At 35.8% G+C, this 45026-nt stretch carries 40 protein-coding genes and 1 pseudogene (1 of these 41 only partly in view); 19 read left to right on the forward strand and 22 right to left on the reverse strand.

Features of this window, described 5'->3' with window-relative positions; translation table 11 throughout:
- On the reverse strand, window positions 1-417 hold the 5' portion of the coding sequence (locus tag PCI70_RS01640) for a DUF441 domain-containing protein (RefSeq protein ID WP_269913655.1). The gene continues 36 nt to the left of window position 1, outside the view; 417 of the gene's 453 nt are visible here — the first part of the coding sequence; its start codon is at window positions 415-417; the stop codon falls past the left edge of the window.
- A 239-nt stretch (window positions 418-656) separates the two neighbouring features.
- Here PCI70_RS01640 and PCI70_RS01645 point away from each other — a divergent pair, with 239 nt between their 5' ends.
- The 3 genes from PCI70_RS01645 (at window position 657) to PCI70_RS01655 (ending at window position 4291) form a co-directional block, all read left to right on the forward strand.
- On the forward strand, window positions 657-929 hold the full coding sequence (locus PCI70_RS01645) for an HU family DNA-binding protein (RefSeq protein ID WP_269913607.1): 273 nt from the start codon (window positions 657-659) through the stop codon (window positions 927-929).
- A gap of 132 nt (window positions 930-1061) precedes the next feature.
- Window positions 1062-2921 (forward strand): SurA N-terminal domain-containing protein, encoded by a 1860-nt coding sequence (locus PCI70_RS01650; RefSeq protein ID WP_269913608.1) that lies wholly within the window; start codon window positions 1062-1064, stop codon window positions 2919-2921.
- A gap of 341 nt (window positions 2922-3262) precedes the next feature.
- Entirely contained in the window at window positions 3263-4291 is a 1029-nt protein-coding gene (locus PCI70_RS01655; protein ID WP_269913656.1) for a 3-deoxy-7-phosphoheptulonate synthase, read from the forward strand.
- Between the two features lie 22 nt (window positions 4292-4313).
- On the opposite strand, the gene gcvH is transcribed toward PCI70_RS01655, so the two are convergent.
- Window positions 4314-4685 carry a glycine cleavage system protein GcvH gene (gene gcvH, locus PCI70_RS01660; protein ID WP_269913609.1) on the reverse strand — a complete coding sequence of 124 codons (372 nt, stop codon included), beginning with the start codon at window positions 4683-4685 and terminating at the stop codon, window positions 4314-4316.
- A 134-nt stretch (window positions 4686-4819) separates the two neighbouring features.
- Here gcvH and PCI70_RS01665 point away from each other — a divergent pair, with 134 nt between their 5' ends.
- The gene (locus PCI70_RS01665; protein ID WP_269913610.1) at window positions 4820-5983 is read left to right on the forward strand and encodes a lactonase family protein; all 1164 of its coding nucleotides are present in this window, start codon (window positions 4820-4822) and stop codon (window positions 5981-5983) included.
- 31 nt (window positions 5984-6014) lie between these two features.
- On the opposite strand, the gene PCI70_RS01670 is transcribed toward PCI70_RS01665, so the two are convergent.
- The 4 genes from PCI70_RS01670 to gcvA form a co-directional block, all read right to left on the reverse strand.
- The gene (locus PCI70_RS01670) at window positions 6015-6548 is read right to left on the reverse strand and encodes a DUF2058 domain-containing protein (RefSeq protein WP_269913611.1); all 534 of its coding nucleotides are present in this window, start codon (window positions 6546-6548) and stop codon (window positions 6015-6017) included.
- 55 nt (window positions 6549-6603) lie between these two features.
- On the reverse strand, window positions 6604-7803 hold the full coding sequence (sstT, locus tag PCI70_RS01675) for a serine/threonine transporter SstT (protein WP_269913612.1): 1200 nt from the start codon (window positions 7801-7803) through the stop codon (window positions 6604-6606).
- Window positions 7804-8051: 248 nt separating this feature from the next.
- Window positions 8052-8351 carry an ArsR/SmtB family transcription factor gene (locus PCI70_RS01680; protein ID WP_269913613.1) on the reverse strand — a complete coding sequence of 100 codons (300 nt, stop codon included), beginning with the start codon at window positions 8349-8351 and terminating at the stop codon, window positions 8052-8054.
- Between the two features lie 175 nt (window positions 8352-8526).
- Window positions 8527-9435 (reverse strand): transcriptional regulator GcvA, encoded by a 909-nt coding sequence (gcvA, locus tag PCI70_RS01685; protein WP_269913614.1) that lies wholly within the window; start codon window positions 9433-9435, stop codon window positions 8527-8529.
- Between the two features lie 141 nt (window positions 9436-9576).
- Between gcvA and PCI70_RS01690 the strand changes: the two genes are divergently transcribed.
- From PCI70_RS01690 to PCI70_RS01730, 9 genes are all read left to right on the forward strand, one after another.
- Window positions 9577-10980 carry a cytochrome ubiquinol oxidase subunit I gene (locus tag PCI70_RS01690; protein WP_269913615.1) on the forward strand — a complete coding sequence of 468 codons (1404 nt, stop codon included), beginning with the start codon at window positions 9577-9579 and terminating at the stop codon, window positions 10978-10980.
- Complete coding sequence (gene cydB / locus PCI70_RS01695; protein ID WP_269913616.1) at window positions 10977-11981, forward strand: cytochrome d ubiquinol oxidase subunit II; 1005 nt, start codon at window positions 10977-10979, stop codon at window positions 11979-11981. The genes PCI70_RS01690 and cydB overlap by 4 nt, the downstream gene beginning before the upstream one ends.
- A gap of 226 nt (window positions 11982-12207) precedes the next feature.
- On the forward strand, window positions 12208-14037 hold the full coding sequence (ilvD, locus tag PCI70_RS01700) for a dihydroxy-acid dehydratase (protein WP_269913617.1): 1830 nt from the start codon (window positions 12208-12210) through the stop codon (window positions 14035-14037).
- Between the two features lie 825 nt (window positions 14038-14862).
- A complete protein-coding gene (locus PCI70_RS01705; RefSeq protein WP_269913618.1) occupies window positions 14863-16932 on the forward strand; it encodes a malate synthase G in 2070 nt (689 codons plus the stop codon).
- A 123-nt stretch (window positions 16933-17055) separates the two neighbouring features.
- Entirely contained in the window at window positions 17056-17829 is a 774-nt protein-coding gene (locus PCI70_RS01710; protein WP_269913619.1) for a (S)-acetoin forming diacetyl reductase, read from the forward strand.
- A 239-nt stretch (window positions 17830-18068) separates the two neighbouring features.
- Window positions 18069-18362, forward strand: coding sequence for a hypothetical protein (locus PCI70_RS01715; protein WP_269913620.1), 294 nt, complete (start codon window positions 18069-18071; stop codon window positions 18360-18362).
- Window positions 18363-18423: 61 nt separating this feature from the next.
- The gene (gap, locus tag PCI70_RS01720; protein WP_269913621.1) at window positions 18424-19422 is read left to right on the forward strand and encodes a type I glyceraldehyde-3-phosphate dehydrogenase; all 999 of its coding nucleotides are present in this window, start codon (window positions 18424-18426) and stop codon (window positions 19420-19422) included.
- Window positions 19423-19525: 103 nt separating this feature from the next.
- On the forward strand, window positions 19526-20995 hold the full coding sequence (locus tag PCI70_RS01725) for an amino acid permease (RefSeq protein WP_269913622.1): 1470 nt from the start codon (window positions 19526-19528) through the stop codon (window positions 20993-20995).
- Between the two features lie 402 nt (window positions 20996-21397).
- A complete protein-coding gene (locus PCI70_RS01730) occupies window positions 21398-21868 on the forward strand; it encodes an Lrp/AsnC family transcriptional regulator (RefSeq protein WP_269913623.1) in 471 nt (156 codons plus the stop codon).
- 24 nt (window positions 21869-21892) lie between these two features.
- Here the strand turns inward: PCI70_RS01730 and dapC are convergent.
- The 3 genes and pseudogenes from dapC to purT form a co-directional block, all read right to left on the reverse strand.
- Window positions 21893-23058: pseudogene (gene dapC, locus PCI70_RS01735) on the reverse strand (succinyldiaminopimelate transaminase).
- 5 nt (window positions 23059-23063) lie between these two features.
- On the reverse strand, window positions 23064-25700 hold the full coding sequence (gene glnD / locus PCI70_RS01740; protein WP_269913624.1) for a [protein-PII] uridylyltransferase: 2637 nt from the start codon (window positions 25698-25700) through the stop codon (window positions 23064-23066).
- 2 nt (window positions 25701-25702) lie between these two features.
- Entirely contained in the window at window positions 25703-26908 is a 1206-nt protein-coding gene (gene purT, locus PCI70_RS01745) for a formate-dependent phosphoribosylglycinamide formyltransferase (protein WP_442865134.1), read from the reverse strand.
- 107 nt (window positions 26909-27015) lie between these two features.
- Between purT and PCI70_RS01750 the strand changes: the two genes are divergently transcribed.
- A complete protein-coding gene (locus tag PCI70_RS01750) occupies window positions 27016-27426 on the forward strand; it encodes a hypothetical protein (RefSeq protein ID WP_269913625.1) in 411 nt (136 codons plus the stop codon).
- Between the two features lie 14 nt (window positions 27427-27440).
- On the opposite strand, the gene PCI70_RS01755 is transcribed toward PCI70_RS01750, so the two are convergent.
- The 5 genes from PCI70_RS01755 to ychF form a co-directional block, all read right to left on the reverse strand.
- On the reverse strand, window positions 27441-27641 hold the full coding sequence (locus PCI70_RS01755; RefSeq protein ID WP_442865135.1) for a hypothetical protein: 201 nt from the start codon (window positions 27639-27641) through the stop codon (window positions 27441-27443).
- Window positions 27642-27745: 104 nt separating this feature from the next.
- Window positions 27746-27961, reverse strand: coding sequence for a hypothetical protein (locus PCI70_RS01760; protein WP_269913626.1), 216 nt, complete (start codon window positions 27959-27961; stop codon window positions 27746-27748).
- A 162-nt stretch (window positions 27962-28123) separates the two neighbouring features.
- The gene (gene brnQ, locus PCI70_RS01765; protein WP_269913627.1) at window positions 28124-29419 is read right to left on the reverse strand and encodes a branched-chain amino acid transport system II carrier protein; all 1296 of its coding nucleotides are present in this window, start codon (window positions 29417-29419) and stop codon (window positions 28124-28126) included.
- Window positions 29420-29607: 188 nt separating this feature from the next.
- Entirely contained in the window at window positions 29608-30903 is a 1296-nt protein-coding gene (gene brnQ, locus PCI70_RS01770; protein ID WP_269913628.1) for a branched-chain amino acid transport system II carrier protein, read from the reverse strand.
- Between the two features lie 81 nt (window positions 30904-30984).
- Window positions 30985-32076: a redox-regulated ATPase YchF gene (gene ychF / locus PCI70_RS01775; RefSeq protein WP_269913629.1), complete on the reverse strand. Its 1092-nt coding sequence runs from the start codon at window positions 32074-32076 to the stop codon at window positions 30985-30987.
- 162 nt (window positions 32077-32238) lie between these two features.
- Here ychF and PCI70_RS01780 point away from each other — a divergent pair, with 162 nt between their 5' ends.
- Window positions 32239-32982, forward strand: coding sequence for a glutathione S-transferase family protein (locus PCI70_RS01780; RefSeq protein ID WP_269913630.1), 744 nt, complete (start codon window positions 32239-32241; stop codon window positions 32980-32982).
- Window positions 32983-33005: 23 nt separating this feature from the next.
- Here the strand turns inward: PCI70_RS01780 and PCI70_RS01785 are convergent, their stop codons facing one another.
- Together PCI70_RS01785 and PCI70_RS01790 are read right to left on the reverse strand one after the other, a co-directional pair.
- Complete coding sequence (locus PCI70_RS01785; protein ID WP_269913631.1) at window positions 33006-33989, reverse strand: iron-containing redox enzyme family protein; 984 nt, start codon at window positions 33987-33989, stop codon at window positions 33006-33008.
- A 92-nt stretch (window positions 33990-34081) separates the two neighbouring features.
- Window positions 34082-34615, reverse strand: coding sequence for a TetR/AcrR family transcriptional regulator (locus PCI70_RS01790; RefSeq protein ID WP_269913632.1), 534 nt, complete (start codon window positions 34613-34615; stop codon window positions 34082-34084).
- 236 nt (window positions 34616-34851) lie between these two features.
- Between PCI70_RS01790 and PCI70_RS01795 the strand changes: the two genes are divergently transcribed.
- Window positions 34852-35982 (forward strand): iron-containing redox enzyme family protein, encoded by a 1131-nt coding sequence (locus tag PCI70_RS01795; RefSeq protein ID WP_269913633.1) that lies wholly within the window; start codon window positions 34852-34854, stop codon window positions 35980-35982.
- Between the two features lie 10 nt (window positions 35983-35992).
- Window positions 35993-38917 carry a chorismate-binding protein gene (locus PCI70_RS01800; protein ID WP_269913634.1) on the forward strand — a complete coding sequence of 975 codons (2925 nt, stop codon included), beginning with the start codon at window positions 35993-35995 and terminating at the stop codon, window positions 38915-38917.
- 285 nt (window positions 38918-39202) lie between these two features.
- Here PCI70_RS01800 and PCI70_RS01805 read toward each other — a convergent pair whose 3' ends face one another.
- Window positions 39203-40348 (reverse strand): FAD-dependent monooxygenase, encoded by a 1146-nt coding sequence (locus tag PCI70_RS01805; RefSeq protein ID WP_269913635.1) that lies wholly within the window; start codon window positions 40346-40348, stop codon window positions 39203-39205.
- A gap of 103 nt (window positions 40349-40451) precedes the next feature.
- On the opposite strand from PCI70_RS01805, the gene PCI70_RS01810 reads away from it, so the two are divergent.
- Window positions 40452-40883: a MarR family winged helix-turn-helix transcriptional regulator gene (locus PCI70_RS01810; RefSeq protein ID WP_269913636.1), complete on the forward strand. Its 432-nt coding sequence runs from the start codon at window positions 40452-40454 to the stop codon at window positions 40881-40883.
- Between the two features lie 208 nt (window positions 40884-41091).
- Here the strand turns inward: PCI70_RS01810 and PCI70_RS01815 are convergent, their stop codons facing one another.
- A complete protein-coding gene (locus PCI70_RS01815; RefSeq protein WP_269913637.1) occupies window positions 41092-41487 on the reverse strand; it encodes a hypothetical protein in 396 nt (131 codons plus the stop codon).
- A complete protein-coding gene (locus tag PCI70_RS01820; RefSeq protein WP_269913638.1) occupies window positions 41468-41950 on the reverse strand; it encodes an MFS transporter in 483 nt (160 codons plus the stop codon). Before PCI70_RS01820 ends, PCI70_RS01815 begins: the two co-directional genes overlap by 20 nt.
- A gap of 5 nt (window positions 41951-41955) precedes the next feature.
- Here PCI70_RS01820 and PCI70_RS01825 point away from each other — a divergent pair, with 5 nt between their 5' ends.
- A complete protein-coding gene (locus PCI70_RS01825) occupies window positions 41956-42417 on the forward strand; it encodes a LysR substrate-binding domain-containing protein (RefSeq protein ID WP_269913639.1) in 462 nt (153 codons plus the stop codon).
- Window positions 42418-42696: 279 nt separating this feature from the next.
- Here the strand turns inward: PCI70_RS01825 and PCI70_RS01830 are convergent, their stop codons facing one another.
- The 3 genes from PCI70_RS01830 to PCI70_RS01840 form a co-directional block, all read right to left on the reverse strand.
- Window positions 42697-42894 (reverse strand): helix-turn-helix transcriptional regulator, encoded by a 198-nt coding sequence (locus PCI70_RS01830; protein ID WP_269913640.1) that lies wholly within the window; start codon window positions 42892-42894, stop codon window positions 42697-42699.
- Window positions 42895-42991: 97 nt separating this feature from the next.
- The gene (locus PCI70_RS01835) at window positions 42992-43537 is read right to left on the reverse strand and encodes a hypothetical protein (RefSeq protein ID WP_269913641.1); all 546 of its coding nucleotides are present in this window, start codon (window positions 43535-43537) and stop codon (window positions 42992-42994) included.
- 59 nt (window positions 43538-43596) lie between these two features.
- Window positions 43597-45026: recombinase RecT (locus tag PCI70_RS01840; RefSeq protein WP_269913642.1), on the reverse strand; the 1430-nt coding region annotated here is incomplete at its 5' end.

Consider the following 45026-nt stretch of genomic DNA (forward strand, 5'->3'; position numbering starts at 1 on the left):
TGCAATAAGTGGACCTACGGGCACACCACGGAAAAAAGCAACCCCTGCAACCGTACCGATGAGTAGACCTGCAACCACATCAGGTTGGCTACTCATCAGTTTTACGCCACGTCCGCCTAACCACGCCACTAATAGACCTACTAAAATAGCAAGAACAGACTTATAACTAGCAAACGATTTAATAATCGTTTCTCCCGAAATTTTACCACTGGCAATTGGGGTTAAAACACCAATGGTTAAAATGGTAATTCCTAAATTAAGGGCATGACTTTGCAAAAAAGGAAAGTATTGATCAAGTGGTGAAATACGTACAATAATTAACACAGCACTTGCGATGGTTACGGAGCTATTATGACTGAGTACACCACATGCTAAGAGGACAAAAAGCGCGATTAAATTAAGATCTAAATTGGACATAGCACGAATAAGAATATGTAATTGAATTTTTTTCATTTAAACATGTAAATGAGTTTAAAACTTAACCAAAATCAAAAAAATACTCAATAATTGCTCATTCTGTGATTTTTTTTGAGTTTTTGAAATGAAAAAGCCATAAAAGGAATTATCGAGTATTGCGTTTTGCCCCAAAGCATTGCTATAAAGGCACTACGGTTCTTTAGATCTTAAATAAACCAAATTAAGAGGACATCATCTTCATGAATAAATCAGAATTAATTGATGCGATTGCAGCAAAAGGGGGATTGTCTAAGGCTGATGCTGGTAAAGCATTAGATGCGACTATTGCTTCTATTACAGACGCACTTAAAGCAAATGACACTGTAACTTTAGTTGGTTTTGGTACATTTAGCGTAAAAGAGCGTGCAGCGCGTACTGGTCGTAACCCAAAGACTGGTGAAGAATTACAAATTAAAGCAAGCAAAGTACCTGGTTTTAAAGCAGGTAAAGGCTTAAAAGACGCTGTAGCATAATTAGCGTTTTAAAAAGAAGCGCGCCTTGGGGCGCGTTTTTTATTGAGCTATTAAAAAGAAAAACCGTAAATGGCATTCATTCATTTACATATTTCAGTTAAAATCGCACGCAAATAAAATATTGGAATACTTATGGAATCGTTTCGTAAACTGATAAAAGGACCGTTAGGTAAAGCACTTTTAGTCTTATTCCTAGCGCCTCTTGTATTGGTAGGTATTGAAGGATATTTTGGTGGATCAAAAAAAACGGATGTTGCTAAAACCGTAAATGGTCAGGATATTTCAAACAAAGAATTAGATGATCTTGTTAAAGCCTATCAACAACAATACTTACAATATGTTCAGGGCGATGAGTCTTTACTGAATATGACGGCGATTCGTAATTCTGCTGAAAATACATTAATTGCGCGTGCCCTTTTACTCCAACAAACACAAAAACTAGGTATCAGCTTAAGTGACGATCAATTCGTTAAAATGCTTTCACAAATTCCCGATTTTCAGGTAAATGGTCAGTTTAGTAATGAAGTGTTTGGTAACTATTTGCGTGCCAAAGGACTTACAAAAGAAACATTGATTGCAAATATTCGTCAAGACCATGCGTTAAAAATGCTATCTAATACAATTGCAAACTATGCAGTGGTAAGTAAGAACGATATTGAAAAACTCACAAATTTAGAAACAGAACAGCGTGAGTTGTATCTAGCAAGTATTAAATTAGATGAATATAAAAAGAATATTAATGTAACAGCAGCTGATATTGCAGCTTACTACAATAAATATAAAGAAAACTTCAAACGCAGTGCCTCAGTTGATGTTGATTATGTCGTTGTAACACCTGATATGGTGAATACTAAACCTGTAGAAGTAACAGCAGAAGATTTACAACATGCTTATACAGCATATAAAGATGCACAGCTAAAAAATGCGACTAAACAAGTTCGTCATATTTTAATTACACAAGAAAAACGTAGTGAAGCAGAAGCTTTAAAACTTGCAAATGATGTTGAAGCGAAATTAAAAGCAGGTATGTCATTTACAGAAGCTGCAAAAACGTATTCTGAGGATCCAACTTCAAAAACAAAAGGTGGCTTATTAGAGGGTTATCAAGCGGGTACACTAGGTTCACAAGAGTTTGATACAGCAGTTAGTAATTTAAAAGACGATACGTTATCAGCACCTATTAAAACAAACTTTGGTTATCATATTATTGAAGTTAAAACGAATGAGCCAAAAATTGCGTCATTTGAAACAATGAAAGCACAGTTGACCACAAATGTGCAAAAGCAAAAAGCCACAAATTTTTATACAGATAGTATTAACAACTTAAATGAAACTGTGATTAGTGGTGATACATTAGAAGCAGTGACACAACAAGTGAAAACTGCACAAATTAAACATGCACCTGCCACCACCATTTGGACAAAAGACCCATACTTAAGCAATGTAAACGTTAAAGCAAAATTGTTTAATGATGAGGTTAAAAATGGCGATAAGAATGCATCTAGTAGTATTCAGCTTGCTAATGGTGAAACAATTTGGGTAAAAGTACGTGCTTATAACCCACAAGGTGTTGAGACATTAGAACAGGCAACGCCTGCAATTAAACAAAAGCTGATTAATACTAAAGCTGCTGCACTTGCAAAAGCAAAAGTAGCACAAACGTTGAAAGACTTTGAAACGCTACCTGCGGCACAAGCATTGACACATAGTGCCATTAAGTTTGAAAAAGCAGGTACATTTACGCGTCAAAATCTCAAAAGAGACGTCGCAAATGTTGCATTTACGCTTAACCCGCCAAAAGCAGGTATGTGGTCTGTAGGTACATCAGACTTAAGTGATGAAGTCGTGGTTGTTGCTGTAGCAAATGTAAGCCATGCATTAGTTACACCTGCTCAAGCGCAACAAATTACGCAACTATATCAACAAACCCGTAATGAACAAGAAATGTCAGATTATATTGATTATTTAAAATCGACAGCAAAAATCAAATAAAAAAAGCACCTTCGGGTGCTTTTTTTCTTGTATTTCATTAAAAAAAGCAGTATATATTATATATACGTTTACTTTTAAAACAGAATTCTCATGAATTTACAGCAACCTATTACAACTTACGCATATTTTTGGCAGTTTAGATAATTGCCTATATGCGTATGGGCAAAGAAAAGATAGGTTGCCCATCAAAATTTTAAAACCTGATTGGCAACAGTCAGGTTTTTTTTATGAATTTAATTTAGGAACATAGCTATGTTTAACACCACTTATTTTAGCGCATTTAGCACACCATATTACTTTGCATCTGCTCAAACCGATAAAACCAGAATACCTTTACAAAGATAGGACGCACCATGTTAAATCAAGAGAAACAATTACTAACACCGCAACAGCTGAAACAACAGTATCCTTTAACAGCGAAATTACAACAACAAGTTCAGCAACATAGAAACACTGTACAAAATATTTTAAATGGACAAGATCATAGGTTACTTGTTATTGCAGGTCCATGCTCACTGCACGATCCAAAATCTGCTTTAGACTATGCACAACGTCTACAAAAATTACAGCAAAAAGTACAAAAAGAAATTTTTATTGTAATGCGCGCTTATATTGAAAAACCACGTACGACAGTAGGATGGAAAGGTTTTTTATACGACCCAAATATTAATGAACAATGCAACCTTGAAGCGGGATTACAGCAGTCTCGAGCATTGTATTTACAACTGATTGAATTGGGACTACCACTAGCAGGTGAGATTTTAAATCCCATGGCAACTGCATATTTAGATGATTTATTGGTATGGGGTGCAATTGGTGCAAGAACATCAGAATCACAAATTCATCGTGAAATTTCGAGTAGTGTGGCATTTCCAATTGGCTTTAAAAATGGGACAGATGGTTCGGTACAAATTGCATTAGATGCCATTCAATCTGCACAAGCAGGGCACGACTTTTTTGCACTTGGACAACAGGGATTACCTGTACAAAAAACCAGTTTAGGTAACCCTAAGCCCCATTTAATTTTACGTGGGGCAAATAGTGGTTCAAATTACGATGTACATTCAATTCGTAATATTCAACAAAAAGTCAAAGGACACATGCCTACTTTAGTAATTGATTGTAGCCATGGTAACAGTGGGAAAGATCCACTTAAACAGCCTGAAATTTTGAAACAAATTATTGAGGAACGTCATTTAACCCATGTGCGTGGGGTAATGTTAGAAAGCCACATTGAAGATGGGGCACAAAAAATTTCTGACGATATGGTGTATGGGAAATCTATTACAGATGGTTGTTTAGGTTGGGAAAAAACACAGCATTTATTAGAACTAATTGCGGCTACATTAAAGCAAAAAGAAATGGCGTAAAAAAAGGAGGGTAAGCCCCTCCTTATAGATCTGCTTCATAAGCTTCACTAGACAATAATGCGTCTAAGTCAGCAGGATGATCAGGTTTGATTTTATAAATCCAATGTTGATAAGGATCTTCATTAATAAAATCAGGATCATCCTCTAAAGCTGTATTCACTTCAATTACTGTACCTGAGATAGGAGCATGAATATCTGATGCAGTTTTAACAGATTCTACGACACCTGCTTGCTCACCTTGTGTAAGGTGACGTCCTACTTCAGGCATTTCGATATAGACTAAGTCACCTAACGCGTCTTGTGCATGGTCAGAAATACCTGTAACAATATAGTCATTTTCTTGTTTTGCCCATTCGTGTGTAGACGCATATTTTAAGTCTGATGGATGATTCATAAATTAGCTCAAATAAAAGTTACTGATTATCTTATACAAAAAACCTACGACTTGAAAATATTTTGCATAAAACATCTAACATAACGATAAAAACTATAATAGACTCAAAGTTTTAAACTGTCAGGAATACATAAATGAAACTATCGCAATTAACAAAAATAATGGGGCTTTGCTTACCACTTTGTCTAAGTACAGTGGGCTTTGCCAAGGAGAATAATGTGGTACCTGAACAAAAATTTTTAGTCGGTACTTGGACAAATACAGAAGGTGAAAACAACGTATTTCCAAGTGAAGGTGTTTATACAGTTAAATTAAATAGAGATGGTAGTTTGTTACCAATTAGCGAATTAAAAATTCCACATCCATCTTGGATTGTGCTTTCAAAAGACCGTAAATTTGCTTACGTTACCAATGAAACTGAAAAAGGAAATGTAACAGCACTTAAAGTGAATCAAGATGGAACTTTAACTACAATCAACAGTGTAAAAAGTTTAGGTGATCATCCAACACATGCCACTATTTCTAAAGATGGGCGTTACTTACTGGCAGCGAATTACTCAGTAGAACCTAATCATGCAGGTGTTGCTGTTTTTCCAATCTTAAAAGATGGTGCAATAGGCGAAGCTGTACAAAATATTCCATTTATTGAGGGCAGTGGTGGTGTTGCAGATCGTCAAAAATCTGGACATGCGCACTCAGCAACATTTACACCTGATGGAAAGGTGGCATACGTTGCTGACCTAGGGGCAGATGTGATCCGTGCCTATGACTATGTGCCTAACCAAAAAGCGCCGTTAAAAGCTAATCCTGCTTTAGATATGAAATTTGCTCAAGGTAGCGGCCCTCGTCATTTACTTTTTTCGCATGATGGGCAATTTGCCTATGTGACGACAGAAATGAATGCACAAGTGACGGTTCTGAAAAAAGAAGTAGGAAAATATAAAGTCATCCAGAGTGAAAACTTAGCAGCGCGTGATCATGAAGACCATAAAAGTGCAGCAGGTTTAGTTTTTTCACCTGACCAGAAGTTCCTTTACGTCGGTAATCGTAAGAAAGTGAATGAAATTGTTACTTACGCTGTGAATGATGGAAAATTAACATTAGTTGGGCGTTACTCAAGCGGTGGCGTAGAACCACGTGCTTTTGCAATTGATGCATCAGGTGAGTATTTAATTGTATCTAATGTATTTACTCATACAGTAAGCGAATTTAAGCGTAACAAAACCACAGGTGCACTTACACCAACACGGGTTGCGCTACAAATTGGGCAACCGACAGACATTAAATTTTTACCATAAACTAAAAAGCAAGACGAGAGTCTTGCTTTTTTTACCACATTAAATCATCAGGAATAACATAGGCTGCATATGGATCTTCTTCATCAGTAGCCTGATCATTTTCTTCTGATTTATTCCAAAGTAAAAAGCCTTCCATTTTTTGATCTATACGTTCAGCTAGTTCTTTTGGTAAAAATGCGTAAGATTCGTTTTCTTTTGCAATGACTAAACTACCTGAAACTAATGCATTATAAACTTGCTGATTCACATAAACTTTTTTGATTTTGCCATCAATAAATTGGTAACTAATATCGCCTTGTGAGTCTTTAATTTTGTGTTGACCAATCATTTGTTTGATATTGGCTTTTAGTGTTTTTTCTTCTAAAACACGCTGTTTTTCGGCATTTAAGCTTTGGTCTTTGGCTAGTTTTTGTTGTTGATCCTGAGCAATTTTATTTTTGAGCTCTGCTTCATCATTTTGTCCTAAACGTTGAGCATGTTGATTTTGCTTTGAGATTTTCTTTGCTTTTTTGTTATCAACAAGTCCTGCTTTAAGCAACTGGGCTTGGAGTGCATTTTTAACCATAATCGTATCCAAATATTTAACTTGGATACGATTATATAAGATACGTCGGCGGATGCTAGCGTTTAGAGCCCATATCCGCAGCAATCACAAATAAAACGTCGGTTGATGAGTTAAGTGCTGTTTCTGTTGAGTCTTGTAAAACACTAATCACCATGCCAATGGCAACCACTTGCATTGCAACTTCTGAAGGAATACCAAACAAACCACACGCAACAGGAACAAGTAGTAATGAACCACCTGCAATACCTGATGCACCACAAGCAGAAACACTTGCAACAACACATAAAATCAGCATTGTTGATAAATCAACATGCATACCAAGGGTATTTACTGTTGCAAGTGTAAGTGTCGTAATAGTCACGGCAGCACCGCACATATTGATGGTTGAACCTAGTGGCACCACAACATTAGTGGTTGATTCATCCACACCACATTTACGTGCCAGTTCTAAGTTAACAGGAATATTTGCAGCAGAACTACGCGTAAAGAATGCTGTAATTCCACTTTCTTTTAAACATTTAAAAATAAGTGGGTAAGGATTCCCTTTTAAAGCAATACCTACAATAACTGCATTCACAACTAAAGCAACAAAGACCATCGTACCAAGCAATAAGCCTAATAAATGAGTGTAACTTTTAAGAGTATCTACACCTGCTTCTGCAAAAGTAACAGTAACCAAACCAAAAATACCAATAGGCGCACACGCAATGACCATTTGAATAATACGGTTAATTGCTGCAGCTGTATCATTTAAAAAGGTTTTTGTGGTGTCTGAGCTATGGCGAAAAGCAACGCCTAATACAGCTGCCCATGCAAGTACGCCAATAAAGTTAGCTTCACCAAGTGCAACCACAGGGTTTGATACAAAGCTAAGTACTAAGTTTTTTAAAATGATACCAATACTTGCAGGCGCTTGAGCCGCGTGTTCTGGGGCAAGTTGTAAATGGAGTGTAGCAGGAAAAAATTTGTCGGCTATTACAGCACTAAACGCAGATAAAAGCATCCCTACGGTGTACATCACCATAATGGGTTTAAAGTTTTTAGCACTTTGGGATGTATGAAAGTTTGCAATGGAGGAAATTACAAGCGCAAACACTAAAATAGGGGCAACCGATTTTAATGCTTTAATAAAAACCTCACCTAATAAGCTAAAGTAAGGCGCGATATTAGGAAATAATAGGGCAACTAAGACACCCAAAATAATTGCAATGACAATTCGAGTCACCAAGCTTAAGCGTTTAAGAGCTGACAGCATAAAAGAGCCTTTTAAACCTTATGAGTAACTCACTGCTTAGGGGAAAGTGAGACCTGTCTCAAAAGGTTTTATCTGTGTAAATGAATGTTAAATTACAGGAGAGCTTCTTTTTACTTAGAAAAGCATAATATTTCAATGAAAAATCAATGTTTTTGTTTGTTTTTTATTCTTTTTGTCAAATAAAAGTAATAAAAGGTTTTATATTTTGCAATATAAAACCTTTTTGGGAGATTAGTTATCTTTAAAAATTAAAGAAACTGAGAAACATTATTTAAAATATTAACGAAACGTTGATCTTTGATTGAGTAAAAAATTTGTTTTCCAGCGCGACGTGTTGAAACAACACCATTCTTACGAAGGATCATCAGCTGTTGTGATAATGTCGGTTGTAAAATTTGTGTTTTTTTCTCAATTTCCGAGACGTTAAGCTCTTCAACAAGCAAGTGGCTCAGAATAATCAGACGATCTTTATTTGCTAATGATTTAAGAACCATCACAATTTCGTCTGATTGATCGCGAATCACGTTGAGATTGAGCGTTTCGTCCATCAATATATCCTTAATTAAAGTGGGTTAAATTTTGGTTTAAATAATATACAAAAAATATATGTATAAAAAATGGATTAAAATGATTCTTTTTTAGATCTTTATCATTATTAATAACTAAACATATATATGTTTATTGAGTTTATAATCGGATTAATTCAACAATATGTGATTTTTATCACATATTTGCCTCAAAAATAAGCCAATCTTTAAAAGCCAATTTTTGTGTTGAGTCCTTATTTTCTTCACGATATACAATATAATACGACATACTTGATTTAAAATGAATTTGTGGGAACAAGCGTACTAAACGCCCTGATTTTAAGTCATCATTGACCATCACACTACGTGCTAAAGCAATACCAAAGCCATCAATTGCTGCTTGTATGACAGTTGCTGAATTATTAATGCGCATACCGCGCATAATATTAATATTACTTACATCAACTTTGTTCAGCCATTTTTTCCAGTTAAGAAAATCTTCTTGATTACTGACGGATAGATCGTGAATTAGCGTTTTATCTAATAAATCTTGGGGTTCGTGTATTGAATTGTGTTCTAAGAATTTAGGTGAGCAAATAGGAAAAATTTCTTCATCTAAAAAGTGAATTGCAGTGAGTCCATCCCATACGCCATATCCATAACGGATACCAATATCAATTTTTTTACTTAAAAAGTCTGTTAATTCGCGATCTGTATCCAAATAGACATCAATATCGGGATACATTTGTTGAAAATGATCGAGTTTAGGCAATAGCCATTTCTCTGCAAAGGCAGGACTAACCGTAACCGTTAGCGTATGCCCTGTATCGGCTTGTTTTAGTTTTTCTAAGCCTAGATTAATTTGTTCAAACCCCGCTCGTATATCGGGCAAAACCATATCTGCCATTTTGGTGGTAATCAGACGTTGTTTTCCCGACTTTTCGCGTATAAACAAAGGAATATCCAAAACTTGTTCTAAGTGACGAACCAACTGTCCAACAGCAGCAGGAGTCACGTTCAGTTCTTTTGCTGCCTCAGAAAAACTTTGGTGGCGTGCACTTGCTTCAAAAGCACGTAATGCATTTAAGTATGCAGGAGAGGTCATAGCGATAAAGATTTTCTTTTAATAGGAGATATTTAATGTCGTTTGTTATATCACCTATTTGCGCGCAGAATGAATATATTCTCTAAATTTTAAGCGTTTATCGTTTAATTTTTGTTATCTTTTTAGATTCTGGAGTTAAATATGGATTTAGGTTTAACTGCTTTAGAACTTGCACGAATCCAGTTTGCTTTCACAGTTTCATTTCACATTATCTTCCCTGCAACCTCCATCGGACTTGCGTGTTTTCTTGCAGTATTAGAATGGCGTTGGCTACGCACACGTAACGCTGTGTATAAAGACTTATTTAAATATTGGGTCAAAATTTTTGCTGTTGCATTTGGAATGGGTGTCGTTTCTGGCATTGTAATGAGTTATGAATTTGGGACAAACTGGAGTGAGTTTTCTCGGATTGCAGGTGGTGTTACAGGTCCTTTACTTGCTTATGAGGTGCTATCTGCTTTTTTCTTAGAAGCAGGTTTTTTAGGCATTATGTTGTTTGGGTGGGGACGTGTAGGTGAGCGAGCTCACTTTTTTGCCACTTTTATGGTTGCAGTAGGGACGTGTATTTCCATGTTTTGGATTTTGTCATCCAATAGCTGGATGCAAACCCCACAAGGCTATGGTATAGAAAATGGCGTAATTGTGCCTAAAGATTGGCTTGCAATTGTATTTAATCCATCATTTCCTTACCGATTTGCACATATGGCAATTGCAGCACTCCTTGTTTCAAGCTTAGTGATTGCGGGCAGTTCTGCATGGCAATTATTGCGCGGACGCCGTGATGCGATGGTTAAAACCTCATTTTCAATGGCAATGTGGATGTTGCTATTTGCAGCGCCTGCACAAGTTTTAGTAGGCGATCAACACGGCATTAATACGCTTCATCATCAACCTGCCAAACTTGCTGCGATTGAAGGGCATTGGGAAACCAATCATAACGAAGCGATGCCGTTGTATTTATTTGGTATTCCAAATATGGAACAAGAAAAAACCAATTATGCAGTGGGCGTGCCGTATTTAGGGAGTTTAATTTTAACGCATGAACTCAACGGTGTCGTGCCTGGTTTAAAAGAATATAAACCAGAAGATCGTCCTAATTCGCTTGTTTTATTTTGGAGCTTCCGAATTATGGTGGGGTTGGGCATGTTAATGCTACTACTTGCTGTATTAGGTGTCTTCTTACGAAAAAATAAAGCCATTTTTGAAAAAACTTGGTTTCATAAATTTGCTTTAGTGATGGGTCCAATGGGCTATGTTGCACTTTTAGCAGGTTGGTTTACCACAGAAGTTGGGCGTCAACCTTGGGTGGTGTACGGTGTAGTAAGAACAAAAGATGCTTTATCCCCTGTGTCTGCAGACCAAGTGGGTTTAACGCTTATATTGTTTGTCTTAGTTTACGCCGTGGTATTTGGTACAGGTGTTTACTATATTTTAAAGCTTATTCATAAAGGTCCTGAAGCGCTTAGCCAACAACCTGAACATGGTACACCAATGCGACCGCTTAGTGCCGTTGAAGAAGACATAGATGAAGGAGGTAAACCATGATTGATTTATCTTTAATTTGGGCAGGTATTATCGCCCTTGGTGTTTTGATCTATGTGATATTAGATGGCTTTGATTTAGGAATAGGTATTTTATTTCCATTCATCCCGCATCAAGATGAACGCGATGTCATGATGAACACGGTTGCACCTATTTGGGATGGTAACGAAACATGGATGGTATTAGGTGGTGCAGGGTTACTTGCGGCTTTTCCTGTTGCATATGGTACGGTACTCGCCGCGTTTTATATGCCAATTATGATTATGTTGTTAGCGCTTATCTTTAGAGGTGTTGCTTTTGAGTTTCGCTTTAAAGCAAATCGGACTAAGAAATTGTGGGATTTAGCTTTTATTGGTGGCTCTACTTTAGCAAGTTTCTGTCAAGGGATTATTTTAGGCGCTTATATTCAAGGCATTAAAACACAAAATGGCTTATATGTAGGTGGTGGATTAGATTGGTTAACACCATTTTCTGTTTTTACCGGCTTTGGTGTGGTGGTGATGTATGCAGCACTTGGCTGTGGTTGGTTGATTATTAAAACTGACCATGAGTTACAAGAAAAAATGTATTGTATTATGCCAAAACTTATTATTACCTTATTAGTCATGTTCTTGGCAGTAAGTATTTACACGCCACTACAACACGCAGATATTGCAACAAAATGGTTTACCACGCCACAGCTTTATTATTTTAGCCCTGTACCTATTTTGGTAGCAGTATTTGGATTATTGGCATGGCGCTCTTGTTCTTCTAAAGACGAATACAAACCGTTTGCCTATACCTTATGTCTCATGTTCTTGGCTTATACAGGTTTTATTATTTCGCTTTGGCCAAATATTATTCCGCCATCTGTGAGCATTTGGCAAGCTGCGGCACCTAAAGATAGTCAGCTTTTTGCTTTAATTGGTGCGCTGATTTTAATCCCTATTATTTTAATGTACACCATTTTAAGTTATTGGGTATTTCGTCACAAAGTGCGTATTGGAGATGAAGGTTATCACTAATGAACAAGTCACAAATGAAATGGTTTATTTTACTTTGGCTCGGTGGTTTCTTCGCACTTGCAATCATTGCAGGGATTTTTAGAGGCTTACTGATGTTGGCTTACTAAACTGAAACCCGACCCTGTGTCGGGTTTTTCGTTTAAAAAGAGTAGTCATAATTAAAATTATCACTTAGAGTATAAGAGCCCAAACTCCCATCAAACAAATTGATTTATTGGAAATAAAAATGCCTGACTATCGTTCGAAAACATCAACACACGGAAGAAATATGGCTGGGGCACGTGGCTTATGGCGTGCAACAGGAATGAAAGATGATGACTTTGGGAAGCCGATTATTGCGGTGGTTAACTCTTTCACACAGTTTGTACCGGGTCATGTGCATTTAAAAGATTTAGGGCAATTGGTTGCACGTGAAATTGAAGCATCAGGCGGTGTTGCTAAAGAATTCAATACCATTGCCGTAGATGATGGTATTGCAATGGGACATGATGGCATGCTGTATTCATTACCTTCACGTGATTTAATTGCCGATTCTGTTGAATATATGGTCAATGCTCACTGTGCAGATGCAATGGTGTGTATCTCTAACTGCGACAAAATTACGCCGGGAATGTTAATGGCAGCAATGCGTTTAAATATTCCTGTTGTATTTGTATCGGGTGGGCCAATGGAAGCGGGTAAAGTTAAATTCCGCGGAAATGAAAAAGCGATTGATCTTGTAGATGCAATGGTGGTTGCAGCAGACGAAAGTTATACAGATGAAGAAGTACAAGCGTTTGAGCGTTCTGCATGTCCAACTTGTGGCTCGTGTTCGGGTATGTTTACCGCAAACTCAATGAATTGCTTAACAGAGGCACTTGGCTTGTCTTTACCAGGCAATGGTTCTTTAGTTGCAACGCATGCAAACCGTGAAAAACTATTTTTACGTGCAGGACAATTAATTGTTGAACTTGCAAAACGTTATTATGAGCAAAATGACGAAAGCATTTTACCACGTTCAATTGCAACTAAAGATGCGTTTAAAAACGCAATGACGCTTGATGTAGCAATGGGTGGCTCTACTAATACTGTATTGCACTTATTAGCAGCTGCACATGAAGCAGAAGTCGATTTTACCATGGCAGATATTGATCAATTATCACGTCATGTGCCTGTACTTTCTAAAGTTGCCCCTGCAAAACAAGATGTGCATATGGAAGATGTACACCGTGCAGGTGGTATTATGGCCATTTTAGGTGAGCTTGAGCGTGCAGGTTTGTTACAAACATCAGTAAATACAGTTCATGAAAAAACGTTGTTAGATGCCATTAATAAATGGGATATCATCCGTACAGAAGATCAAATGGTTTATGATTTTTATAAATCTTCACCGGGTGGTATTCCAACACAAGTAGCATTTTCACAAAGCCGTCAGTATGCAACCTTAGATGGTGACCGTAAAGCAGGCGTTATTCGTAGTGCAGAACATGCCTTTTCACAAGATGGTGGCTTAGCTGTGTTGTACGGTAACATTGCATTAGATGGTTGTATTGTAAAAACCGCAGGTGTGGATGATTCAATCCTAAAATTTACAGGGCAAGCACGCGTATTTGAAAGCCAAGATGCGGCTGTTGATGCAATTTTAGGACACGACATTAAAGCAGGCGATGTGGTTGTAATCCGTTACGAAGGACCGCGTGGTGGTCCGGGTATGCAAGAAATGCTTTATCCAACAAGCTATTTAAAATCTAAAGGTTTGGGCAAAGATTGTGCACTTATTACAGATGGACGCTTCTCAGGTGGGTCATCTGGCTTATCTATTGGGCATATTTCACCTGAAGCTGCCGAAGGTGGTGCAGTAGGTTTGGTCGAAGATGGCGATATTATTGAAATTGATATTCCAAACCGTACTATTCATTTAAAAGTAACAGATGCAGTATTGGCAGAACGCCGTGAAGCACAAGATGCTAAAGGTTGGCATCCTAAAGAAGTGCGTAAACGTAAAGTATCTAAGGCATTACGTGCGTATGCAAAACACGCAACAAGTGCTGCTAAAGGTGCTGTACGCGAGCTGTAATAGGAGTTTGTTTTGAACGAGAGCTTAGGCTCTCGTTTTTTTTGGCATGCTATTTGCTAAATATTTATTATTAAAAGAGAGTAACTGTATAGGTTTATCGGAGAAATTAAAAAATCTTAGTTACATAGAAAAATGGGGTATTCGTTAAAGAAAAAACGATGCCACATATTATTGTTATTAGTTTAAGGGTTACTAGAGTCTAAAAACTTACATTACTCGGTTATCACGTAATATTAGACAACTAATATGGAAATGTTGAACTAACGTATCACAGTATTTAAAGGTATTAAGTAGATATCCAATTTCTGACTTATGGTTTGACTAGAATAAATAGGAAGGTTGAACTTAGGTTACACAACCTGTGAAAACGTAGCTTTTGAGCAAGCCTTAGCGAGCTACTGTGTGGTAAATGACTTATCGGAGCATGAATATTAGTTTGGGGTGGCGGTAGTTGGGATAAAGAGAAGGATTTTGATGAGTTTAGTTTTTGACTAGAACATTTACAGAACCTTGAGTTGTGGCTCAAAGTGGATGGTCAGATATATCAGTTTGGGTCAAATCAAAATATGGTTATTAGTCGTTCATTGATAAATAGACGATTGCTAAAGGCACACCAAAAGTGTGGGAATAGGGCAAAAACCACTTAGTGGTTTTGTAAATGATGCTAGATATTAGGACAATAAAAACAATGCGTTAAGTAAGGGGAAATTAAATGCACCTCGGTTCTCATAAAACGCTGGTACGACAGCAAGATTGGTGCGATTGATGATGATTTTGTTTTTATTTAGCGTAACGTTGCAATGTATTTTTAGTTAAGGAAATAGTATGTCGTATATTCAACAAGGACGCCTACACATAGATCAGGTTTTATATGATTTTTTACAACAGGATGTGTTTCCCATCACAGATATAAACCCTGCACAATATTGGAAAAATTTTGCCAAGATTGTGGCTGAACTTACCCCAATGAATGATGCCTTGCTACAAAAACGCGAAGAGCTACAACAAAAAATTGACGATTGGCATCAACACAATCATTTTGAATTACAGCCCTATATGGCATTTTTAAAAGAAATTGGCTATGTGGTGAATGAGCCTGAAGATTTTAGTATTACTACAACCAATGTAGATGATGAAATTGCTAAAATAGCAGGCGCACAGTTGGTTGTGCCTGTATTAAATGCCCGTTATAGCCTTAATGCTGCCAATGCACGTTGGGGCTCTTTGTACGATGCGTTATATGGCTTTGATGTAATTTCTGATGCAGATGGTGCAGAAAAAACCGCAACGTATAACCCAGTACGTGGACAAAAAGTCATTGCTTTTGCGGTCAATTTTTTAGATAAATATTTTACCCTTGAAAATGCAAGCTATGCAGATATTGCAACTTACAGTACACACCAACCGATTGTACGTTTAAAAGATCAAACAGAACGCCGTATTCCAAAATGCATTGGTTATACAAATGATGGGCTTATTCTCAAAAATAATGATTTACACATTATTTTACAGCTTGAACAAGGGCAAATCAAAGACGTTTTAATTGAAGCTGCCATTACTGCAATTCAAGACTTAGAAGACTCTGTTGCAGCAGTAGACGGCGAAGATAAAGTTATAGGTTATCAAAATTGGTTAGGGCTAATGACAGGGAAGTTATCTGTTGAATTTAATAAAGCTAAAACCAAAATTGAGCGTACATTGAACGATGATATTGTGTATCAAACATTTGATGGGAAACAAAAACAATTACATGGGCGTTCTTTAATGCTTTTGCGTAATGTTGGGCATTTAATGACAAACCCTGCCATTTTAATAGATGGCAAAGAAATTTACGAAGGAATCATGGATGGTTTAATTACACCTTTATTATCTAAAGTGGATATTTTAGGGCAAAACCCAAAACCAAACTCACGTACAGGCTCAATGTATATTGTTAAGCCTAAAATGCATGGACCCGAAGAAGTTGCCTTTACTGTTCAATTATTTAAAGCATCTGAACAGCTGAATGGTCTACCGTCTAAAAGTATTAAATTGGGCATTATGGATGAAGAACGACGTACTTCTGTCAATCTAAAGGCCTGTATTGCTCAAGCCAAAGACCGTACTATTTTTATTAATACAGGGTTTATGGATCGTACAGGGGATGAAATTCACACATCTATGCAGGCAGGTTGTGTCGTACGTAAAAATGAAATTAAGCAACAAGTTTGGTTTGATGCTTACGAAAAACGTAATGTGGCGATTGGTTTACAATGTGGATTAGGGGGTAAAGCCCAAATTGGCAAAGGTATGTGGGCAAAACCTGATTTATTACTTGAGATGTATCAAACTAAAATGGAGCATCCGCAAGCAGGTGCATCATGTGCATGGGTACCATCTCCATCGGGAGCAGTCATTCATGCATTACATTATCACCAAACTTATGTGGGTGATGTGCAAAAAACAATAAAGGCAGTGCCTGCACTCTCTGAACTTTTAACACCACCGTTGGCAAGCCATACAGATTGGACATCTGAAGAAATTCAACAAGAACTAGACAATAATTGCCAAGGTGTTTTGGGCTATGTGGTGCGTTGGGTAGATTTGGGTATAGGTTGTTCTAAAGTGCCCGATATTCATGGTGTTGGTTTGATGGAAGATCGTGCAACTTTGCGTATCTCATCACAGCATATTGCAAATTGGCTTAAATATGGTGTGATTTCTGTTGAGCAATTAGATGAAACTCTCAAACGTATGCAAGGTATTGTAGAACAGCAAAACCAACTTAAAATGAGCGATATTGCATTTAATGCGGCAAAAGCCTTGATCATTGATGGGGATAAACAACCTTCTGGCTATACAGAGCCTGTATTGCATGCCGCACGCCGTACAATTAAAGAGTGTATAACGTCTTAAGTATAGTCTGTCGTCATTGAGGGTGCATCTTATTTTACTTTTTTTTACTGCTCCTCAATGCTTTTTTACATCGTTAAAAAATTACCTGCGTTATTCTAAAAATAACAATTGAAGCAGGAAAATATGATGAAAAAAGTTGCTTTTGTTACAGGTGGTGCGCAAGGAATCGGCGAAGCGATTTGTCAGCGCTTGGTTAAAGATGGATTTGATGTTGCCGTTGCAGATTTTAATATTGAAAAAGCTGAACAAGTTGCACAAGAATTAAAACAAAAAGGTGCAAACGCAATTGCAATAAAAGTTGATGTTTCAGATCGGGAGAGTGTATTTGAGGCTATCCAACATACCGTTGAACATTTTAAAGATCTCCATGTTGTGATTAACAATGCAGGTATTGCACCTGCAACACCAATTGAAAAAATTACCTATGAAACCTATCGCCGTGTATTCGATATTAATGTCGGTGGTGTACTTTGGGGTATTCAAGCAGCAACACAAGCATTTAAACAGCTTGGACATGGTGGAAAAATCATTAATGCATGTTCTCAAGCAGGTCAAGTGGGTAATCCAGGAATTGCAGTATATGGTGGTAGTAAATTTGCAGTAAGAGGGATTACACAAACTGCTGCAAAAGACTTGGCACATCTAGATATTACTGTAAACGCTTACTGCCCTGGCATTGTACTTACTCCGATGATGAAAGATTTAGCACAACAAACAGCAGATGAAGCTAACCAAACTCTTGAGTGGGGATATGAGCAATTTGCTAAAAATATTACACTTAAACGGTTATCTAAACCTGAAGATGTCTCTGCCTGTGTGGCATATCTAGCAAGTTCAGATTCTGACTATATGACAGGGCAAGCCCTTATTATTGATGGGGGAATGGCATTTAATTAGTCTGTTTGGTTAAAAAACAACTCATGTTTAAATAAAATACTTGAATCTTATTTTTATTTAGATTAATGATAGTGTCAAAGATAAATAAGTACCTGAAACTTTTATAAGCTAGCCGACTAAAGTAGAATTTTTAAATAAAAAACTACTTGTTATAAAGAAAGCTGAAAAATTCAGGGTAGAAGTAAATCTGAACCGCACTATCATTAACCGTTTTGATTGATAGTCAGATGGAGTTGAATATGTCATATTTTGCTATAATCTTCGATACACAACAAAATAATTATGGAAGAATTGATACAGCAATTCAAACCGTAGCAAAAGGTGATTGTCAGAAATTTTTTGAAGGTTTTTGGATTGTAAATACGATCCATAAAGATGCAAAACAAGTTCGAGATTATATTAAACATTACTTGAAGCTTGATTTTGACGATAAAGTATTTGTGATTTCAATTAAGGACAACGAGTCACCATGGGCATCATGGGGCTTAGATAAAGATTCTGTTGAATGGTTAAAAGCCAAAGCAGGTGTTTAATATAAAGGTAGTGGTTTTATTTTTATATAAGTAATAAATCTCATAGATTAGAGGTAAAAAAATGATTAATGTTGCTATCAATGGATTTGGACGTATCGGTCGTAGTTTTTTACGCGCGGTTCAAGAGCATCAAGACAAAATTAACGTTGTTGCAATCAACGATTTGGGGTCTGTAAAACAACTTGCTCACTTACTAAAATATGATACGACATACGGTCAATTCCCTGCTGAAATTTCAGTAGAAGAAGGTTTCTTTTTAGTTGGCGACAAAAAGATCGCAGTATATCAAGAACGTGATCCTGAAAATTTACCTTGGAAAGATCTAAATGTTGATGTTGTTTTAGAATCTACAGGTGTATTTGTTGATGGCGGTTCTGCATCTAAACATTTAAAAGCAGGTGCTAAAAAAGTTGTAATTTCTGCACCAGCAACTAATGTTGATTTGACAATTGTACAAGGTGTAAATAGCGATTTATACGACAAAGAAAAACATAACATCGTATCAAATGCATCATGTACAACAAATTGCTTAGCACCTGTTGCAAAAGTACTCAACGATGAGTTTGGTATTGAAAATGGTTTTATGACCACAATTCATGCTTACACGCAAGATCAGAACTTACAAGATGCACCGCACAAAGACTTACGTCGTGCGCGTTGTGCTGCACAAAACATCATTCCAACATCTACGGGTGCTGCTAAAGCAATTGGTATTGTTATTCCTGAATTAGATGGCAAGTTAGATGGCGGTGCGGTGCGTGTTCCTGTAATTACAGGTTCTATGGTTGATTTAACACTTAACCTAAGCAAAGAAGTAACAGCAGAGCAAGTAAATGCAGCAGTGAAAAAAGCAGCAGAAAACGAGCTTAAAGGTGTTCTTGCTTATACAGAAGATCCAATCGTATCTTCAGACATTATTCGTCATCCAGCATCTTCTATTTTTGATGCAGAACTTACACGTGTTATTGACGGCAAATTCTTAAAAGTAATTAGTTGGTATGATAACGAGTGGGGTTTCTCTAACCGCTTAGTCGATACAATTTATCAAGTTGGTCAATAAGTTTTAAAAATAAAAAAGCCTGCTAAAAGCAGGCTTTTTTTTGGCATACCTTTTGCTACTTTATGAATATAGATCACATTACATAAAGTAAGGAAGGTAATGTATGAGTCACAAATATGAAAAAAATCAACCGATCTCAGGCGACCTTTTGGGTGGACACTATGCCACAATGGCAGAAGAGGAAAAATTAGAACGATCATTAGGAAATCGTCATATTCAGCTCATTGCTATAGGGGGTGCAATAGGTACAGGGCTATTTATGGGCTCGGGTAAAACTTTGGCAGTGTCAGGTACGTCCATTTTACTGACTTATACCATTATTGGTTTTTTCTTCTTTTTTGTTATGCGAGCAATGGGGGAATTGCTTTTATCTAATACTCATTATAAATCATTTGCCGATTTTGCAACTGCGTATTTAGGACCATGGGCAGGCTTCTTTTTAGGATGGTCGTATTGGCTAAGTTGGATTGTAACAGCTATTGCAGATATTATTGTGATTGGGGGTTATGCACAATTTTGGTTCCCTGATATGCCCGCATGGATTCCAGCATTTTTTACGATTAGTTTACTGACAGTACTCAACCTGCTTACGGTAAAACTGTTTGGAGAAATGGAATTTTGGTTTGCACTCATTAAAATTATTGCGATTATTGTGTTTCTATGTATTGGTGTTTATTTAATTGCAATCGGTTTTACATCTCCCGATGGAGTTAAAGCTTCTTTGTCACATATTACAGAGTCTGGTTCAATTTTTCCTTATGGTGTAAGTGGTTTTTTATCAGGTTTTCAAATTGCTGTATTTGCTTTTATGGGAATTGAGCTTGTAGGTACAACTGCTGCCGAAACAAAAAATCCTGAAGAAGTACTACCTAAAGCAATTAATACAATTCCTGTAAGAATTTTATTATTTTATGTAGGTGCACTTGTTTGCATTATTGCAGTAACGTCTTGGGCAAAAATATCACCCAATCAAAGTCCATTTGTGCATATGTTTACTTTAATTGGATTACCTGCTGCTGCAAGCCTTGTTAACTTTGTTGTTGCAACTTCTGCCATGTCTTCTGCCAATAGTGGGATTTTTGCTACAAGCCGTATGTTATATGGTTTATCTGTCGAAAAAGATGCCCCAATTTGGTTCAAGAAATTATCAAGTCGTAAAGTTCCTGTTAATAGCTTGTTGTTTTCAATGTTGTGTGTGGTGATTGGCGCATCAATTTTATTTTTTGTTCCAAATGTGATGAAAGCATTTACTATTATTTCAACCCTTACATCTATTTTGATTATTTTTACATTTGCGATGATTTTAATTTCTTATTTGGCATATCGTAAAAAAGCACCGCATTTACATGAAAGCTCAGTTTATAAAATGCCTGGTGGTAATTTTATGGCATGGATGACACTTGTGTTTTTAGGTTTTGTGACTGTCATTTTGGCACTTGATCACGATACCATGATTGCTTTGGTTTGTTCACCAATTTGGTTTATTGGTTTATATATTGCTTATAAACGCCATAGTAAGCGCGATTTAGAGCGTGCATGGATTTTACAACATGGTAAAAGAATTGAAAAATAGATGTTAAAAAATTTCGTTAAATCGTGTATTTATGCCAAGTTTTAAGTACATAAAACACTATTTTGGAAAAAAATGTATAAAAATAAGAAAAAAATAGAAATTTTTCTAAAAATAAGAGAAAATTAATTAAATTACGGAAAATAATTCAACGTAGATATCGCTATATTATGAATCAGGGTGTGATGGGAATCGAGAACAACGGTTAGTCAAATTGGGAGATGGGCACTAACCTGACTTACAAGGTCTTAACTCGGCTTTTAACGCTTACATACCAAAAGTATGTTGTTTGTGTAAGTTGTTATCCATAACTTATATGTTAAAAGTAAACGTAAGTTTTTCCCTGACCCTTGAAGCCTACCTACACAGAGCTATTTTCCTTATCATTTCTTGAGTAGGAAAACCATGCAGCTAGATCGCTACGACAAACAAATTCTTGAAATTTTAACTCATGAAGACCTCAATTTAAATGAACTATCAGAACGTATTAATTTATCTGTAAGTTCAGTCCATCGCCGTATTAAAAATTTGATTGAATCAAAAATTATGACGGGGTTAAAGCGAGAAATTAATTACGAAAAATTAGGTTTTACACTTCATATTTTATTGCAAGTATCTTTAAATAAACATGATAGTGAAACTTTTGATAGTTTTCTTGCAGAAATTGAAGCAATTCCTGAGGTGATCAATGCTTATTTAGTGACAGGGCAGTCAGCCGATTTTATTGTTGAACTTGTTGCAAAGAATATGGAAAATTATAGTGAAATTCTTCTAAGAAAAATTGCTAAAATAGATAACGTTGTTGCATTACATTCAAGTTTTGTCATTAAAAAATATGATGTGCTAAATTGCTACAATATGTTGAGTCGTTTATAACAAAGGAGCATAAGCTCCTTTTCTTTATAGAATTTTCTTTAGTCGCTGAATAAATTCTTCGCACTGCTTTAAATCTGCCACAAGTGCTAAAAGTACATGATTTTCACCAGGATTAAGACCATGTGCTTCTCTAGATAAATAACGTCCGGGAAGGACTTTAATATTCGCTTCTTTTAGTGGTTTTTTGCGCAAATTCCTCGTCATTATTTACTTTAAGCCAATAATAAAAACCTGCCTCTGGCTTTTGTAATGCAACCTTATCGCCTAGCTGTGTTTGAAATAATTCAAACTTTGCACGATATTGTTGACGATTTTCTTCTACATGCGTTTCATCATTGCACGCTGCAATAGAGGCAAGTTGATGCTGAACAGGCATTGCTGCACCGTGATAGGTACGATATTGAAGATAACATTGAAGTAGTTTTGTATCACTTGCCACAAATCCAGAACGTAAACTCGGTAAGTGAGAACGCTTAGATAAAGAGTGAAAAACAACACAGTTTTATAATCATCACGTCCTAATTCTGCACAAACCTCTAATAAAACAATTGGAGCCTTATCACACCAAAGCTCTGGATAGCATTCATCTGAAACAATAATAAATCCATACTGATCTGAAAGTTCAATCAGACGTTTGATCTGTTCTTTACTAATTACAGCATCTGGTGGATTTCCTAGCGTACAGATAAATAAAATCGCAGTTTTTTCTAAACACTTTCCGATATCTGACCAAAATAGCCTAAGTGTTAGTTTTTTCATTAAAATTTATAAAATAGAGAATAACACTTAATAATAAAATCGCACCTTCATAAATTTGATAAAATGCTAGGCGTAACGACATACAAATTTTTCTCTCGATTTACCATTGCTTGTACAAAAAAAACACCTTCACACATACCTGAAATTGGAAGAATTTGATTTTCAGAACAAATCTTATTTAAATGAAAACGCTGCTCTAGCCAATTTGCAATACTTTGACGCAAAGCAGGTAAACCTTTACTACTTGGATAAGTAGAAAGAAGTTCTAAATTATCTATTAGCGCCTGTTTTACAAAAGTAGCTACTTAATGTTTTGGCTCACCAATAGACAAAGAAATACATGGTAAATCTTATGGTGGTTCAATATCTTTGAATAATTGATTTAGTTTTTCAAATGGATAAGGGTGTAATTGATCTAGATTAGTATTCATAAGCATTAATGTTGAATAGTGACTTGATTTGAGGCTTCATCTAAAGCAGATTTAAGCTGTCGAGTAAAAATATTCGCTTCATCTTCAGAAAGAGGCTGACGATCTTGTTTTGTTACAAAGAAAATATCCTCGGCACGTTCACCTAAAGTAGCAATTTTTGCCGAATGAATGTCCAATCCTTGCATCATAAATAACCCACCAATGCGTGCTAAGAGTCCAGGATAATCTAATGTTGAGATTTCAATAACAGTCTGCTGTAAAATATCATTTCTGAATATATTCACTTTATTTTCGATATCAAAATGACGTAATTGGCGTGGAATACGACGTTGAATAAGATTTGGGTATTGATCTAAATGGCTTAGAGCATCAATCAATGCTTTTTTAACGGTTTCTTGACGTTGTGGATCATTAAGCAATGTACCAAAACGATCGAGAACAATATAAGTATCTAAGCTGAAAGAGGTATTCGCTGTAATAATTTTGGCAGCTTGAACATCTAAATTCATACAATCTAAAATAGCAACCGTTGTTGCAAACAAATTAGGTTTATCATGCGTATAAATAAACAATTGCACTGCATCTTGAGCCGCTTGGCGTTGCGCCCTTAACATAACCAAAGGTTGATCGGGCATTGTGTGCTCTAAAATTGCTCGAGTATGCCATGCAATTTCATCTGCCGATTCTTTTAAGAAATAGTCATCTCCTAAGCTTTGCCATACTGCTTCAACTTGCGCCAAAGGAAAATCATGTACTAAATGCTCGCTTGCTAGAAATTTGGTGTCTTCTACTTTCATTTGATAATCAATCGGGCGTTCTAGACCTAAACGGAGCGCATCTCGTGTTTCAGTATATAGTTGACGCATCAAAGAAGCTCGCCATGTATTCCATAAATTTGGATTTGTTGCATTAATATCTGCTACGGTAAGCGTATATAAATAGTCTAAATGCGCTAAATCACCTACTTTTTTAGCAAAATCTTGTATCACATCGGGATCGGAAATATCTTTCTTCTGCGCTGTTAAAGACATTAATAGATGATTTTGAATTAGCCATGCAATCGTGTGTGTATCTACCTCGTTAAAACCATGATTTTTACAAAACTCAATTGCATCTGTTGCACCTAATTCACTATGGTCACCACCACGCCCTTTCGCAATATCATGAAAAAGAGCAGCAAGTAAGACAATATCGGGATTATTTAAACGTTGATAAACCGAGCTAACAATAGGGAAGTCTTTGGCAAATTGTGGATTTTTGAAACGTTCTAAATTACGTAATAAAAGTAAAGTATGCTGATCGACAGTGTAAATATGAAATAAATCGTACTGCATTAATCCTATAATTTGCCCAAATGCAGGGATATATTGCCCTAAGATACCGTATCGTTTCATCTCAGAAAGTGTTCGGTATAAATGAGTAGACTCACGTAAAATTTTCATAAAAATTTGCCGATGAGTTGCATCATCTCTAAATTTTTGATCAATTCCCTTTGCTGCCAGTACTAATAGCCTAAGCGTTTTAGCTTCAATTTGTTTTATATTTTGATCAATACTCAAATAATAAAAAATCTCCAAAATTGCAGATGGTTTTTCTGAAAAAACTTTATGATGAACAACAGAAATTTTATTATCTATAAGCTTAAAATTTTCATTAAATGGCTGTATATTGACCTGATGGTTTACAGAAATAATGACTTCATCAAAATAAGATAAAAGAATATCATTAAGTGTTGTTACTTGTTGTGCACAACGATAGTAACGATGCATAAATTGTTCTATTGGATAATTTGGGTGATGATTTTCTTGTTTTGTATAACCAAATTCAGTTGCAATTTCTCTTTGATAATCAAATAATAAGCGGTTTTCATCGCGTTTAGCTAAGCGATGTAAGTGATAACGGATTTTCCAATAAAAATCTTCAGCTTGTTCTAATAAATGTAACTCAAATTCAGACAAAAAACCGAGATGAACTAAATCATAAATTCGGTTTACTCTAAAATGACGTTTCGCAATCCAACCAATTTGATTGATATCACGTAAACCACCAGGTGCATTTTTAATATCAGGTTCTAGATTACTTTCAGTATTATTATGCTGTGCATAACGTTTTTTTTGCTCTTGCATTTTAGCATTATAAAAATCTTTATCATTCCATGCTTTTAATGCAATACGGCGAGGGTACTTGTCTAATGTTATATCACCTGTAATTAAACGAGCTTCAATTAAAGAGGTTGTTATTGTGATATCTTTTACAGCTTCATCAAAACACTCTTGGATTGTACGTACACTAAAACCTGGTTTAAGTTGTTTAATATCCCAAATATTTGAAACAAAACGAGAGACTTGTTCTTGTTGCTGATCGGTTAATTTTTCTTCTGATAAAATCATTAAGTCGATATCAGAAAAGGGAAGCATTTCTTGACGACCATATCCACCTACTGCAAATAATCCAAGTGAAGTTTGACTAAGTCCTGCTTGATCCCAAAGATGAATTAAAATTTGATCTAATGCAAGAGCACGATATTGAATAATATCTCGAATTGGATAATCTTTTTTTAATGCATCATCTAATTGTGATTCAAATTTTATACGCCAATCATTAATATTTGGTGAAGTATTAAGAGGAGATATTTCTAACATAGTTATAACTCCTGAGTACATATCAAAATTTTATTCACTGATTGAGTTGCTATTTGTCGTGCTTCTTGTATGTTTGCTCCTCGAGCAACAGCCACACCCATACGGCGTTTTTTAAAACCTTCAGGTTTTCCAAATAAACGTAATTCTGTATTTGGATGTGCTAGAACATGCTCTAAATGTTGAAAACTTAAATTTTGAGCATCATGTCCTGCATAGATAACAGCACTTGCTGCATCACTATAACGAGCTGTATTAACAGGTAATCCTAAAATTGCACGCGCATGTAACTCAAACTCATTCTGAAATTGAGATGCAAGAGTAACTAAGCCTGTATCATGAGGACGTGGAGAAACTTCACTAAACCAAACTTTATCACCTTGAATAAATAACTCTACACCAAATAACCCATAACCCCCCAAAGCTGTGGTCACTTTATCTGCAATTTCCTTAGCAAGTTTTAGTGCTTTATCAGACATAGGCTGAGGTTGCCAGCTTTCGACATAATCTCCATTTTCTTGCCGATGTCCAATTGCATCACAAAAATGGGTCTCGATATGTCCAGTTTTCGGATTTTTAGCACGTACTGTTAATAAAGTAACTTCAAAATCAAAGTCAATTTGGGATTCAATAATGACCTTACCTTGATTGACACGACCACCTTGCATAGCATGTTGCCAAGCCTGCTCAACTTCTGAAAAATTCTTAACTCTTGATTGACCCTTACCTGAAGAGGACATTACAGGCTTAACAAAATTAGGGTAGCCCACATCATCACAAGCTGATTTAAAACTTTCCAAAGAATCAGCAAAACGATAATGCGACGTTGGTAAACCTAACTTTTCAGCAGCTAAACGGCGAATACCTTCACGGTTCATTGTTAAGTTAACCGCTTTTGCAGAAGGTACAATGTTGTAATTTTTTTCAATTTTAACTAAAACTTCTGTCGCAATAGCTTCAATTTCAGGGACAACTAAATTTGGTTTAATTTGATCTATTAATTTTTCTAATTTTTTAGGATTTGCCATATCCAAAACATAACTAAAATGAGCAACTTGCATGGCAGGTGCATTTGCATAGCGATCTGCTGCGTGAACCTCTACACCTAAGCGTTGCAAAGCAATGACAACTTCTTTACCTAATTCACCACAACCAAGAAGTAATACTTTAAATGCCGATGATTGCAATGGTGTTCCAATCGTTACATTCATATTTGCTATCCATGCTTGTTTTAAATTCGTTTTAGCATATCAGAAAACAATTGAGAATTTCATCTGAATTGAATAGCATAAATAGAAGTATATGAGTGGAAAGAACCATGCAAAAAAGTATTGTGAGTCTAATTGTTGTTTTATCTTGTGCTTTAACAGCGTGTAACAAACAAGAAAAGGTAGAAATTAAACCTGCACCTAAACTGACAAATGATGCAACATTTTACGCAAAACATGCATGGGCATTAATGAATGAAGCAGAGCCAATGGTTAAAGATGGAAAATCAGAACAATTACGTAAATCTATAAGAGAGCTGACAACTGATTGGCGTATTAATGTGAAAATGACAGATTCTGTTACAGAAGGTAAATATGCAATGTGTCGTAAGGCACTAACCGACTTAGATACATGGGCAAGAACACAGCAAAAAAATGATTATGATGTTTATTTAATGAATAAAGACCAATGTAAAGATGCAATTGATCATCCTGAGCTTGGAAATACATCCCCTAATTAAATAGGGGACGATCATTAAAATTTATTATTTACAGTCTTTTGCTGTGATGATGTATCTTTTTTAGTGGTTTGTTGTTGTTTAACATTAGATTTAGCAACACATTTGCCGCCCTTATGATGCGGACCTGTACCACCTTGTAAAGTTGTTCCTTTAGGGCATGCCATTGCAGTTACACTTACAGCAGATATTACTAAAGCACAAAGAATTTTTTTCATGAGATTTTCCTATATAAAAACATATAGTAAATAAAAAATGAGAAGTAAAAAAGAAGATTTGTTGTTATTTTATTTATCAAAGCTGGAACGATGTCCAGCTTTGATTATGATTTGCGGAATTTACGGTCGATTACAGCCCAAAGTACAAAGAAAAATGACACAAGTAATGCATACATAAAGTGTTCAGGTTTTAAAGTACCACGAATGACTTCTTGAAAACCCAAAGTAGCAAGTAATGCAAATGTAGTAGATACATAAATTGCAAGATTAGAGTCGTTTTTCATTGCATGAATGAAGGCTTGTTTATTTATAGAAATCATCTTCACTCTCCAATTAAATTAAAAAACTGACTAATTTAGTCAGGAAAACCACAAATTAAATCTTACCGCTTCTGTATCAAATAGCAAGTGCTGTTAACATTTCTTTATGAAAGAATTATGACAATCAAAAAAAATCCCATCAAATTAATGGGATTTTTCTATCTATTTACGACTTTTATCTAAAATCAGAGTAATAATAAAGACAACAACAGAAGGGATTAGCCAATCTAAGTTTTGATCAGCAAGTGGTAAATGATTTAAAACATGAGGAACATAATCTTTTAAAGCAGATGCTTTCAAACCTTCTATAATACCAAATACAGTTGCAACTGCTGTTACAGGCATAAATACAACTTTTGGACGATTAAAGAAATTAACTAAAAAGCTCATAAAAATAATGACAATAGCAGGTGGGTAAATTGCAGTTAACATAGGAACAGAAACTTCAATAAGTTTTGTTAAACCTAAATTAGATACAATAAATGCAAAACCTACTAATAAAAAAACTAAAACTTTATAAGGAAGTTTTGTAATTTTATGGAAATATTCAGCACATGCACAGGTAAGTCCAATTGCTGTGACCATGCATGCAATAAAAATAAGTGCACCCAAAAATACAGAACCAATATTTCCAAATGCATGTTGTACATAAGCATGTAAAATTACGGCGCCATTGGCTGCATTTGGAATAAACTCGTGACTTTGTAAGCCAAGGCGGAATAAACAAAGATAAAGCGCTGTAAGTCCAATGCCCGCCATAATACTCGCAATAATAGCGTAACGTGTAATGAGTTTACGGTCCGTCACACCACGCGAGGTAATTGCTTGTACAATCACAATACCAAAAACTAATGCCCCTAAAGTATCCATGGTTAAATAACCATTGATTAGACCTTCAGATACAGGACTACTTACATAATTTTTAATTGCAGGTGAAGTACCCATCACAGGCAGTGCAATAGTGGTAATACATAAAATAGCCAATGCAACAATTTTAATCGGTGCTAGCACATGGCCAATGGTATCAAGTAATTTATTGGGATAAAGTGAAACAACACCAACAATGACAAAATAGATCAGACTATATAAAAATAAACTCTGTGCAGATTCACCTAAATAAGCAGAAAATCCGAGTTCATAAGAAACCGTGGCTGTTCTTGGCGTTGCAAAAAGTGGACCTACAGATAAATAACAAATTACAGTTAAAATGAGGCTTGCCATTTTACCAATAGGCGAGCTCAAATTTTCAATAGACCCTTCTTTAACTTTTGATAAGGCCATAATGGTAATAACAGGTAAACCAACACCCGTTAGCAAAAAGCCAAAGGCAGCATACCAAACATGATCGCCTGCTTGCTGAGCCACAATAGGAGGGAAGATAATATTACCTGCACCAATAAATAGTGCAAAGGTCATAAACCCTAAAGCAAATATATCTCGTACACTTAATTTTTTCATACGATAGGAAGATAAGAATAAATAATAGATTTTAAAAGATTGGCTTATTTTTTAAAAATATTCTTTAATTATTTACAAAAAACGGAAATTTTTTTCATATTATTATTTTTATTTCCATATTTTGGTAAAATTTTCCAAAATATAGGTCAAGTATGAAAATACCTATCACATTGATAGGCATTTAACTTTTATTTTTTCATTGTTTTATCTAAAATTGTACAAATAACAAGAACAATAAGGGCAGGAATTAACCAATCTAAATTTTGTTGAGCCAAAGGTAAGCTTTGAAAAAATTCAGGAAGCTGTGATTTCAAACTTGATTCACGTAAACCTTCAATAATACCAAATACTGTTGCAACTGCCGTAACAGGCATAAATACAACTTTTGGACGATTAAAAAACTTAATTAAAAAGCTTAATAAAATAATAACAATGGCAGGTGGGTAAGCCGCAGTTAATAAAGGAATTGAAAACTCAATGAGTTTGTTTAAACCCAAATTGGAAATTACAAATGAAAACCCAACTAAAATTAAAACCAATAGTTTATAGGGGATACGAGTAATTTTATTAAAATATTCTGCGCATGCACAAGTCAGTCCAATTGCAGTGACCATACATGCAATAAAAATAAGTGTTCCTAAAAATAAAGAACCTAAACCACCAAAAGCATGTTCGACATAAGCATGTAAAATTACGGCGCCATTGGCTGCATTTGGAATAAATGCATGACTTTGTAAGCCTAAACGGAATAAACATAAATATAAAATGGTTAAGCCAATACCTGCCATAAGACCTGCAATAATGGCATAGCGTGTAATGAGCTTACGGTCTGTAATACCGCGCGAAGTAATCGCTTGTACAATCACAATACCAAACACCAATGCTGCTAATGTATCCATGGTTAAATAACCATTAACTAGTCCTTCAGATACGGGGCTAGCGACATAGTTTTTAATGGCAGGTGCAGTACCAACAATAGGTAATGCAATGGTTGTAATACATAAAATGGCAAGAGCTACAATTTTAATTGGCGCAAGAATATGTCCAATGCTATCAAGAAGTTTATTTGGATAAAGTGAAATTACTGCAACTAATATGAAATAAATTACACTGTAAATAAATAAAGGTGCAGTGCCATTTCCTAAATATGCTGAAAATCCAATTTCGTAAGAAACTGTGGCTGTTCGTGGTATTGCAAACAAAGGCCCAACCGACAAGTAACAAATTACAGTCAAAATAAGACTCGCAATTTTACCAATAGGTGAGCTGAGCTGTTCAATGGATCCTTCAACACGAGATAAAGCAACAATTGCTAAAACAGGTAAACCAACAGCGGTGACCAAAAAACCTAAAGCGGCATACCAAACATGGTTACCTGCCTCTTGGGCTACAATGGGCGGAAAAATAATATTGCCTGCACCAATAAACAGTGCAAAGGTCATAAACCCCAAAGCAAATATGTCTCGGGTACTTAGCTTGGTCATAAAAATAAAAAAGTAACGTAAAACAAAAGAGTGTAAAGCAGAAATAAAAAAAAGGCTAAGAAAAATCTTAGCCTTTTGAATTTATACGTTAAAGCGGAAATGCATCACATCGCCATCTTGCACAATGTAAGTTTTTCCTTCTAAACGCCATTTACCTGCTTCTTTAGCGCCTGCTTCACCATTGTGTGCAACAAAGGCATCATAAGCAATCACTTCTGCACGGATAAAGCCTTTTTCAAAGTCTGTATGAATGACACCTGCTGCTTGAGGCGCGGTTGCACCAACTTTTACCGTCCATGCACGCACTTCTTGCACGCCTGCGGTAAAGTAAGTTTGTAGACCCAATAAACCGTAACCTGCGCGAATCACAATATTTAGACCTGGTTCTTCCATGCCCATTGCTTCTAAAAATTCAGCACGTTCATCATCTTCAAGTAATGAAATTTCTGCTTCAATTTGGTTGCATAATGGAACAACAATTGCATTTTCTTCTACTGCTAATTGACGTACGGCGTCTAAATGTGGGTTATTTTCAAACCCATCTTCAGCAACGTTGGCAATATACATGGTTGGTTTAAGGGTAAGTAAGCCATAACCACGTAAAATTTTATGCTCATCATCAGAAAGATCTGCCGCGCGTGCAGGTTTACCTTCATCTAATAATGGTAGGATTTTTTCTAATACTGCTTTTGTTGCAATCGCTTCTTTATCGCCACCTTTTGCACTTTTAGTGAGGCGCACTAAAGACTTGGTCACACTTTCTAAATCTGAAAGGGCAAGTTCGGTATTAATTGTTGCGATATCGTCTAATGGATCAATTTTACCATTTACATGAATTACATTTTCGTCTTCAAAACAACGTACAACATGTGCAATCGCATCTGTTTCACGAATATTTGCTAAAAATTGGTTTCCAAGTCCTTCGCCTTTAGATGCACCAGCAACCAAACCTGCAATATCTACAAACTCCATCGTGGTTGGTAAAACACGCTGTGGATTTACAATTGCTGCAAGTTTATCTAAACGTGAATCAGGTACAGGAACAATCCCTGTGTTTGGTTCAATGGTACAAAATGGAAAATTTTCTGCTGCAATCGCCGCTTTTGTTAATGCATTAAACAGGGTTGATTTTCCAACGTTTGGTAAACCAACAATACCGCAATTAAAACCCATGAAGAACTCACAAAAAAGTTGTCTTATTAATTAGCACGGATTTTACATCAAAACTGAATGCAAAGTCAGGCAAAGCATTTAAATCTGGTAGAAAAGTGCATTGTTTTTTTATCACAAGCCCTCTAAAGTAACTTGATAAAATCATATAAAATTGGAGTGTGTATGCGTATTTTATACCAGTTTCCTTTATCGCATTTTTGTGAAAAAGCGCGTTGGCTACTGGATTATAAAGAGCTTGATTATGTGGCTGAAAACGTATTACCTGGTTTTCAGCAGATGTTTACGCAGGTTAAAACTGGTCACAAAACACTTCCTATTTTAAAAAACGACACTGAGTTGGTGTCAGAAGCAACACAAATTGCTCGTTATCTAGATGTAACTTACCCTGAACATAATTTGATCCGTGCCAATAAAAAACTAAAAACAGAAACTCTTGAGATAGACAGTCTTGCTAATAATTTAGGGGTCGAGCTAGAAAAATGGTTATTTACGGCGCTCAATGATGTAGAAACATTAGATATTATGCTAGGTGAGCGAGGATATTTACGCCGTTTTGAAAAATTCACTAAACCTGTTTTAAAATCGTTAATTAAAAAAGCGCCAAGTGAGGCGGAGTTAAACCTAGCAGAAGAAAAAATTTATACATTAATTGAACAGCTCAATCAAAGAATCATTACACAACAGGGGCGTTATTTTGTTTCTGAACGCTTAGGGCTTGCTGATATTTCGGTATGTTCTATGCTTGCACCCATTTTAAATATTATGGGAACACCGTGGGAAAATACACAACTTAACCCAACACTCACCACATTAAAACAGCATGTTTTAGGTTTACCACTTGGGCAGTATGTTTTAAGAATTTATGCAACGGAGCGCTATGCACGTGTAGATTGGCGGGGGATATAGGAGCGAGTAACCGCTCCTATAATTTAAATATTTTTTAGGTAAGCATACAAGCTATCATAGTAATTTTTACACGTCTCTAAACGGTAATGGGCACCCATCAGAATATCATCTTTAATATCTTTTTCTTTAGCAAGTGGCTCAATCACGTAATCTAACCAGCCTTTAGCATGTTCAATATCTACTTCAGAATGTTCTGAATAGTAACGGTATAACCAATGATCTAGTCCAAAACGTTCACACGATGCTTGAACTTTTAAATAAGATTTAGGATCAATAATTTCCGTTGCTGCCATAATCCCCATAAGGTAATAATAAAATTGACGATTTAAAGAGGCCAACATAAACAAATTATAGCCTGCAAATTTTTGCCAACTGTCATGCGGTTGAATTTGATCTTTACCCGAAATACGGTGATGTTCCATCAAATCATCAAACATTTTGACATGCGTTTCTTTACGGTCACCACGCCCTGATTCATCCCATAAATTTTTAATCATCTCGTTGCGGGCAGTGGCAGGAGAATTTAACAACGCAAGTATGAGTAAGTCAAAAAAACGAATATTGAGTTCGTAATCACTCATAAAAAAGGCATGTAGCTGACGTTCTGTTGCGTCATTAGCTAAAAAGTCAAATAACGGATGTTCAGATAAATTAGCATCATCACATAACTGTGTAATACGTGCAGAAATAGATGCGTGTTGATCCGCATTTTTAGTTTGCGTGATGTAATTATATTGAAGCTCAGTTAACCATAAATCTTCAATGGTTTTACGAATTTGATATAGAAAAGGATGATGTTGAACCTTAGCTTCTGCGGATGCAGGATCACAAATTTGTAAGTTATAAAGTTGATACAGTGTTGAGTGAATTTGGTAACAGGCATCTTCATCTTGCTGTTTAAAAGCATGTTTTGCAGTTTCTACCAAATTTTCTAAATACGCATTTTGTGTTGCTATCGTATTAAATTTTTCGATGTTCTGAACAACTTCATTTAAAGTGTTATTCATTAAATAATCCATTTTTACCCCGTTTAATTTATATTATTGTTGTGATTATATCATGTCTTATAAATAATAATTTTGGGTAAAATATAATAATCTTATTTTAATATAAGATTTTGAGCAGTTTTCCATGCTTTAAGAGCTGCTTCTTTATCACCTAATACCTGTGCAGATAATGTTGCACCATCTAATAACATAATCAAAACAGGAGCAAGATGTTTATTTGATGGGGCGAGTAATTGTTCAATAACAGACATTAATCCTGCTTTTTGTTGCATCGCAATTTGATGTGCTTCCTCAGATTTATTCGGAAATTCTGTTGCAGCTTTAGCAAATAAACACCCTGTAAATGTACTGCTATTAAACCATTCATCATGCCATTCAAATACAAGTTCTAACTTTTTGAAATTATCAACTTCATGCTGAATCTTCTGCTTTAAAGAGGCAGCACATAATGCTTGGCGTTGTTGCAGTACTTCAATAATCAAATTGGCTTTCGATTGAAAGTATCTATACATGGTTTTTTTAGATACACCTGATTCTTTGATGATTAAATCTACACCAACGACATGATAACCATATTGGTTAAACAGCTCAGTTGCTATTTCAATAATATGCTGCTTTTTGGTCATTTAATTTACCTTAATGAAAATAAGATTCTTTTACAATAACCATATAATGGCTAAAATCCAAGTTACTACTGAAAAAATATTAATTCAATCTTAAAAAAATATTAGGAAAATCTTAAATTAATACTAATTAACTGTTTTATTTCAGGTTCTGTAAAAAAATAAATATTAGTAGACAGATCTGTTTATTTTATGATTTTATTTAATAATAGAGTAATAAAATAACATGGGATGTAATAATGGATACGTTAGAAAATAATTGGTTAAATCATAATGCGCTACAAACATTATCAAATAATAAATTATTAATGGCATTAGAGAAAAATCAGATTGATAAAAATGGAGTAAAGTTGGTTTTAGCACAACATAGCCACTACTCAAAAAATTTTACAAAATATCTGTGTGCTTTAATTTGTCAGATTAAACAGCAAGATGATTTAGAGCATCTTTTAGAAAACCTACAAGAAGAAATGGGGTTTGAAAGCAGTGAAAAAATTACCCATGCAGACTTATATCAGCATAGTTTACAGTTAATTGGGGTTGATCCTCAGGATTATCCTGCATTTGAGGAAACACTCGAGCTTAAGCAAGCCATGATTGAGCATTGCTATAACGAGGATATTTTAGAAGGTCTTGCAGCATTATGTTTAGGGGCAGAAGCTATTGTTCCTATCTTATACACGCCAATTTACCACGCATTACAACATCACGGTTATAGCGCAGAGGCAACAGAATTTTTCCGCCTACATATCCAAGAAGACGAAGACCATGCGCAAGTGATGATTGATATTATGGCGCGTTTAATTGGTGATGATCAAGAAAAGCGCCGTAAAGTAGAACAAATTGGTGAAAAACTCATTACCTTACGTGGCTATATGTTTGATCGTATCTATGACGAAATTCAAAATACAAAGCAACGTTACAAAAATAAAGCTACTTTTTATAGCTCGCGCGATTTTGGACAAGTACCAAATGAGCTAAAACCGTACATCCCATCTCGCTTAAAACATGCCAAAGTGATTACGTCAAAAATAGATGAATTTTCTAAAGAGCGTAAACACCGTGTAAATGTAGTAGATTTACCCAGTCGTACGATTAGTATGACCATTGGTCACTTACAACATGAAGAAGCAACCCGTTTGCATCGTCATAATTATGAAACGATGATTTATTTTATTGAAGGCGAAGGGTATTCGGTAATTGCAGATGAGCGTGTGAGTTGGCAAGCAGGTGATGCGATTTATGTTCCAATTTGGGCGCCTCATCAACACGTAAATACAGGTGAAGGCACATGTACATATGTAGCATGTGAAAATGCGCCATTGCTTCAAAATTTAGGCGATATTGCATTACGTGAAGAGTTATCTTGAGGAGATAACCATGAATTTAGCTGAATCACTTTTAAAGCATGGTCAACCTGATGATGTGTGCTTTTTATATCAAGATCAAAAAATCACCTATCACGCATTTCGTCATTATGTTGCTCAATGGGTTACGTTTTTACGCCCTCAAATTAATTCGTCGAGTAAAGTATTACTCATGATGGATGAGACACCAACGTTAGCAGGTTTATTCTTTGGTGTATTGGCATTAGGTGCAACCCCTATTGTGGCAAATCCGCGCTTAAAACCGCATGAAATTGATTACATGATTCATGACTCAGCAGTAGATATTGTATTTTGTGATTTTGATACACCGATTAAACACATCAATATCCACAATATTGTGCTACCTCAAGCAACGGCAGTGCACTATGTGAGTGTAAATCCATGTGATGTTGCAGTGATTCAGTATACTTCAGGAAGTACAGGAAAACCTAAAGGTGTACACCACAGTAGCGAAGCAATTTTACAATGTTGCCAAGTGGTGTCTGATCATTTGGCGTTAACAAAGAATGATATTGTGTACTCAGTATCAAAAACCTTTTTTGGTTTTGGTATGGGCAATACGTTCTTTTTTCCTTTATTTAATGGTGCTTGTGCTGTGTTAGACCACAATTGGCCCACTATTGCACTGATAAAAGAGAATTTACAGAAATACCAACCGACCGTGTTATTTGCTGTTCCAAGTGTGTTTAATCAACTGTTACAGCTAGACCAAGTGAGCTTACGAATTGCACAATCTTCAGGCTCACATTTACCATTTGAAATTGCAAAACAATGGCTTGATAAATTTGGAATTGAGCTGTTAAATGCGATAGGTTCTACGGAACTGTTACATATTTTTGCAGGTACTACAGCATCAGGAAATCCATATGGTTCTGTAGGACGTGTAATTGGGCAAAATAAAATTAAAATTGTGGACGATGGCGGACTTACGGTTGCCTGTGGGCATGTAGGTAAGTTACTTATTTCGTCCCCTGTATTGGCATTAGGGTATACAGACAATCAACATTTTAATGCTTTTAAAGAGGAGTGGTTCACAACAGGCGACTTGTGTCATCAAGATGAAAATGGGTTTTTATATTTTCATGGGCGAGTTGATGATCGTTTTAAAATCAATGGACGTTGGGTCATTCCGTTAGAAATTGAAAATAAAATCCGAGAAAACCATCCAACTATTGAGCAATGTTATGTAACATGCGTACAAGATGCCCACGATTTTGAACGTGTTGTTTTGGTCGTGATTGGCGATAAAACGCAATTACAAACTTTACAGGGTGTTAATCAACATTTACCTCGATATCAAAATATTGATGAAGTTTTAATCATTGATCAAACGCCCTTAAATTCTAATGGCAAGATTGATCGTAAACAGATTAAAACGATTGCCTCAGATTATATCAAGAGTAAAAATTTAGAGGTTGAAGTAGCATCTTACGGCGTAGATGAAGAAACATATCACCGTTATATTCAGCAAGGCTATAATCTGGTTCCAATTTGGAAACAACTTCATTCAAAACAGCCCATTTCTGCAACGCATTTATATCGAAATATTGTAGAGCAAGGTGGATTTATTTTTGAAAAATATGACCATCAACAAAACAGTTGTAAGGCACGTTATTCTATTATTGGCTTAGACACAAAAGAAAGAATTCAGATCAAAGAAAATACTTTATCTTATTTTAAAGATGATGCGATTCTTTGGCAAAAACACAGTGATGAGCCACTAAAAGCACTGCAAAAACTTCAACAGCAGTATCGTGTTCCCAAATTTTGTGATGTTCCTGAATTTTTTGGAGGATATATTGGCTATTTTGGATTTGAAACTACACGACTGATTGAGCCACGCCTTGCTAAAAATGACTTAAAACAGACCGATTTATATATTCCTGATGTTGTACAAATTTTAGCAAAACAGTTTTTGGTAATTGATCATCAAAAACAAGCGGTTTACTGTGTGGCATATGCGTGTCCAGAGACTTATCAAGAAGCAAAGCAAGCATGTGACACTCTGTCTGACCAAGTGATGGCATGTTTTGTGCAGTCTGAAGATAAATTTGTTCCTAAAGCAACTACACAGCATCATCAAATTTCGTGTGGCATTAATCGCCCTGAATTTTTAAAAAAAGTGCAACAAGTTAAAGAATATATTAATGCAGGGGATGTGATGCAAGTGGTGTTATCGCACCGTATGCAAGCACCGCTTGAATGTGATGCTTTAACTTATTATGAAGCACTGAAATCGGTGTGTTATACACCATATACGTATTGTATTGATTTAAATGATTTTCAAGTAGTGGGTGCATCGCCTGAAGAACTTGTAAAGTATTACGATCATCACGTTAGCAGCCGCCCTATGGCTGGCACACGGCGCCGTACAGGTCAGCCTGACCAAGATTCTGTACTTTCTACAGAGCTATTAAATGATCCAAAAGAACAAGCAGAACATATGATGCTTGTGGATTTAGCTCGTAATGATTTAGGAAGAATTGCACTACCAGGATGTGTATGCGTTGAAGATTTAATGCAAGTTGAATTGTATTCTCATGTGATGCATTTAGTGTCTACCGTTACAGCACCAACAAATCAAAATATCACAGGCTTAGATGCTTTAATTGCAACATTCCCTGCAGGTACACTCAGTGGCGCATCTAAAGTACGCGCTTTAGAAATAATTCAGGAGCTTGAACCACAACCACGAGGTGTATACGGCGGCGTTGTTGGCTATATTGATTGGCATGGTAATGCAGATTTAGCGATTGCCATTCGTACAAGTGTCCTTAAAGACAATACGATGTATGTGCAAGCAGGGGCGGGAATTGTAAGTGATTCTATTGCAGAAAATGAGTGGCAAGAAACTATGGACAAAAGTCGGTTGTTGTTTGTTGCGGCATCTCAATTAGGGTGCTCGTATAGTTTTTAATCGAAGGTCGTTGTATAGAATTACAACCAACTCAAACATATTAAATATTTATAAACCTTGCGTTTTAATAAGCGCAAGGTTTTTTTATGAAAGGAAAAAATATGCTTAAACGTACCAAATACCAAAATAAAGGAGAAAAACGATGAAATATTTAAATTTAATATGGCGTCATCGCTTCTCTATTTTATTCAGCGTTTTTATCAGCTTTTTACAGTGGCATTTAATTGTTATTCGGGAATATAGTCAAAACTCATGTTGTCTAGAACAAGTCGTTAAGCCTATTGTTTAGCTATTAATTTTCACAATTTGCCGACCGCCTATTCGTAATAATACTCGTCTTAAAAGAGAGGTACCTTGTGTTAATGGACAGAAAATCTGCGACTTTAAAGGTACAAGTAAACGATTCTTTTTAATTAAAGGTCGCATTTTTTGTTCCCAGCATGCTAATGCGTTTGCTATATCATCTTGAGCACTTAGTGCTTCGGCAAGTTCATAGCTACCATCAATGGCTGTACTTGCCCCCATACCCGAGTAAAGCGTTAAACACCATGCAGCGTCTCCAACGAGAACAACGCGACCTTTGTGCCATTTATCCATATTTACGGTATTAACAGAATCAAATAAATAGTCTTTACTGTCTTTTAAATCATCAAGAGCTTGTTGAATAATCTCTTGGTTTGGCATATTTGCGTAAACTTTTTTAAGGGTTTCAATAGGTGGTTTACTAAATTGACTATTTGGGTCATCACAACGATAAGCAAATAACGCTGTGTTGGGATGGTCTGCAAGTGGGAAGATCCACAATGATTTTTTAGGTTGTACAATCATAATGCCATCGTGTTCTTTAAAGTTTTCAATACCACGCTTAAGTTGGTAAGCACAGATCATAGAACCCATATATTTAAGATATTTTTCGTGTGGACCAAACACTAGTTTTCTAACTGTTGAGCGTAAGCCATCACAACCAACAACTAAATCAAATATTTCGTGAGTTATAGATTCATCTGATCCTCTTTTTAAAGTGACCTGAACTTCATGCCCTAAATCTTTAATTTCTGTGGGTACAAGATCATAGCGGACTTCAATATTCTCTTTTTCAATATTTTGCCATAAGCCTTCCTCAATATCACCACGTAACAAAACGGCAGGTTTAGTTAATTGGTCTGCAAATCCTGCTACACGAATCCGGCTACCGTCATCTAGTAAGTCCCAATTACAAGAATTTTGAGGCGTGCGAATGTGAATGTCAGGCAATACTCCAAGTTTAGAGGCTGCTTTTTTTCCTGTTCCTTGTAATCCAATAAAGTAACCACCCGTACGGCGTTGTGAGGCACGTTCAATAATAATGGGGTGCCAACCTTTCTTTTTAAGGGCAATTGCACTTGCCATTCCACCAATACCCATACCCACAATTAATACTTTTTTGCTCATTTTTCTTGCCTTCGGTTAGACTATAGTGTGATTATTTCATAGTAAGGAAAACTTGCAAGTTTAACTTACTATTAAGTTGTGTGACTTTGATAAGGTTTTTGTAATGTATAAAATTTCTGAACTTGAGCAGCATGTAATTGATCATTTACGCCAAGTGATTTTTATTTTGAAAAAACGGCTTTCCGATCAACCCACGTTTGCAAAACTGAGCTCACCTCAACTTAATGCATTAATTCATCTTGAAAAAAATCAAAAAAGTACCGTCACTGCTCTAGCTAAAGAAGAAGGAATTTCAATTCAGTCAATGGGTGTAACTGTAAATAGTTTAAAACAACAGGGGCTAATTATTGCAACTCCGGATCCAAATGATAAAAGAAAAACTTTATTATCTTTAAGTGAGCAATGTCAGGCAGAAGTTACGGCATTTAAGCGAGAAAGTGATTTGTGGCTTGCCGAAAAGATTAGAGAACAACTTAATATTGATGAGCAAAAGGTCTTATTACATGGTGTTGAATTACTACAGAAGATTTTATAAAAATTAATTTTTTTGAAACAAATATTTTTGTTATACCTATTTGACGAGTACAGTACTTCGGACATTAATTTAGAACACTTTCAGCCACAGACTGTAGAAAAAATGTGGGTATTGGGAGATCGCCAAAATACCAAACGTGAATTTGCTGAAAGTGCTCTATTGTTAAAATACAAGCTTGATGATGTTTGGTGCTTGTACTCTGTGGTCTCTAGATGTTGGGCTGTTTCTCCATGGTTTCTTGTAAATGTAACCAAAAAGGTTGGTTCTTCTTGAAAACTATTAAAATGGTTACCCATCTTATCAGCTGGTGGTTATGCGTTTCTTTATAACGGTATAAACAACTGTCGGATGTTTGTTGTATTAAAGAAACTTCAGAAATCGTTATTTTAAGATTTGGGTGTTTGCCTGTGTTATTTGTAAAAAGTTGCCTCACTTGATCTAAATTAATAAGTGTTCCTATTGTAGTAATCATCTCAAAATTTGGTGAAAAACTATCTAATAACGGGATTAATACTGATCGGTTTTTCCCTGTAAAGAGTGCTTCTATCCATTCATGAAGTTCAAAAATACTCTGATAGGCTAAATTACGATGGATTTGGTTCATTGTTTGGCTTCTGTAAGAGTAAAGGAAGTAAGCCCAGCAAGGCTGAAATAAAAAATATAATTTGGTAACTTAGTACAATAGAAAAATGTGTTTGGAGTAACTTAAAAATAAAGAGTAATACCGTAGGCATGATACAAAATGAAATCTGACGATTAAGATTCCATAATAAACTCGCTTGTTGTAACTTGTGCTCTGTGAAATCGAGCATTGCAGTCGTTTGCGCTGTATTTGCGCCCAAGCCACCACCTATACCCATTAATATATACGCAACAAATAAAAAAGGATTAAAATTAGATACAAGACATAGGCACAATATGCCAATAATATGAAAAAAAATTGCGCTTTTGAAAAGTTTTTGATATCCAAGTCGATTATAGTTGAAGGCACAATAACGAATAGAACAGGCACAGCCAATACCATAAAGCACCATCAATAAACCAGTTGTACTGGCATGCCAATGCATCTCGCTTGGGCAAGCTTGAAGCTTCAGATCTAAAATGTAGACAGTTAGGGCATTACGAGGTCATTATTGTTGCTTCGCCTGACTATTTAAAACAATCGCCTTGCTCAACTTTAGAACATCTAAAAGAGATGGTGTGGATATCTAATCGTAATTTAAAAAACTTTAGCCAATGGACACTCACAAAAAATAAGCAAAATTACATATTTTCAATTACGCCGCAACATTATACAAACTCTGCATTTGCCATTAAATCTATGGTCTGTTTAGGCATGGGGATCAGTATTTTACCTAAATGGTTAGTTCAAAAGGAATTAGATCAAAACACTTTAGTGCAGGTATTACCAGAATATAGCTTACCACTTCAAGATATTACAATTGTTTATCCGAACAGCAGTCATATTCGTTCTGTATCACGTAAGTTTATTGATTATTTGGTTGAACAATTTCAGCAGGTTTTAAGTTTTTAATTTTAGTATCAAACAATATCGAAGTAGCATAATTACACTGAACAAGTTACCCGTTTTTCTTACGAATAGACAGAGACTAACACGGACTAATAAAAATATATTGGCTGTAAAAACAATGTGTTAAAAACTACATAGGATGAAAATGGAAGCTCATGCACTTAATGATTGATAACTGATACTAATTATATAAGTTTTTGATATTTATATGATTTTATCGTTATTCAAAATTACGTTACCCGTTAAATTACCCGTTCTAGTGTGATAAAAAAAGCCGTTTGTTTAAACGGCTAATTTATCATCACTTTTGTGTTCTTCTACTTTTTCTTTTACATACGAAAAATACCAAAATACATTTTTATCATTAATTCTAATAGGTTGTTTAATACTACCATCATTAATTAATCTATAAAATTGCTCACGACCAATACCCAAGAAATACATAAACTCTTTGGCACGTACTCTGCGATCAATATCCATTATTAACTCCATATATCTTTAAAGCTTTAAATATTTTTACGCCGTGTTGTTTTGATGATTGGCTCGTTATAAGCCAATCAATATAGGTCTAATAACTTTAGTTCTCGTCTTGCTCCTGTACTTCAGTCAGGGCTGTATTTTTAGCTACAATAGCCAGACATTCTTCGTGTGTTCCAATATGAAAATTTGCTTTAAGATGAGGTTGATCTACTTCAGCGTACCACGTACCAAAAATCTCTTCTGTTTTAAGAATTACTTCATGGGTTTTATTTATAGCCATAATTTCGCCTAGATCTAAATTATGGCCTAGGCACTCAATATCATCTCCACAAGCTGAAGAGCAAAGGTTTTCTGGTTCTTCATTATCTTGCCAAAAAAAATTAATATCACTTTTAGGCACTCGTACATAATCATCACTTTGATACTGTACTTTGAGTGATTCAATTTCTGTTTTTAATGATGCGATATAGGGTGCTTTGTTATACATTCCTAATTCAATTGATTTTTTAATTAACTGATTGAGCAGTTCTTCTTGTTCATCACTAAGGAAAATATCTTCAAGAAAACTATCTTTTATTTGCTCAACTTCAAGTTCCAAGTCGTCATAGTTTTTTTGGTATTGTTCAGGAGTTAGTTGACTCATCTCTATATATCCTCTTGTTTAATAATCTTAATAGTGGCCACCGAAGTGGCCGTATGGTTTTATTCGCCAAGTTCAATCATTCGGTTTTCATAAGCCTGATCAATTTCAGGAATACCGCTAAAATCTTTGGTATATGGTTCAGCCATGATCGCGTTCAGATCGTCTATGTTTTTAGCGTGTTCTATCGCCGTAACAATCTTTTTAATCACCGCATCATCATCTAGGTCATCTAAAATTTCACCTTGAGAAAGTCGCTCATACTGTTGTGCATATTCAGTTGCAACAGCGTTTTGGTCATCTCGCGTCATATTTGGTTTATCTTTAGCAATGACTGCACCTACTTTTTTAAGTTCTTCTAGGTTTTTAATACCTTGGATGACTTGTATATGTTCGTTACGTGCAAGTTCACTTTTGGTTGCGTCAGGTTGGTTAATTTGCTCAATACGTTGTTTGGCATGTGCTTCTAAATATTGCTTGTGAGTCGTACTTAAACCGTCATCTGCAATAGCTTGAGCTAACTTCTTTTGAATGCCGTCTACTGACTTCAATGCATTCATCTCTTTTATGTACTTCGTACGAACCTTTGTTGAGTCAACGATAGGTGTTGGTGTTTTGGTTTCTTGAACTACTGGAGTAGGCTCTGCAGGTGCAGGTGCAGGTGCAGGTGCAGGTGCAGGTGCAGGTGTTTCTACCTTTGGTTCAGCTTTAGTTTCTTCTGCAGGTTGTGGCTCAGGTTCTTTGGTCACTGATTTTCTTAAATCAGATGAATTAACTGCAGGTGTTTCTTCTGTAGGTTCGGGCGTTACATCAACCAAGTTATCTAGTTCTTCTTCTTGTGTTTTGATGCCCATCAATAGTTCAGGTGCATAGATACGTCCAAAGAATGCCGCCGCACGATAACGCAACATTTGTTCAGGCATGGTTTGCCATTTAGAACCGTTCTTTTGATACCATCCTTCAGCAACAGCCATTCTCATGCTGATTTCAGCAGATTCTAGGCGTTCGCCTGTTTCTTTTTCGATAGCCCATGCTTTACACACAAGGTCACGTACTTTAACGGTCTCTTGAATATCTTTAGGTAGTTTCTTGTTTGCACCTTGATTATATTCCCATACACGTCTTACATAGGTCAGCTCAACTTCACCACGATCTTCAACATCAAAGCGTAAAGATGAGTATTTGCCTGATGAGTTAATTGAAGCAATAACAAATTGTGATGACCATGATGGGCGACCATCAATGATGTAAAGGTTCTGCATAATCATGAGTGGATCTGCACCTAAACGATTGGCCATGTTCACTGCCACAATGCTGTTCGCTACGCCGTTTGGATTATCTCTTGGTTCGTAGATAGCATTGCCGTAGCTGTCTTTACCCACTTTAACGTCAATTACTTTACGGTACTGTTCAGGCACCATCGTTGATGATGCAAGCATAGTGGCAATACGTTGGATTAACGCAAAGCCTGATGTTGTTGTTAAGCCAACGT

Source organism: Acinetobacter sp. HY1485 (assembly GCF_027568475.1).
Classification (GTDB): Bacteria; Pseudomonadota; Gammaproteobacteria; order Pseudomonadales; family Moraxellaceae; genus Acinetobacter.

Excerpts from the sequence above, each read along its gene's own strand:
- PCI70_RS01650 (WP_269913608.1), top strand. The coding sequence starts at position 1,062 with ATGGAATCGTTTCGTAAACTGATAAAAGGACCGTTAGGTAAAGCACTT.
- PCI70_RS01750 (WP_269913625.1), top strand. The coding sequence starts at position 27,016 with ATGCAAAAAAGTATTGTGAGTCTAATTGTTGTTTTATCTTGTGCTTTA.
- gcvH (WP_269913609.1), bottom strand. The coding sequence starts at position 4,685 with ATGAATCATCCATCAGACTTAAAATATGCGTCTACACACGAATGGGCA.
- PCI70_RS01805 (WP_269913635.1), bottom strand. The coding sequence starts at position 40,348 with ATGAGCAAAAAAGTATTAATTGTGGGTATGGGTATTGGTGGAATGGCA.
- sstT (WP_269913612.1), bottom strand. The coding sequence starts at position 7,803 with ATGCTGTCAGCTCTTAAACGCTTAAGCTTGGTGACTCGAATTGTCATT.
- PCI70_RS01705 (WP_269913618.1), top strand. The coding sequence starts at position 14,863 with ATGTCGTATATTCAACAAGGACGCCTACACATAGATCAGGTTTTATAT.
- gap (WP_269913621.1), top strand. The coding sequence starts at position 18,424 with ATGATTAATGTTGCTATCAATGGATTTGGACGTATCGGTCGTAGTTTT.
- ychF (WP_269913629.1), bottom strand. The coding sequence starts at position 32,076 with ATGGGTTTTAATTGCGGTATTGTTGGTTTACCAAACGTTGGAAAATCA.
- PCI70_RS01760 (WP_269913626.1), bottom strand. The coding sequence starts at position 27,961 with ATGATTTCTATAAATAAACAAGCCTTCATTCATGCAATGAAAAACGAC.
- PCI70_RS01835 (WP_269913641.1), bottom strand. The coding sequence starts at position 43,537 with ATGAGTCAACTAACTCCTGAACAATACCAAAAAAACTATGACGACTTG.
- PCI70_RS01715 (WP_269913620.1), top strand. The coding sequence starts at position 18,069 with ATGTCATATTTTGCTATAATCTTCGATACACAACAAAATAATTATGGA.
- PCI70_RS01785 (WP_269913631.1), bottom strand. The coding sequence starts at position 33,989 with ATGAATAACACTTTAAATGAAGTTGTTCAGAACATCGAAAAATTTAAT.
- PCI70_RS01690 (WP_269913615.1), top strand. The coding sequence starts at position 9,577 with ATGGATTTAGGTTTAACTGCTTTAGAACTTGCACGAATCCAGTTTGCT.
- PCI70_RS01820 (WP_269913638.1), bottom strand. The coding sequence starts at position 41,950 with ATGCATTGGCATGCCAGTACAACTGGTTTATTGATGGTGCTTTATGGT.
- PCI70_RS01670 (WP_269913611.1), bottom strand. The coding sequence starts at position 6,548 with ATGGTTAAAAATGCACTCCAAGCCCAGTTGCTTAAAGCAGGACTTGTT.
- PCI70_RS01645 (WP_269913607.1), top strand. The coding sequence starts at position 657 with ATGAATAAATCAGAATTAATTGATGCGATTGCAGCAAAAGGGGGATTG.
- PCI70_RS01790 (WP_269913632.1), bottom strand. The coding sequence starts at position 34,615 with ATGACCAAAAAGCAGCATATTATTGAAATAGCAACTGAGCTGTTTAAC.
- PCI70_RS01780 (WP_269913630.1), top strand. The coding sequence starts at position 32,239 with ATGCGTATTTTATACCAGTTTCCTTTATCGCATTTTTGTGAAAAAGCG.
- PCI70_RS01680 (WP_269913613.1), bottom strand. The coding sequence starts at position 8,351 with ATGGACGAAACGCTCAATCTCAACGTGATTCGCGATCAATCAGACGAA.
- ilvD (WP_269913617.1), top strand. The coding sequence starts at position 12,208 with ATGCCTGACTATCGTTCGAAAACATCAACACACGGAAGAAATATGGCT.
- PCI70_RS01815 (WP_269913637.1), bottom strand. The coding sequence starts at position 41,487 with ATGAACCAAATCCATCGTAATTTAGCCTATCAGAGTATTTTTGAACTT.
- PCI70_RS01755 (WP_442865135.1), bottom strand. The coding sequence starts at position 27,641 with ATGAAAAAAATTCTTTGTGCTTTAGTAATATCTGCTGTAAGTGTAACT.
- PCI70_RS01730 (WP_269913623.1), top strand. The coding sequence starts at position 21,398 with ATGCAGCTAGATCGCTACGACAAACAAATTCTTGAAATTTTAACTCAT.
- PCI70_RS01810 (WP_269913636.1), top strand. The coding sequence starts at position 40,452 with ATGTATAAAATTTCTGAACTTGAGCAGCATGTAATTGATCATTTACGC.
- gcvA (WP_269913614.1), bottom strand. The coding sequence starts at position 9,435 with ATGACCTCTCCTGCATACTTAAATGCATTACGTGCTTTTGAAGCAAGT.
- PCI70_RS01710 (WP_269913619.1), top strand. The coding sequence starts at position 17,056 with ATGATGAAAAAAGTTGCTTTTGTTACAGGTGGTGCGCAAGGAATCGGC.
- cydB (WP_269913616.1), top strand. The coding sequence starts at position 10,977 with ATGATTGATTTATCTTTAATTTGGGCAGGTATTATCGCCCTTGGTGTT.
- PCI70_RS01795 (WP_269913633.1), top strand. The coding sequence starts at position 34,852 with ATGGATACGTTAGAAAATAATTGGTTAAATCATAATGCGCTACAAACA.
- PCI70_RS01830 (WP_269913640.1), bottom strand. The coding sequence starts at position 42,894 with ATGGATATTGATCGCAGAGTACGTGCCAAAGAGTTTATGTATTTCTTG.
- brnQ (WP_269913628.1), bottom strand. The coding sequence starts at position 30,903 with ATGACCAAGCTAAGTACCCGAGACATATTTGCTTTGGGGTTTATGACC.
- glnD (WP_269913624.1), bottom strand. The coding sequence starts at position 25,700 with ATGTTAGAAATATCTCCTCTTAATACTTCACCAAATATTAATGATTGG.
- purT (WP_442865134.1), bottom strand. The coding sequence starts at position 26,908 with ATGAATGTAACGATTGGAACACCATTGCAATCATCGGCATTTAAAGTA.
- PCI70_RS01725 (WP_269913622.1), top strand. The coding sequence starts at position 19,526 with ATGAGTCACAAATATGAAAAAAATCAACCGATCTCAGGCGACCTTTTG.
- PCI70_RS01800 (WP_269913634.1), top strand. The coding sequence starts at position 35,993 with ATGAATTTAGCTGAATCACTTTTAAAGCATGGTCAACCTGATGATGTG.
- PCI70_RS01665 (WP_269913610.1), top strand. The coding sequence starts at position 4,820 with ATGAAACTATCGCAATTAACAAAAATAATGGGGCTTTGCTTACCACTT.
- brnQ (WP_269913627.1), bottom strand. The coding sequence starts at position 29,419 with ATGAAAAAATTAAGTGTACGAGATATATTTGCTTTAGGGTTTATGACC.